General features: G+C 59.9%; 67 protein-coding genes, 1 tRNA gene, 1 pseudogene and 1 riboswitch (2 of these 70 only partly in view). Of the genes and pseudogenes, 35 read left to right on the top strand and 34 right to left on the bottom strand.

Going from position 1 to position 54,841, the window contains the following annotated elements; all coding sequences use genetic code 11:
- Positions 1-559: the 5' portion of a recombinase RecA gene (recA, locus tag U5760_RS24660; protein WP_322014929.1), read on the bottom strand. It extends 521 nt beyond the left edge of the window; the window shows 559 of its 1,080 coding nt (coding positions 1-559); it begins with the start codon at positions 557-559; the stop codon falls past the left edge of the window.
- A gap of 205 nt (positions 560-764) precedes the next feature.
- Between recA and U5760_RS24655 the strand changes: the two genes are divergently transcribed.
- From U5760_RS24655 to U5760_RS24625, 7 genes are all read left to right on the top strand, one after another.
- Entirely contained in the window at positions 765-1,520 is a 756-nt protein-coding gene (locus U5760_RS24655; protein WP_322014928.1) for a response regulator transcription factor, read from the top strand.
- A 12-nt stretch (positions 1,521-1,532) separates the two neighbouring features.
- Complete coding sequence (locus tag U5760_RS24650) at positions 1,533-3,113, top strand: sensor histidine kinase (protein ID WP_322014927.1); 1,581 nt, start codon at positions 1,533-1,535, stop codon at positions 3,111-3,113.
- 279 nt (positions 3,114-3,392) lie between these two features.
- Positions 3,393-5,057 (top strand): MFS transporter, encoded by a 1,665-nt coding sequence (locus tag U5760_RS24645; RefSeq protein ID WP_322014926.1) that lies wholly within the window; start codon positions 3,393-3,395, stop codon positions 5,055-5,057.
- A gap of 132 nt (positions 5,058-5,189) precedes the next feature.
- Positions 5,190-5,266: transfer RNA gene (locus U5760_RS24640), tRNA-Met, on the top strand.
- 163 nt (positions 5,267-5,429) lie between these two features.
- Positions 5,430-7,286 (top strand): hypothetical protein, encoded by a 1,857-nt coding sequence (locus U5760_RS24635; protein ID WP_322014925.1) that lies wholly within the window; start codon positions 5,430-5,432, stop codon positions 7,284-7,286.
- A 112-nt stretch (positions 7,287-7,398) separates the two neighbouring features.
- Positions 7,399-8,085, top strand: coding sequence for a hypothetical protein (locus U5760_RS24630; RefSeq protein WP_322014924.1), 687 nt, complete (start codon positions 7,399-7,401; stop codon positions 8,083-8,085).
- A 140-nt stretch (positions 8,086-8,225) separates the two neighbouring features.
- The gene (locus U5760_RS24625; RefSeq protein ID WP_322014923.1) at positions 8,226-8,999 is read left to right on the top strand and encodes a hypothetical protein; all 774 of its coding nucleotides are present in this window, start codon (positions 8,226-8,228) and stop codon (positions 8,997-8,999) included.
- Between the two features lie 148 nt (positions 9,000-9,147).
- Here U5760_RS24625 and U5760_RS24620 read toward each other — a convergent pair whose 3' ends face one another.
- The 4 genes from U5760_RS24620 to U5760_RS24605 form a co-directional block, all read right to left on the bottom strand.
- The gene (locus U5760_RS24620) at positions 9,148-9,594 is read right to left on the bottom strand and encodes a hypothetical protein (RefSeq protein ID WP_322014922.1); all 447 of its coding nucleotides are present in this window, start codon (positions 9,592-9,594) and stop codon (positions 9,148-9,150) included.
- Between the two features lie 74 nt (positions 9,595-9,668).
- A complete protein-coding gene (locus U5760_RS24615; protein ID WP_322014921.1) occupies positions 9,669-10,004 on the bottom strand; it encodes a hypothetical protein in 336 nt (111 codons plus the stop codon).
- Between the two features lie 65 nt (positions 10,005-10,069).
- Positions 10,070-10,546: a hypothetical protein gene (locus U5760_RS24610; protein WP_322014920.1), complete on the bottom strand. Its 477-nt coding sequence runs from the start codon at positions 10,544-10,546 to the stop codon at positions 10,070-10,072.
- A 65-nt stretch (positions 10,547-10,611) separates the two neighbouring features.
- Positions 10,612-10,863 (bottom strand): hypothetical protein, encoded by a 252-nt coding sequence (locus U5760_RS24605; protein WP_322014919.1) that lies wholly within the window; start codon positions 10,861-10,863, stop codon positions 10,612-10,614.
- Between the two features lie 230 nt (positions 10,864-11,093).
- Here U5760_RS24605 and U5760_RS24600 point away from each other — a divergent pair, with 230 nt between their 5' ends.
- Entirely contained in the window at positions 11,094-11,720 is a 627-nt protein-coding gene (locus U5760_RS24600; protein ID WP_322014918.1) for a hypothetical protein, read from the top strand.
- Between the two features lie 53 nt (positions 11,721-11,773).
- Here U5760_RS24600 and U5760_RS24595 read toward each other — a convergent pair whose 3' ends face one another.
- The 3 genes from U5760_RS24595 to U5760_RS24585 are packed head-to-tail and all read right to left on the bottom strand — an operon-like array spanning position 11,774 to position 12,644.
- Positions 11,774-12,148 (bottom strand): hypothetical protein, encoded by a 375-nt coding sequence (locus U5760_RS24595; RefSeq protein ID WP_322014917.1) that lies wholly within the window; start codon positions 12,146-12,148, stop codon positions 11,774-11,776.
- Positions 12,145-12,396, bottom strand: coding sequence for a hypothetical protein (locus tag U5760_RS24590; RefSeq protein WP_322014916.1), 252 nt, complete (start codon positions 12,394-12,396; stop codon positions 12,145-12,147). The genes U5760_RS24595 and U5760_RS24590 overlap by 4 nt, the downstream gene beginning before the upstream one ends.
- A gap of 2 nt (positions 12,397-12,398) precedes the next feature.
- On the bottom strand, positions 12,399-12,644 hold the full coding sequence (locus U5760_RS24585) for a hypothetical protein (RefSeq protein WP_322014915.1): 246 nt from the start codon (positions 12,642-12,644) through the stop codon (positions 12,399-12,401).
- Between the two features lie 75 nt (positions 12,645-12,719).
- Here U5760_RS24585 and U5760_RS24580 point away from each other — a divergent pair, with 75 nt between their 5' ends.
- The gene (locus U5760_RS24580) at positions 12,720-12,935 is read left to right on the top strand and encodes a hypothetical protein (RefSeq protein WP_322014914.1); all 216 of its coding nucleotides are present in this window, start codon (positions 12,720-12,722) and stop codon (positions 12,933-12,935) included.
- Positions 12,936-13,043: 108 nt separating this feature from the next.
- On the opposite strand, the gene U5760_RS24575 is transcribed toward U5760_RS24580, so the two are convergent.
- Both U5760_RS24575 and U5760_RS24570 read right to left on the bottom strand, forming a co-directional pair.
- Positions 13,044-13,247, bottom strand: a complete 204-nt coding sequence (locus tag U5760_RS24575; protein WP_322014913.1) for a hypothetical protein — start codon at positions 13,245-13,247, stop codon at positions 13,044-13,046.
- Between the two features lie 22 nt (positions 13,248-13,269).
- The gene (locus U5760_RS24570; RefSeq protein WP_322014912.1) at positions 13,270-13,710 is read right to left on the bottom strand and encodes a hypothetical protein; all 441 of its coding nucleotides are present in this window, start codon (positions 13,708-13,710) and stop codon (positions 13,270-13,272) included.
- Positions 13,711-14,642: 932 nt separating this feature from the next.
- On the opposite strand from U5760_RS24570, the gene U5760_RS24565 reads away from it, so the two are divergent.
- From U5760_RS24565 to U5760_RS24550, 4 genes are all read left to right on the top strand, one after another.
- Entirely contained in the window at positions 14,643-15,749 is a 1,107-nt protein-coding gene (locus tag U5760_RS24565) for a replication-relaxation family protein (RefSeq protein WP_322014911.1), read from the top strand.
- Between the two features lie 50 nt (positions 15,750-15,799).
- Positions 15,800-16,114: a single-stranded DNA-binding protein gene (locus tag U5760_RS24560; protein ID WP_322014910.1), complete on the top strand. Its 315-nt coding sequence runs from the start codon at positions 15,800-15,802 to the stop codon at positions 16,112-16,114.
- Between the two features lie 193 nt (positions 16,115-16,307).
- The gene (locus U5760_RS24555; protein WP_322014909.1) at positions 16,308-16,904 is read left to right on the top strand and encodes a hypothetical protein; all 597 of its coding nucleotides are present in this window, start codon (positions 16,308-16,310) and stop codon (positions 16,902-16,904) included.
- Positions 16,905-17,273: 369 nt separating this feature from the next.
- On the top strand, positions 17,274-17,561 hold the full coding sequence (locus U5760_RS24550) for an H-NS histone family protein (RefSeq protein ID WP_322014908.1): 288 nt from the start codon (positions 17,274-17,276) through the stop codon (positions 17,559-17,561).
- Positions 17,562-17,646: 85 nt separating this feature from the next.
- On the opposite strand, the gene U5760_RS24545 is transcribed toward U5760_RS24550, so the two are convergent.
- From U5760_RS24545 to U5760_RS24535, 3 genes are read right to left on the bottom strand one after another with little or no spacing between them, the layout of a single operon-like run.
- Positions 17,647-18,159 (bottom strand): hypothetical protein, encoded by a 513-nt coding sequence (locus U5760_RS24545; protein WP_322014907.1) that lies wholly within the window; start codon positions 18,157-18,159, stop codon positions 17,647-17,649.
- A gap of 12 nt (positions 18,160-18,171) precedes the next feature.
- A complete protein-coding gene (locus tag U5760_RS24540; protein ID WP_322014906.1) occupies positions 18,172-19,041 on the bottom strand; it encodes a hypothetical protein in 870 nt (289 codons plus the stop codon).
- A 4-nt stretch (positions 19,042-19,045) separates the two neighbouring features.
- Complete coding sequence (locus U5760_RS24535; RefSeq protein WP_322014905.1) at positions 19,046-19,894, bottom strand: hypothetical protein; 849 nt, start codon at positions 19,892-19,894, stop codon at positions 19,046-19,048.
- Between the two features lie 116 nt (positions 19,895-20,010).
- Here U5760_RS24535 and U5760_RS24530 point away from each other — a divergent pair, with 116 nt between their 5' ends.
- A complete protein-coding gene (locus U5760_RS24530) occupies positions 20,011-20,397 on the top strand; it encodes a helix-turn-helix transcriptional regulator (RefSeq protein WP_322014904.1) in 387 nt (128 codons plus the stop codon).
- Here the strand turns inward: U5760_RS24530 and U5760_RS24525 are convergent.
- The gene (locus tag U5760_RS24525; protein WP_322014903.1) at positions 20,348-21,433 is read right to left on the bottom strand and encodes a replication initiation protein; all 1,086 of its coding nucleotides are present in this window, start codon (positions 21,431-21,433) and stop codon (positions 20,348-20,350) included. The genes U5760_RS24530 and U5760_RS24525 overlap by 50 nt on opposite strands.
- Before the next feature lie 379 nt (positions 21,434-21,812).
- On the opposite strand from U5760_RS24525, the gene U5760_RS24520 reads away from it, so the two are divergent.
- The 7 genes from U5760_RS24520 (at position 21,813) to U5760_RS24490 (ending at position 26,452) form a co-directional block, all read left to right on the top strand.
- Complete coding sequence (locus tag U5760_RS24520) at positions 21,813-22,922, top strand: hypothetical protein (RefSeq protein ID WP_322014902.1); 1,110 nt, start codon at positions 21,813-21,815, stop codon at positions 22,920-22,922.
- Positions 22,923-23,070: 148 nt separating this feature from the next.
- Positions 23,071-23,430, top strand: coding sequence for a hypothetical protein (locus U5760_RS24515; RefSeq protein ID WP_322014901.1), 360 nt, complete (start codon positions 23,071-23,073; stop codon positions 23,428-23,430).
- Positions 23,431-23,509: 79 nt separating this feature from the next.
- Positions 23,510-24,148 carry a hypothetical protein gene (locus U5760_RS24510; RefSeq protein WP_322014900.1) on the top strand — a complete coding sequence of 213 codons (639 nt, stop codon included), beginning with the start codon at positions 23,510-23,512 and terminating at the stop codon, positions 24,146-24,148.
- Positions 24,149-24,276: 128 nt separating this feature from the next.
- Positions 24,277-24,681: a hypothetical protein gene (locus U5760_RS24505; RefSeq protein WP_322014899.1), complete on the top strand. Its 405-nt coding sequence runs from the start codon at positions 24,277-24,279 to the stop codon at positions 24,679-24,681.
- A 23-nt stretch (positions 24,682-24,704) separates the two neighbouring features.
- On the top strand, positions 24,705-25,043 hold the full coding sequence (locus U5760_RS24500) for a hypothetical protein (protein WP_322014898.1): 339 nt from the start codon (positions 24,705-24,707) through the stop codon (positions 25,041-25,043).
- Between the two features lie 81 nt (positions 25,044-25,124).
- The gene (locus U5760_RS24495) at positions 25,125-25,901 is read left to right on the top strand and encodes a hypothetical protein (protein ID WP_322014897.1); all 777 of its coding nucleotides are present in this window, start codon (positions 25,125-25,127) and stop codon (positions 25,899-25,901) included.
- On the top strand, positions 25,898-26,452 hold the full coding sequence (locus tag U5760_RS24490; RefSeq protein WP_322014896.1) for a hypothetical protein: 555 nt from the start codon (positions 25,898-25,900) through the stop codon (positions 26,450-26,452). Before U5760_RS24495 ends, U5760_RS24490 begins: the two co-directional genes overlap by 4 nt.
- A 46-nt stretch (positions 26,453-26,498) precedes the next feature.
- On the opposite strand, the pseudogene U5760_RS24485 reads toward U5760_RS24490, so the two are convergent.
- The 3 genes and pseudogenes from U5760_RS24485 to U5760_RS24475 form a co-directional block, all read right to left on the bottom strand.
- A pseudogene (locus U5760_RS24485) lies at positions 26,499-26,718 on the bottom strand (LysR family transcriptional regulator); the annotation flags it as partial.
- Positions 26,719-26,759: 41 nt separating this feature from the next.
- Positions 26,760-27,266, bottom strand: a complete 507-nt coding sequence (locus U5760_RS24480; RefSeq protein ID WP_322014895.1) for a hypothetical protein — start codon at positions 27,264-27,266, stop codon at positions 26,760-26,762.
- Positions 27,263-27,970: a TetR/AcrR family transcriptional regulator gene (locus tag U5760_RS24475; RefSeq protein WP_322014894.1), complete on the bottom strand. Its 708-nt coding sequence runs from the start codon at positions 27,968-27,970 to the stop codon at positions 27,263-27,265. Before U5760_RS24475 ends, U5760_RS24480 begins: the two co-directional genes overlap by 4 nt.
- A gap of 115 nt (positions 27,971-28,085) precedes the next feature.
- Here U5760_RS24475 and U5760_RS24470 point away from each other — a divergent pair, with 115 nt between their 5' ends.
- From U5760_RS24470 to U5760_RS24460, 3 genes are all read left to right on the top strand, one after another.
- On the top strand, positions 28,086-28,991 hold the full coding sequence (locus tag U5760_RS24470) for an SDR family NAD(P)-dependent oxidoreductase (RefSeq protein WP_322014893.1): 906 nt from the start codon (positions 28,086-28,088) through the stop codon (positions 28,989-28,991).
- A gap of 65 nt (positions 28,992-29,056) precedes the next feature.
- Entirely contained in the window at positions 29,057-29,431 is a 375-nt protein-coding gene (locus U5760_RS24465) for a DoxX family protein (protein ID WP_322014892.1), read from the top strand.
- Positions 29,432-29,530: 99 nt separating this feature from the next.
- Positions 29,531-30,199 (top strand): DUF6134 family protein, encoded by a 669-nt coding sequence (locus tag U5760_RS24460; RefSeq protein ID WP_322014891.1) that lies wholly within the window; start codon positions 29,531-29,533, stop codon positions 30,197-30,199.
- A gap of 25 nt (positions 30,200-30,224) precedes the next feature.
- On the opposite strand, the gene U5760_RS24455 is transcribed toward U5760_RS24460, so the two are convergent.
- Positions 30,225-30,617: a nuclear transport factor 2 family protein gene (locus tag U5760_RS24455; protein WP_322014890.1), complete on the bottom strand. Its 393-nt coding sequence runs from the start codon at positions 30,615-30,617 to the stop codon at positions 30,225-30,227.
- A 26-nt stretch (positions 30,618-30,643) separates the two neighbouring features.
- Here U5760_RS24455 and U5760_RS24450 point away from each other — a divergent pair, with 26 nt between their 5' ends.
- The gene (locus U5760_RS24450; protein WP_322014889.1) at positions 30,644-31,306 is read left to right on the top strand and encodes a TetR/AcrR family transcriptional regulator; all 663 of its coding nucleotides are present in this window, start codon (positions 30,644-30,646) and stop codon (positions 31,304-31,306) included.
- Positions 31,307-31,652: 346 nt separating this feature from the next.
- Here the strand turns inward: U5760_RS24450 and U5760_RS24445 are convergent, their stop codons facing one another.
- The 7 genes from U5760_RS24445 to U5760_RS24415 form a co-directional block, all read right to left on the bottom strand.
- Positions 31,653-32,378: a hypothetical protein gene (locus U5760_RS24445; protein WP_322014888.1), complete on the bottom strand. Its 726-nt coding sequence runs from the start codon at positions 32,376-32,378 to the stop codon at positions 31,653-31,655.
- Between the two features lie 62 nt (positions 32,379-32,440).
- Entirely contained in the window at positions 32,441-33,424 is a 984-nt protein-coding gene (locus U5760_RS24440) for a reverse transcriptase family protein (RefSeq protein ID WP_322014887.1), read from the bottom strand.
- Between the two features lie 157 nt (positions 33,425-33,581).
- Positions 33,582-34,328 carry a hypothetical protein gene (locus tag U5760_RS24435; RefSeq protein WP_322014886.1) on the bottom strand — a complete coding sequence of 249 codons (747 nt, stop codon included), beginning with the start codon at positions 34,326-34,328 and terminating at the stop codon, positions 33,582-33,584.
- Positions 34,312-34,815: a hypothetical protein gene (locus U5760_RS24430; RefSeq protein ID WP_322014885.1), complete on the bottom strand. Its 504-nt coding sequence runs from the start codon at positions 34,813-34,815 to the stop codon at positions 34,312-34,314. Before U5760_RS24430 ends, U5760_RS24435 begins: the two co-directional genes overlap by 17 nt.
- A gap of 178 nt (positions 34,816-34,993) precedes the next feature.
- Complete coding sequence (locus U5760_RS24425) at positions 34,994-35,509, bottom strand: hypothetical protein (protein WP_322014884.1); 516 nt, start codon at positions 35,507-35,509, stop codon at positions 34,994-34,996.
- Positions 35,510-35,720: 211 nt separating this feature from the next.
- Positions 35,721-36,140, bottom strand: a complete 420-nt coding sequence (locus tag U5760_RS24420; RefSeq protein WP_322014883.1) for a PIN domain-containing protein — start codon at positions 36,138-36,140, stop codon at positions 35,721-35,723.
- Complete coding sequence (locus tag U5760_RS24415) at positions 36,137-36,421, bottom strand: type II toxin-antitoxin system Phd/YefM family antitoxin (protein WP_322014882.1); 285 nt, start codon at positions 36,419-36,421, stop codon at positions 36,137-36,139. Before U5760_RS24415 ends, U5760_RS24420 begins: the two co-directional genes overlap by 4 nt.
- Positions 36,422-36,977: 556 nt before the next feature.
- On the opposite strand from U5760_RS24415, the gene U5760_RS24410 reads away from it, so the two are divergent.
- Positions 36,978-37,271 (top strand): GYD domain-containing protein, encoded by a 294-nt coding sequence (locus U5760_RS24410; RefSeq protein WP_322014881.1) that lies wholly within the window; start codon positions 36,978-36,980, stop codon positions 37,269-37,271.
- Positions 37,272-37,419: 148 nt separating this feature from the next.
- Here the strand turns inward: U5760_RS24410 and U5760_RS24405 are convergent, their stop codons facing one another.
- Both U5760_RS24405 and U5760_RS24400 read right to left on the bottom strand, forming a co-directional pair.
- Positions 37,420-38,070: a hypothetical protein gene (locus U5760_RS24405; RefSeq protein ID WP_322014880.1), complete on the bottom strand. Its 651-nt coding sequence runs from the start codon at positions 38,068-38,070 to the stop codon at positions 37,420-37,422.
- Positions 38,071-38,261: 191 nt separating this feature from the next.
- Positions 38,262-38,939: a FadR/GntR family transcriptional regulator gene (locus U5760_RS24400; RefSeq protein ID WP_322014995.1), complete on the bottom strand. Its 678-nt coding sequence runs from the start codon at positions 38,937-38,939 to the stop codon at positions 38,262-38,264.
- Between the two features lie 141 nt (positions 38,940-39,080).
- Here U5760_RS24400 and dgoD point away from each other — a divergent pair, with 141 nt between their 5' ends.
- Both dgoD and U5760_RS24390 read left to right on the top strand, forming a co-directional pair.
- The gene (gene dgoD / locus U5760_RS24395) at positions 39,081-40,229 is read left to right on the top strand and encodes a galactonate dehydratase (protein ID WP_322014879.1); all 1,149 of its coding nucleotides are present in this window, start codon (positions 39,081-39,083) and stop codon (positions 40,227-40,229) included.
- 293 nt (positions 40,230-40,522) lie between these two features.
- Positions 40,523-40,822, top strand: coding sequence for a hypothetical protein (locus tag U5760_RS24390; RefSeq protein WP_322014878.1), 300 nt, complete (start codon positions 40,523-40,525; stop codon positions 40,820-40,822).
- Between the two features lie 77 nt (positions 40,823-40,899).
- On the opposite strand, the gene U5760_RS24385 is transcribed toward U5760_RS24390, so the two are convergent.
- Positions 40,900-41,826: a CopD family protein gene (locus tag U5760_RS24385; protein WP_322014877.1), complete on the bottom strand. Its 927-nt coding sequence runs from the start codon at positions 41,824-41,826 to the stop codon at positions 40,900-40,902.
- 518 nt (positions 41,827-42,344) lie between these two features.
- On the opposite strand from U5760_RS24385, the gene U5760_RS24380 reads away from it, so the two are divergent.
- From U5760_RS24380 to U5760_RS24365, 4 genes are all read left to right on the top strand, one after another.
- Positions 42,345-43,100 (top strand): c-type cytochrome, encoded by a 756-nt coding sequence (locus U5760_RS24380; RefSeq protein WP_322014876.1) that lies wholly within the window; start codon positions 42,345-42,347, stop codon positions 43,098-43,100.
- A gap of 21 nt (positions 43,101-43,121) precedes the next feature.
- Entirely contained in the window at positions 43,122-44,420 is a 1,299-nt protein-coding gene (locus U5760_RS24375; RefSeq protein ID WP_322014875.1) for a cytochrome c, read from the top strand.
- A 229-nt stretch (positions 44,421-44,649) separates the two neighbouring features.
- The gene (gene trhA, locus U5760_RS24370) at positions 44,650-45,270 is read left to right on the top strand and encodes a PAQR family membrane homeostasis protein TrhA (protein WP_322014874.1); all 621 of its coding nucleotides are present in this window, start codon (positions 44,650-44,652) and stop codon (positions 45,268-45,270) included.
- A gap of 220 nt (positions 45,271-45,490) precedes the next feature.
- Positions 45,491-47,149: a DEAD/DEAH box helicase gene (locus tag U5760_RS24365; RefSeq protein ID WP_322014873.1), complete on the top strand. Its 1,659-nt coding sequence runs from the start codon at positions 45,491-45,493 to the stop codon at positions 47,147-47,149.
- Positions 47,150-47,244: 95 nt separating this feature from the next.
- Here U5760_RS24365 and U5760_RS24360 read toward each other — a convergent pair whose 3' ends face one another.
- The gene (locus U5760_RS24360) at positions 47,245-47,754 is read right to left on the bottom strand and encodes a hypothetical protein (RefSeq protein WP_322014872.1); all 510 of its coding nucleotides are present in this window, start codon (positions 47,752-47,754) and stop codon (positions 47,245-47,247) included.
- Between the two features lie 107 nt (positions 47,755-47,861).
- Positions 47,862-48,665 (bottom strand): ferritin-like domain-containing protein, encoded by an 804-nt coding sequence (locus U5760_RS24355; RefSeq protein WP_415914174.1) that lies wholly within the window; start codon positions 48,663-48,665, stop codon positions 47,862-47,864.
- Positions 48,666-49,384: 719 nt separating this feature from the next.
- On the opposite strand from U5760_RS24355, the gene U5760_RS24350 reads away from it, so the two are divergent.
- Entirely contained in the window at positions 49,385-49,582 is a 198-nt protein-coding gene (locus U5760_RS24350) for a hypothetical protein (protein WP_322014870.1), read from the top strand.
- Positions 49,583-49,802: 220 nt separating this feature from the next.
- Here U5760_RS24350 and U5760_RS24345 read toward each other — a convergent pair whose 3' ends face one another.
- A complete protein-coding gene (locus tag U5760_RS24345; RefSeq protein ID WP_322014869.1) occupies positions 49,803-50,171 on the bottom strand; it encodes a hypothetical protein in 369 nt (122 codons plus the stop codon).
- 275 nt (positions 50,172-50,446) lie between these two features.
- On the opposite strand from U5760_RS24345, the gene U5760_RS24340 reads away from it, so the two are divergent.
- Positions 50,447-51,133 carry an HAD family hydrolase gene (locus tag U5760_RS24340; protein WP_322014868.1) on the top strand — a complete coding sequence of 229 codons (687 nt, stop codon included), beginning with the start codon at positions 50,447-50,449 and terminating at the stop codon, positions 51,131-51,133.
- Positions 51,134-51,242: 109 nt separating this feature from the next.
- Here U5760_RS24340 and ribB read toward each other — a convergent pair whose 3' ends face one another.
- The 3 genes from ribB to U5760_RS24325 form a co-directional block, all read right to left on the bottom strand.
- A complete protein-coding gene (ribB, locus tag U5760_RS24335) occupies positions 51,243-51,965 on the bottom strand; it encodes a 3,4-dihydroxy-2-butanone-4-phosphate synthase (RefSeq protein WP_322014867.1) in 723 nt (240 codons plus the stop codon).
- Positions 51,966-52,130: 165 nt separating this feature from the next.
- A riboswitch (FMN riboswitch) is annotated at positions 52,131-52,320 on the bottom strand.
- 150 nt (positions 52,321-52,470) lie between these two features.
- Positions 52,471-53,187: an XRE family transcriptional regulator gene (locus U5760_RS24330; protein ID WP_322014866.1), complete on the bottom strand. Its 717-nt coding sequence runs from the start codon at positions 53,185-53,187 to the stop codon at positions 52,471-52,473.
- 202 nt (positions 53,188-53,389) lie between these two features.
- Entirely contained in the window at positions 53,390-54,580 is a 1,191-nt protein-coding gene (locus U5760_RS24325) for an MFS transporter (protein ID WP_322014865.1), read from the bottom strand.
- Here U5760_RS24325 and U5760_RS24320 point away from each other — a divergent pair.
- Positions 54,537-54,841 carry the 5' portion of a hypothetical protein gene (locus tag U5760_RS24320; RefSeq protein ID WP_322014864.1) on the top strand. Its footprint extends 43 nt past the window's final position, so the window shows 305 of its 348 coding nt (coding positions 1-305); its start codon is at positions 54,537-54,539; its stop codon lies beyond the right edge, outside the window. The genes U5760_RS24325 and U5760_RS24320 overlap by 44 nt on opposite strands.

Here is a 54,841-nt window from a genome sequence, read left to right as displayed (position 1 = left end):
TGCGCAGCGCCTGCGACATCAGGCGCGCCTGCAGACCCGGCAGCGAGTCGCCCATTTCGCCTTCGATTTCGGCCTTCGGCACGAGCGCCGCAACCGAGTCGATCACGATCATGTCGATCGAGCCCGAGCGCACCAGCGCGTCGGCGATTTCGAGTGCCTGCTCGCCCGTGTCCGGCTGCGAGATGAGCAGTTCGGGCACGTTCACGCCGAGCTTCGAGGCGTATTGCACGTCGAGCGCATGTTCTGCGTCGATAAACGCCGCCGTGCCGCCGATCTTCTGCATTTCGGCGATCACCTGGAGCGTGAGCGTGGTTTTACCCGACGATTCCGGACCGTAGATCTCGACCACCCGGCCGCGCGGCAGACCGCCCACGCCCAGCGCAATGTCGAGGCCGAGCGAGCCGGTGGAGACCACCTGGATATTTTCGACCGCGTCGCCGTCGCCGAGCCGCATGATCGACCCCTTGCCGAACTGCTTTTCGATCTGCGCGAGCGCGGCGGCCAGCGCCTTGCTCTTTTCAGCAGTCAGCCCAGCCGAGCCTTTCTTGCTATCTTCCATGAATCGTCCTTTGCTATGATGAACGGCGTCTCGTGACGATGCGCGGGCTTCATTTGAGCTTGTGCGCACGAACGCAGACACTGTATAAAAAAACAGTGGTTTTAGCAAGCCCTATGCTTGCCCAAACCGCGAAATTTCGGGAGACCGCCACGCGCCACGCAAGCCCGGCGCGGGCATGGAGACGGCGCTGCGGCGCTTGCGCATCATGCGAATCCTCATTGCCGAAGACGACAGCATACTCGCGGACGGTCTCATCCGATCACTCCGCCAATCGGGCTATGCCGTCGATCACGTGAAGAGCGGCGTGGACGCCGACACCGCACTGTCCCTGCAGACTTTCGACCTGCTGATCCTCGATCTCGGCCTGCCGAAAATGCCCGGCCTCGAAGTGCTGCGACGCCTGCGCGCGCGCAATTCCACCCTCCCGGTGCTGATCCTGACCGCCGCCGACAGCGTCGACGAACGCGTGAAAGGCCTCGACCTCGGCGCCGACGACTATATGGCCAAGCCCTTCGCGCTCAACGAACTCGAAGCGCGCGTGCGGGCGCTCACCCGGCGCGGCGCGGGCGGCGGCCCGACGGTCGTGCGCCACGGCGCGCTGGCGTTCGACCAGGTGGGGCGCGTGGCGCGCATCAACGACCAGGTGCTCGACCTGTCGGCGCGCGAACTGGGTCTGCTCGAAGTGCTGCTGCAGCGGCTGGGACGGCTCGTTTCGAAGGAGCAGCTCGTCGACCACCTGTGCGAGTGGGGCGAGGAAGTCAGCCTCAATGCCATCGAGGTGTATGTGCACCGGCTGCGCAAGAAGCTCGAAGCGGGCGGCGTGCGCATCGTGACCGTGCGCGGCCTCGGCTACTGCCTCGAAAAGGAACAAGGCGCGACCGCCTCGAACGGCAGCGCGATGGCGCCGGGGAATACATCGCCCGCGCCGCCCGCCATGCCGTCCAGCCACTACTACAAGTAACCGGGCGAGACGATGGCCGAGCCCGCCCCTGCCGCGCGCTCCGCGCCGCGCCCGCCCGGCGCCGGGACCCTCGACACGCTCGACGACAGCGCGCGCGACGCCCGCTACGCCAACCCCTTCGCCCCACCCGACGAAACCGAGACCGCGGCCGAAGCGCGCCCGCGCTCGCTCTTCGGCGAGATTCTCGACTGGATGCTCGCACCGCTCCTGCTGCTCTGGCCGATGAGCATCGCGGTGACGTACCTGGTGGCAAAGTCGATCGCCAACGGCCCGTTCGACCGCGCGCTCGAAACCGACGCCTACGTGCTCGCCCGCCAGATCCATCCCGTCAACGGTGTGGCCGAACTGTCGCTGCCCGCCCCCACACGCGAGCTCCTGAGCGCGGACAATGTCGATAACGTGTTCTATCAGGTGCTGGGCGGCCGGGGTGAACTCGTGGCCGGCGACCGCGAAATGCCGCTGCCGCACGAAGACGACCGGCCGCCGCCCGGCCTCGTCGAATTCCGCGACGACACGTTGCGCGGCGTCGACATCCGGGTCGCCTATACGACGGTGGATCTGCCGCAGGCGAGCGGCGGCCAGCCCGTGCTGGTGCAGGTGGCCGAGACGCTCGACAAGCGCCGCCAGCTTGCCAACGACATCATCAAGGGCGTGATCCTGCCGCAGTTCGTGATCCTGCCGCTCGCGATCCTGCTGGTGTGGTTCGGACTCTCGCGCGGGCTCGCGCCGCTTCATGCGCTGCAGTCGAACATCCGCATGCGCCGCCCCGACGACCTCTCGCCGCTGGAGGCGCGGCGCGCGCCACCCGAGATCGAACCGCTCGTGACCTCGTTCAACGACCTCCTGACGCGCCTCGAACAGAACATGGAACTGCAAAAACGCTTCATTGCCGACGCGGCCCATCAGATGAAAACGCCGCTCGCGGGCCTGCGCACCCAGGCCGAACTGGCGCTGCGCCAGGACGCGCCGCCCGAGGTGCATCGCTCGCTCGAGCAGATCGCCACCAGCTCCGAGCAGGCCGCGCGGCTCGTCACGCAACTGCTCGCGCTCGCGCGCGCGGAGAACCGCATGTCGGGACAGATCTTCACGCCCGTGGACGTGGCCGAAGTCGCGCGGCTCGCCGTGCGCGACTGGGTGCAGCCCGCGCTCGCGAAGCGGATGGACCTGGGCTACGAAGGCCCGCGTGTGGCAGGCAGCGACGAAGAAGACGGTGCGACGGTCGAAGTGGACGGCAATCCGGTGATGCTGCGCGAGATGCTTTCGAACCTCATCGACAACGCCATCCGCTACACGCCGCCGGGCGGGCGCATCACCGTGCGCGTGCGGCCGGAGCCGGCGGCGCGCGTGGTCCACCTGGAGGTCGAGGATACCGGCCTCGGCATCCCGGCGGCGGAGCGCGAGCGCGTGATCGAACGCTTCTACCGCATTCTCGGCCGCGAGGGCGACGGCAGCGGACTGGGCCTCGCCATCGTCCGCGAGATCACGACGATGCACGGCGGCACGCTCGCCATCGACGACAACGTCTATCAACAGTCGCCGCGGCTCGCGGGAACGCTCGTGCACGTCACGCTGAGACTGCGGCGCGGGGCTTGAAGCGTCAGCTTTATCCCGAAATAGCGATGGGACTTACCCTTACGCCCCTGGGATCGCCACGACGAGAAAAACACTTTAACCGACGAAGATGTCCGTTGATTGAGAAATTCCCACAAATTGACCGATCTTGATTAATCGAACCCCATTCACCCGCAGTTACCCGTAGCCGCTCGGAACGTCAGAACTGCGTAAGTTTCCATTTCAATAATGATCCGCAGGACCGCCTGCCGCAGGATGCCTGCGCCGCGGACCATACGCATATCAATATTGGAGACTTACATGGCAACCGTAGGCGGACAGGGACAGGTTTCGCACGCGCCGATGACCAGCGACGAAAAACGCGTGATCTTCGCGTCGTCGCTCGGCACGGTGTTCGAGTGGTACGACTTCTATCTGGCCGGCTCGCTCGCGGCCTTCATCAGCAAGAGCTTCTTCTCCGGCGTCAATCCCACCGCCGGCTTCATCTTCACCCTGCTCGGCTTCGCAGCCGGCTTCGCAGTGCGTCCGTTCGGCGCGATCGTGTTCGGGCGGCTAGGCGACCTCGTCGGCCGCAAGCACACCTTCCTCGTGACCATCGTGATCATGGGCCTTTCCACCTTCGTGGTCGGCTTCCTGCCCGGCTACGCGGCGATCGGCATCGCCTCGCCCGTGATCTTCATCGCCATGCGCCTCCTGCAGGGCCTCGCGCTCGGCGGCGAGTACGGCGGCGCCGCGACCTACGTGGCCGAACACGCGCCGCCCGGACGCCGCGGCTTCTACACCTCGTGGATCCAGACCACCGCCACGCTCGGCCTCTTCCTCTCGCTGCTCGTGATTCTCGGCGTGCGCGAATCGGTGGGCGAAGAACAGTTCGCCGCGTGGGCCTGGCGCATTCCGTTCGTCGCTTCGATCCTGCTGCTCGCCGTGTCCGTCTGGATCCGCCTGCAACTCGACGAATCGCCGGCATTCAAGCGCATCAAGGCCGAGGGCAAGATCTCGAAGGCGCCGCTTTCCGAAGCGTTCGGCCAGTGGAAGAACCTGAAGATCGTGATTCTCGCGCTGATCGGCCTGACCGCCGGCCAGGCCGTGGTCTGGTACACGGGCCAGTTCTACGCGCTCTTCTTCCTCACGCAGACCCTCAAGGTGGACGGCTCCAGCGCCAACATCCTGATCGCGCTGGCACTCCTGATCGGCACGCCGTTCTTCCTGTTCTTCGGCTCGCTCTCGGACAAGATCGGCCGCAAGCCCATCATCATGGCCGGCTGCCTGATCGCGGCGTTCGCGTTCTTCCCGCTCTTCAAGGCGCTCACGCACTTCGCGAACCCGGCGCTCGAAGCCGCGACACAGCGCGCGCCGATCGTGGTGATCGCCAATCCGGACGAATGCTCGTTCCAGTTCAATCCGGTGGGTACGTCGAAGTTCACGTCCTCGTGCGATATCGCGAAGAGCGCGCTTTCGAAGGCCGGCCTGAACTACTCGAACGTGGCGGCGCCGGCGGGGACGATGGCGCAGATCAAGGTGGGCGACACCGTGATCGACACGTTTGACGGCAAGGCCGCAGACGCCAAGGAAAAGGGCGCGGCGTTCGAAAAGACGCTCTCGGGCACGCTGAAGTCGGCGGGCTACCCGGCCAAGGCCGACCCGGCCCAGTTGAACTGGCCGATGACCGTGGTCATCCTGACCATCCTCGTGATTCTCGTGACGATGGTGTACGGACCGATCGCGGCCATGCTGGTGGAGATGTTCCCGACGCGGATTCGCTATACCTCGATGTCGCTGCCCTATCACATCGGCAACGGCTGGTTCGGCGGGTTCCTGCCGGCTACGGCGTTCGCGATCGTGGCGGCCAGGGGGGATATCTACTCGGGGCTCTGGTATCCGGTCATCATCGCGGCGGCGACCTTTGTGATCGGGACGCTGTTCCTCAAGGAAACCAAGGACTCGAATATTTACGCGCAGGATTGAGGTGTGGGTAGGTCTTGGCGGAGGCGGCGCGGCTGCCTCCCGCTTCACGCTAGCCTTCTGCTAGCTTCCTGCTAAAAAGTTGTGGCGCAGGGGTTGACAGTATTCGGCCGATTCATCATAATTCTCTTCTTCGGCGAATTAGCTCAGTCGGTTAGAGCGACGGAATCATAATCCGCAGGTCCGGGGTTCGAATCCCTGATTCGCCACCAAATTCAAAAAGCCCGCTTCGGCGGGCTTTTTGTCGTCCTTGATTCTTATAGGTTTCTTAGAATTCAAGGACTTACGGAATCCCGCCGATATCCTCACTGGTAAACCTGACTGGTATACGGGCGCTCCCCAGCAAGCCCCCGTCACGTGATGGATGAAGCTCCCTTGGCCAAACTCCCCAACACCCGAAAAGTCGCCCACACGGCCGCACTTCAGTTCTGCATCGGCTACCCCGAGCACCTGTGGCCCTACTCCAAGAAAAAGAATTTCATCCGTTCGCTCGGTACGGATAAATCCAGGCATCGTGAACGCTATGCCGAGTGCGTTCAGGAATGGAAGGAACGCTGCGCGACGTACCAGACTCTGGCCGATGCCGACCTCCAGAAACAGCGCGAAGACAATCCTGAACTGCTCGCCTGGCAGGAGAACGACCGCGCCCGCCAGAAAGCCGGGCCTGTACGGCACGTCACGCACCTCATCGAAAGCGAGCGCCGGGATCTCGACCAGTTTGTTGCGCGGTGGGTTGCCCATGCCATGCACTGGCACGATGAAACCATCTCGGAATGCGATGACGATGAAATCGCCGATACGGAAACCACGCTTGCCGAGCGCCTGGAGGAAATAAAGCTGTGTGTCCGCCGGATGCGGCCGTCCGAATCGTGGATTGACGAAGTGGACGATCACATGAGCGAATGGTGTGGCTTCGTCCTAGCCACGGATTGCCCCGATCGCAAGTCCTATCTGATGCGCCTGCTCGTACAGGAAATGAGTGCACTGGAAGCGTCACTATCGCTACTGGCAGGAAAGCCCGTCGAGACTCCCCTGCTGACATCCAGCCTGGCGAAATCTCCTCCGACTGACCTCCACTCCGACAAGCCGAATTTTGTTGGCCCCCGGCTTCACCCCCACGATTTCCAGACCTGCTTCGACAACTGGAAAAATGCAGGTCAAAAGAAGCAAAGCAGTATCGACGAATTCCGTAATCTCTTCGTCGATTTTGCAAACTTCGTCATCGGGAAAGAAGCCCCGCTCAAGGACGTCTCAACCGCCGATATCCAGGGCAAAAAGCACATCATCAAATGGCTCGAGCATGTTGCCCACACGAAGCAGATCAAACGGGGGACCTTGAAAAAGCATCTTCAGGCCATCAGTGCGATCCTCGGTAATGCATTTGGCCGGGGTGAAATTGAATACAACCCAGCCTTGGGCATCGATCTCGATTCACTCGCCATTCGAGGCACCACGGCACAGACAACAGGCCTCAAAAAGGACAACGTTCATCCGTTTACTGCAGACGAAATTCGCCAGTACTTCAGCCGCCTGACGTACTGGACGACCGTCCGCACCCTTCAACGAGAAGTCGCATACTGGTTCCCGCTCTTTCTGTTCGCCTTCGGTGCCCGGCCCGAGGAAATCGCAACCTTGATGCAAGATGACGTCCGAATCGACTCGAGGGGCCAGTACTGGATTCATATCTACACGCCAACACTGAGTCCGAACGGACTGATACGCAAGCCCAAGCACGAAGTGTCCTATCGACATATTCCCCTGCCCCGGCATCTGATGCAGCTCGGGTTTGCCGAATATTTTGCGACACGTCGCCCCGGTGACTGGCTCTTTCCCTGCAAGGTCGCCGACGCGGTAGCTGCAGCCGAACAGGAGGAGGGGCGATCCGCGCAAACGCTGAATGATCTTGGCGACTATCTCCGCGAGGTCGCCGAGATTACCAACGAGAAAAAAGTAACCTACAGCTTGCGGCACACGTTCAAGGATGAACTACGTCGCCGGGCGGTTCCCAAAGAGGTCAGTGACGCATTGACGGGGCATGCGGGAGAAAACTCAAACGCTGGTGAAGCGTATTACGGTAGCCAATGGTACCCGGAGGAACCACTGCTTGAGGCCATGGACAAACTTCAGCATTTTGAGTTACTGCCCGAAGACTTCCCGACCTGGGCTCAGTTTCGCGATGCACTACAACCAACGGGACCAAAACGGGGTCGCCCGCCCAAAATCAGAATTTAAACGGCAACGCATCCACGCAGACAACTACCGCACAAGATACCAGCTAGAACATAAGCCAATTCATAGCCTCTAAATAAGCTATATTTCTATCTTTCCTACAAATACGTGACCCATGAGTATCCACAGTGCGGGCTGGGCGGCTATTGGGGCAAGCACCACGGCCATTATCAGCGTCCTCGCCAATATTTATCTTGCCAGCAAGAGTCGCAATCAAATTTTCGAACAAGCGACACACCAGATCAAGCAAGCAGCCATATCTCTGGACGTTCAACGTACGTCCACAGTGCGTACAGCAGCCACGTTTATTGCTGACAAGCGCCAAAAATGGATAGATGAACTGCGATCAGACATTGCAACACACCTTGCAGAGTCACAAGAATATTTGTGGAAATGGGATGCTGTTCGAGAAGAATGGGGAAGATTGCATGGCGATACCAGCATTCCGCTCAATCAGCGTACGATTAAAGCAAATCAGCTTCTAGTCACATTCTCGGAGAAGAACGGAGCAATCGACCGAGCTCACCAAGAACGTCACCACCGCCTGCGCTTCCGCCTCAATCCAAATGAAAAAAATCACATGGCGTTACGTGATATTCTAGATGAGATCCGAAAAATATTGAGCGATACACAAGGATCGAGAAACCGCGAGACGGCAATCGCATTGATCAATCGCCTACGTGAGTTAGTACTCGAAGCAGACATATTAACCAGTACAATTTTAAAGACGGAATGGGAGCGAGTAAAACGAGAGGCAGCATATCCAGAAGAAATGATTGCCAAAATCCCCCCACCCGCCTAGACTCTACTCCAAATCGATCATAAACGTGACGTTTTCAGCCAACCGAGCTTGAGCAAGATAAATTGCCTGACTGCGGTCGCAATACGTCGACACACACTCTGGGCAGCGACTTTTCGGCGATAACTTAAAGGGGATGCAATATGGAATTTGACGAAGATGGACTAATCACTCCAGAGGCATTGGAACAGCTTGTTGAATATGAACGGCTCGAATCGAAAGCAACTGCTGCTCATGCACACAACATGGATATCGCACAAATTTCCGCACTTGGGCGACGCATTGTTGAACATTGTTTGGTAAGTGTGGCAGAGAACCGCGATCTACTCGAACAGGAAGGTGCACTAAACGTCGACATTGGACGATTCCTAAAAAAGGAAGGCTACACAGTCAACAAGCTCGACTCACGAGGAAATAGATATCAGAGATCAATAACAGAAGGCGTACAGAAAGCAAGTGTGGCACCGAGGTTGAATGAATCCACCAGGGTACACTCCGACTTTATCATCAATGATCGAGGCGATCGTGTAGAACTTAAAACCTCCGCATTTGCCACCCCGAAAGACAAAGTTCCAGACGATTTATTCGATAAAGATCTGGCATATTTAGAGAGAGATCCATACAAAGGAGATTTTGACCGCTACGCATATGAGGGGTTGAGTCGCAACGAAAGATTAGCAGAAATGGCGCTGTTTGTTGCAGACAAAAATATCGCGTGCGGTAGCTCTAGACTTCGCTCCATGATTGGAGACATTGATTCGCATGATAAAAAAATAGGTACAACCTCGAGCGGATTAACATACGAGGTGCATTCCGGCTTTTATCAGCCAAGCGAAGTGCTAGAAGTTGAGAGAACGCGACCTATACGTGTGGAAAATTTCATCGTACTTCTCGCATATCCATCTCAGCAATACTAAAAAGAGAGTCGGTTAGCGTCGTAAGCCACTCGATCAGTACACGCGGCAAACGTCGGTCGCTGAATCCCGATACCTCAAAAAATTGAGCCCGGCCAGAAACAGCGCGGACTCAATTAATCAGATCTATTGCAATTTGTCAGCGACTGACTCAGCAGAGAGGAAAAAAAATCGTGCGGTTGCGTTCCCTCAGTTCCCGACGGAAACCTTTCGGCTCCGGCGCCATTGGCCTGTTCTTCACCAGAGACACTGGCAGATGATGCACAGCCGTTCGGAAGTGAATTTCCGCATACGGAGGCAAGGCTTCCGATGTGCCAGAAAAATTCCCCGACGAAAAGCGCATGAACGTATCAAGCCATTGCCGCAGCGGGCCATCAAGCTGCAACCGGCACGCATGGACCATGAGGGCTATGCCACACGGAAATGCCATTTCCATAGCCTCAGGACCGTAATCCAGCATCAGCGTCTTGCAATCCATCGCATAGAGCGCTGCGGCGATCGTAGCTGGGTGCGAGGTCGCCAGCAGCATCTGGCCGTCGTCGCTGATCAGCTCGCCGATCAGGAGGCTGTTCTCGTAGTTGTTAAACCGTAATTTCATCGTCTTTCTCTCAAATGTTGTTGGCCTGTTCGCCGTATAGCGATCGGGTGGCAAGCTGTACGGTCCCGCCTGGATTACGCCTCGTCGTCACATCGCACCAGCCCCTGACGCGCGTCAGGAACGAGGTCGAGCGTGACGTCCGTCCACGCACGGACCTTCAATGCGTGCATCAGCCGTTGCCATGTGAAATCGGCATCCTGGTCATATCCGCACCGGCCGACCATCACGTAGCGGCGGCCGCTCGCCGTCACGCCGGTCCGCGTGACCGGATCGAAGTGCGTGATCGGCGACGACACCTTGCCTTGATAGTCAGCAAAGCCGCAAAACCTACGCTCGCCGCTAGGTAATTCGCGAATCGTCCAGCATTGAAGGTGAATCTCCGCCGGACCTGTTCTTGGTAGTTGCTGCATCGTTCGCTCCTGGTTGTTGGCCTGTACATGACGTATAGGCACCTGTCGCGAACGACAGCGATCCTTCACTCCGGGTAATCCTGGAATTCGTCGTACGCGGCAACAATGCGCTCGTAGACGCGGTTATCGCGGTGATACGCGATCACGTCATTCCAGTCGCCGTCCAGCATCCGCACGGCTGTCTGGATGTACGGCCCATAGTGCTTCTGCAGGAAGTCGAGCTGCACGCCCATGTCGCAGTCATCCAGACCGTTCGTCACGATCTCGACCACGGCTTCGGCTTCCGTGATGTAGATCTGTGCGGCCCGGAATTGCCGCCAAGTCGTCGGCGCCGACGGAAACCCATATTTCCCGAACACTGCGCGGATCTGCTGCGCGGCCTCCGGCGTCAGCGAAATCCGGTCGTCCGGGCTGTCATTCGCGGCTGTCCGGTGACGTGTGATGCCACCCTCGTCGATGAACGACCGGGCGTCGCCCGCCTGCTTCAGGATGCGTCGATACTGCAGTTCTCCCGCGTCAACGATCTTCCTCTTCGCTACCATGCTGTCTCTCCCAAAAGGTTGTCCTTGAGCCGTATAGCAACTGGGTTGCCATACGGCTCGTGGCGTCACGCGCGCCGGAATCCGTACGAAGCCCAGGCATGGGCCTCGACGGAATCGAGAACGAGCGCAGCGGAAACCCAACGGGGGCCAGTCGGCGTGTAGATCGCAACGGACAGGCGATGTGACTCGAGCGCGATACCGATGTAGCGGCCAAAACGACCGACGAACGGCTCTTTGGCCCAGAGGACCAGACGCTTCGAAAAAGACGGGGATTTACGACGATGCAGCGTGGCGCTGCGAGATGCGGAACTCTTCATGCGTACCTCCTGGTACAGGCGAGCGAATCCATCGAACCGGCAGAACCGCCGGGCTTAAACTGGATTCGCTGCTGCGCAGCGAGGCATGTGAGTTCGCGATGAAATGCGAATGGGTGAACATTACCCGATGGCCTTTCCCCTCGTCAAGCAGGCTACGTGAAGATTTTCGTCCACTACCTATACGAAGCACCCGGGGATCAAAACCGGGCTTTTTCGACAAGGACATCACTATGGACAATCTGCACGACGTGTTTCACTCTGTTCTCGTTTCCGACGGCCAGCTCATGTCACCGGACGAAGTCCGGACATCCGTTCGAGGCATACAAAACTACACCCCCACGCCCGACTGGTGCCTGGCGGGCCGGGCAAGCGAAGCGCTATTCGCGGACCTGTATGTCGGCACGGATATGGAGATGACGTTTCATCCCGTCGAAGGCGGAGCCGCAGGAAATCACGTCATCGTGGCCATGGACACGTTGCACGCGCATCATGCATTCGTGATTCCGATGTTCGATCCGCCATCGCAGGAATGGTCCGCATCACTCGGCGATCGGATCATGCGGTTCTCGATCGGAACCCACAACAGGGAAAGCCTCGCGAAAACTTTCAGAGGGAGGCTACCGGAGGGCACGCAAGAAATACTGAGAGCACTACATCAGGATGTGCGATCAGTCGATACCCGTGCCGTGGTGGAAAACCTGCCCAGGATTTCGCTCCAGGCGGCCGCGCTCGTACCGAGGAACATCCCGGGCAGAGTCGAGCAGGAAGTCACACGCAGCATTTCGCTCGTCGCTCCGCAATCGATACTCAAAATCGAGCGCATCCGGACTGAGACACAGCAGGACACGATGCACTGATTGGGAGGGCCTGCACATGCAGGCCTTCTTACTTTGCACCTGGCTCACACGGATCATTCGTCCATATCCGCGACTCGGCCCGTGGCTACCCGCTCCCGTCGTTCTTCATCGCTCATGCGCGACGTCGGCACCAGATCCCGTACATCGATACCGCAAGGCTTCCGCCTGAACACGCGTGGCAGCCAGCGTCTTTTTCTACGCCAACCATGCAGCCGGGTCAGTACCTCGTCGTAGAACGCGTAGAACTCTGCCTCCGAAATCGACCTGACGTCCGTAGTTGGCTCCTCGCATTCGACGTACCGCGTCACACCGATCTCCGCCATCCGCCGGGGGCCATGAGAGTAGATCACCCGCAGCAGAATCTGCCACTCCGGGTCATAGCGCAGGTATTCGACGAACCCGTATTTATCGCGCACGAAATATTTCACGGCGTGCCGCTCCACGACCGCAAATGCCTGAGCACGTCGTCGTACACGGCCTGAAACGACTCTTCAGAAATACACACGACGTTCTGCCGATCGAAGTCCGGTGCCGGATTCCCCTGGTATCGCATCACACCGATGTCGTCGACCTTGCCCTGGTGCTGCTCATGAAAAACGACGAGCAATTCCCTACCTTCGGCGTTGTACCGCAGGTAGTCGACATGGCCGTAGCATTCCCGCCTGTAGTATTCCATCGTCAGATCCGCAACATCGCGTTTCGGGAACTGGCTTGCGCACGCAGGATTGCGACCTGCGCGACCAGGAAAGCCAGGCGCGCATCGTCCCCGAGCGCAAATGGAGCCAACCTGTCCAGCTCTTGATGCCGCTGGCAAAGATCGATCAGCTTCTCGCGCTGCGACGACTGCAGCTTGCCGCCGGCGATGTTCACCAGCATCGACAGCAGCTCAAACCAGTTCAGATCCTCGACTGTCGGATACTTCATGTTGATCTCCGTCGTGCTCATCGCGCGAGTCGCTACACCTCCAGAGCACCTTTGCTCAGGACACCAGGAGGTAACGTGATTTTCAGAGCCTTGATTGCCCACAGTGAGAATTACCAAGAAACGCTCAACATCGCCGCGCCTGATTTCGAACTGGCGAGGCGCGCGGTTGCAATCGGCCATCCAGGCGCGACGCTTCTCTGGCTATGGCCAGTCACGCTGGCGACGACGCCATCGGTGGGAATTGACCACGACCACGACTCCGATCTGCTGGACCTGTCGAATCTGTCGTGACTGTTACAAGGACGACGGGTAGCCCCGGCTAAAGTCGTATCCCGTCAAGATTGATTCTGCCCCGCACTCGATGCGGGGCATTTCACGTCGGTCGCCAGTTCGCAGCAATCAGCCATATCGCGTGTAATGGCCACGGCCGACCGGCCAGAACACAAAAGCCGCAAGCGGCGGAATCGCGAGATAGGACCAGTGCCAGGCCAGATCCGGCGTGCCGTACACGATCAGATACAGCACGTTGAAGCACAGTGCGATCTGCAGCAGTGCGACCGCGCCCCGGGTCACGGCACGAAGTTTTGTCAGCGTCGTTTTCATTGTTGTTCTCCCATATCAGCCATCAATAGTGGCTGGTCACACCGTATGGATTTCCGTGAATGTCCGTGCTGCCGCACATCGGCGAGCCATCGATATTCACCGTGGGCCGAAATCCCGGCTCAGATCCGGACGTCGGCGTTTCATCGTCGGACACATAGCCGATTTCCCCCGACGCGAACATTTCCTTCAGCAGATAAGGGGCTCCGGGCTTCTCCGGCAGCCAGGGCAACTCCGTTCCCGAGATCTGCCGATATCGGATAACCGCGATCAGCGGCAGCAGCCACCAGCCGACCATCCATTCGCACGCGCTGATGCCTCCGGTTGCCGCTCGAAGTGCATCATCCGCCGTGAAATAGTCGGATGCCAGAGACGCATTGCCAATCGCGATCAGTGCGCTGATCGTGATGCAGACGAGGTTGAGCAGCAGGTAATAGCGAGCTGCATCGCGGATTCTGTAGAGCATTTTGTTCTCCTATTTTTATTGCTCAAGGCTGTGACTCACAGCGTCGACAGAATACACCTTGCCCGCGAAAACACCAAGCAGAATTTACGACTATCCCATTGATTATTAACTAGAAAATACGGTTTCTTTTTAGTCACCACCTCACGACCTATACCGATATGCGGAGGCACGTCGACAAGCCCAGATCGAAGCAGAAAACGCTGACCGACCATCATGACGGACTCTCACCATTGGTCAGTACGGTATTCCGATACGACCGGCCCGGCGGAACCAGACGATGCGCCTGATAGACACCAGCGGACGGACGGCGCGGCGTCCAGCCGCGTGCTTCGCGCGCACGATCCTCGCGTGCAAGGATCGCGTTCCACTTCGTATACGCGGTTGTGGGAGATGATCTGCCGCGACAGGACCCGGCGTCAGCCGGTGCGGACCCCGCCGCCGTCGCGTGCAAGCTGTCATCGATGATGCGCGGGTGCGCAGCACCCGTGGCAACTGGCTGGGGTCCCCGCATGGCACGAATACACAACTGATCTGCCATGTGGGGCAGCCAGTGGCTGCACGGCTTGCCGGATCACAGTAGCGCCAAGATCTGGAAGGACATCGGCCCTGGCTGACGACAGCGATCGGCGGCGGGGTCCGCACCGGCGTAAGCCGGGGTGAGGAGAGATTGACCTTGCGAGGCGTCGCGACGAACACGTGGTGCTGCTCGCCCCCTGGCGAGCAAGGCCGGACGCGGGATCGAAACAGTTGCCCTCTCCCGTGTCCGGCCGGGCAACCGGCATCGGTCGCCCCCAACAGTTGCAGGCGTGCGTGGCGTACCTCGCGGCACCGATGGCTGCACAGCCATTCGCTATACGGATCACGGGGACGCGCGCCCGATGCACCACGCAGCAGGTGATCCCCGGCAACGTCACGCCCCGGGAGAACATCACATGCAGGACACCTCGCACCAAACCTCCACACCGATACCGCACAGCGAATCGGTCAACATACCGGCATCGCCGACACCAGCGAGCACTCCGCGTCGCACGGTAGATCGTGGCCTGACCAGCGAAATCGCGCCCGCGCTGCTCCAGCAGCGGGCCTGGATGCGGGCGCTGTCGCTCATCGACCGGTTTCGCGTGATTCGCACGATCGACGTCGCTGTCGGCATATTTCCGGAACGCTCGTTCAAGGCCGCCCTGACAGCCGCGCAGCGGGCCATGCGCAGGCTCAGCAACGCCGACCTGATCCGGCGATACCGAACCGACCGGCATCAGCATGTCTATGGACTGACGGCTGCAGGCGCGCGCTGGCTGAACGACCAGGGCGTGGAGGCAACGGCTTCGGTACGCCGTGTCGCCGACATGACGAACCCCGAGCACCAGCTCTGGATCGGATTCATCACCCTGTGCTGCGAGGCCCGTGCCATACCGGCGATGACCGAAAGTGAGGCCTTACGGGAAATCGCGGCCATAAGCGGTGGTCGCCGGAATGCTGAATTCCTCACCGTCCGGTTGCATGAGAAATCCCGGTCACTACGCCCCGACGTGCTCGCTTTCGAAACGGACGGGGCGACGTGGTTCGAGATCGACCGGAGCAAACGGGGATCGGATCGCGAAGCCGCACTCGTGGCGCTGGTGCAGAGCATCGGTAGCGGCCTGACGAACGGACTCCCGTTGCGACGCGTCGTTGTCCTCGCTCGCAACGACCGCATCCTGTCCCGGGCGCAGGGGTTGCTGCGGGACCGGATACGGAAAACCGCTGATCAGCCGATGACGACTGAGTCGGAGCGGCGTCTGACTGAGACCGAACCTGGCACCTTCGTTGTCCGCGCGCTGGTCTATGCCGACGACAGCCAGCAATTTATCGAACAAACTGTCGGGCATGTCATTGTCCAGCTGCTGCCGACCTGGCTGCCGAAATTCAGGCAGACTCGGCACATGGTGCCGTCTACCGCCGGATGGCTGGAGGAAAACTATCTGCCGTATCGCCGCCCGGACAGCATGGAGCCGTGGTCCGCGCCTGAATCGCCCCTCATAACGTTGGCCCCTGAGTGATCCGCGCGAGTCGCTATACATAGTGCAGCATCAAACAACTCGAGGGCATCATGCAGGTATATGGAAATGTGGCAAGCGAACCCCAAAGGCGGGTCACCAAGGCTAGCGGTCGCGGCTATTACGAACTCAGACTCGCGGAAAGCCAGCGCGGCCAACGCGATGCGTCGGAAACCACCTGGTACACCGTGCGGATTTTTCGCGACGAAGATCCCCATCTGGCAAAAGGCGACTTCGTCAAGGTCACCGGCCGCCTGACCGCTGACTACTATCTGTCGCGTGAGGGCAAACCCACCGGGACATTACTGATTCTGGCATTCGAGGCGACCAAGATCGCCAAACCCCAACAGGTGGCCCAGGCCGCCTGACAGGCAATAACAACAAGGCAAATCCTCCTCTACTCATTCTGGGCCTCCTCGCGAGGCCCGCTTTTTTGTCGTCGCAGTTCTCATCAACCGGAAGGCTGTCCAGATCATCGAGAACACACGCTCATAGCGTGATCGCGCTTCTGTTTCCGTGCGAAGATGGAGCGCGTGCTGAGTCACTAAGAACGAGGGATTTATGTCTAGCTGCCGGGAAATTGCTCGACGCTCTTGTGCAGAACCGAAAAAGAATTTTCGTTCGCTAGAGCAGATGGTTCGATCCTACATCAGGGATCATCGGCCGATCGAGCAACAGGAATGGGATTTTTTTGAGAAAGCTCCTTCGTTCGACATTGCTCTCGAAAATGCTGCACTAGCAAAGAATCAGAAGGGGCAGCGCTTTTCCCACCAATACCGATTGACACGAGCCAATCTGAAACGTGCACACGAGACGTTGAAGAAACATCGACCACAGATCGAGGAGGCGGAGTCCTTCGATGACGTATTCAAAATTGTTGAAGGGATCGTTGCGGAAATTCCTGGTCTTGGGGAGTTGTATACCTACGATACGGCGCTAAGAATTTCAGCCGCCCTTCAAATCAAACCGGAACATGTCTATCTACACGCTGGCACCAAGGTAGGAGCAAAGCGACTGGGGATCGATACGAAACGCGTGTTCATTCACCGGAGTGATCTCCCCAACGATCTGCAGCAACTAAAGCCTCACGAGATCGAGAGCTTTCTATGCATCTATAAGAACCAACTAGGGGCCGTGATGCGTCTCCGGAATCTGTAGCTATGGCCACAGGACGAGACACCCCCCTCATACCTCGCCCGATGAACCCAACGCGCCAGAGACGTATCGATCACGGCTGGCGCGCCCCCTCAACCTGAGACTGAAAGCCTCCCTGTCTCAGTCTCTCCTCCTTAGGGGTGACCCTCCGTCGTCGCGGGGTCCCTCCCGAGGGCGGCGTATCGTCGCCATTGGCCGTTAGGATGCTGGTATCTGATATGGCTTTTGTCTCACAGCATTAAACCCATTCGCCGTTACAACAAGAGTCATCGGCCAAGCCTCGCAGGCCTCTGGAATTTTTTGTCCCAGCGATAAGCTCTATGCCAGAATACAGGCCTCAGACTTTTCCAGATCATCCAAGGAGATCATCTAATGGCTGGCAAATCTGCTTCCGAACTCCGCGCTCAGCTCGAGCAGCTACAGGCAGAATACGATGCAGCAGTTCAGGCGGAATCTACCGCCGTACTCAACGACATCCGTGAGAAAGTTGCAGTGTACGGTTTCACAGAGAAAGATATCTTTGGCCGTAAGCGTGCAACGCAAGGTCCGAGCGAAGTGAAGTACCAGAACCCGGAAACGGGAGAGACCTGGTCGGGTCGTGGCCGGGCACCCGGCTGGATCAGAGATGCCAAGAATCGCGACAAATTCCTGGTTAAGTAACGTCGCAAATCCAAAGAAACGAGAGTGCTATTTACATCACTCTCGTTCTACCTGGCACCTCGCAAGCGAGGTGCCCGTGCCCGGCTCAATTAGCGGTCGAGGTCTCCACCCGCTGTCCGACGACAGGCTCAGGCTTCATTTCAGATGACACCCCAACGGCCGACGCGGCATCCACTGGAACTGCTGTCGTTACTGGATCAAGCGAGACCGTGATTTCCTCTGGATACGCGTAGTTCGCACCCGTCGCACGATCAACGCTGTTAAAGATCAGCGTGCCACCAATACCAAACAGAAGGAGATTCCCAGCCAGTGCTCCCTTTCGGGTCTTTGACGAGAATTTTTGTTCTGCCGTCTGGATACCGTCTTTCTCGCATTGGATCGTAAGATCCGATGAGGAACGCTTGACCTCGACCTTACCCGGCGTCACGACCTGATAAGTGCCGCCTTTGTTCTTCAGCATGCACGAAGCACCCGCCACATCCTCAGCAGCCTGCCGGGTCTTGACCGAAATCGTTTCGTGGGTGCCACCTGTCACCGTTGCGCAACCGGATAACGCCATCGCAAACGCAAGCCCGGTGACAATGATTATTTTCTTCATCGCTTCGTAGCCTCAACTAGCAGAGTGAATGACTTTGAACGTCGCGGGATCGATTTGTACGCCGCCCTCTTTCGGCTTGAGCTCATGCGTTAGCGCTTGTCCTGTGTTTGCGTCATAGTGACCGCGCTCATATGCACTAGCGCATTGCCAGTAGCCGGGATCGGCATCGCGGCAAAGAACCCGGTCTAGGACGGTATATCCATCGCCGTTGCTTCGAGCCCCGACGAGATCACCAGTTGTACCGAAAAATGCCGAGCCCAAAGTCGATGGAAAGCTCATCGTTTTCATATCGCTTTGACGCACGAGCGCGGGCTGTCGTATGTTCATTACGCCGGGTATCGCGAACGTCTCGATAGTTGTCCAACCACCGAATTCGTCGAAATCCTCCTCGCTCAAATATGAAGCGTGACCTGGATGCCATTTTTCAGCATTCTTCGCATAGGCCGGGTACGCCTTTTTCAGTTCCTCGGCGCTCGATTTTCGCAGTGGCCCGAGTGTGCCAACGACGAGAATCCCTGGCTTTGCATCGGTCCCGAGCGCGCTCGCGATGGCCTTCTTCGCGACCGTTGATTGCGCGTTCTGCTCCAACTGCGTTCGGGCCTGATCATATTGAGATTGCCCCGGAGCAGATGGGCCAAGACCAAGCCTGATGCCGTCCCGACTGGCACTACACGCGGAGAGTGCAAACACAATGCCGGAGACGACGAAGAATCTGAGAGTGCTTCGTTGCTTCATTGCGATACCTGATGCGAGAGCAAAGACAAAATCACCCAGACCATTCCCGGGATGTCCTGAAATGGCAGGGACGCTGGGGCGTGACAAAGGAATAAAGCGGCGCTGGCCATCCTGCAGGCGAGCAGAAAACGGCCAGGCAGGGCGCACGAGGCTATTTCACCTTCCGGATCAGATACCCCGATACCTCGAGATTTCCATCAAGAATCGGCTGTACGACGACCCAGCCATAGTTCGGTAGCGAGCCAATCGGGACGTTCGTATTATTTGCTCTGCACCATACGTTGCCCGTACTGCGCTGAATTTCGCATGCATCTTCTGAGCCACGCGGCTCCCGCGACATCCGCATCAGATCCGCATGAACCTGTGCGGCTTCTCGCTGGCGAATGCGCTCGCTAATCACCTGTTCGGCCACCACAGCGGCCGCATGCCCCTGCTGGTCAGCCCGATCTTGCGCGAGCAATGCGGCATAGACTCCAGCAAGATTACTTTCAGGAATCGACCAAATCGCGCCAACAACCTGCGCGTGGTTGATAGCCATCGGCTTCCCGGTTTCGACAGGCCCCGACCCAAAGAAGGTCATCGCTTCACCAAAAGCACTGAACCGACCAAACGTCGAATTGCACACCGTGTACTCAGCGTTGTAGGCGAACGCGCCAGGACCGCAGTAGCCCATGTTCCGGTGAACCGTCAGCCACCAGTGTCTTCTGTCTTCGGAAACGAAGAAAACCTCGTCATCTTTGCTGCGACGGCCGACTGGACTACGACTGACGAAATCCGCGATCCAGTGGTCATTTTCCTGGTGAACGCGCAGATAAAAGCCCTTGTCCATGATCGCGGTGGGCGTCTCGCTGACCAGGTATCGGTCGCTCGCAGCCGGATCAGGCGTCAGTGGCACCGTGGACGCACCGGTTTCCTCGGGCGAGTTATTTACTGCACACGCGCTCAAGGCAAGCGTCGCTACGACCAAGATGGCCGACAGTCTATTTTTGATCCGCAGCACTTCAATCCCCGTAAGTGGCCAAGCAAGCCAAGCTTCTGGAAGCTCGAAATATTCACCATATGACGTTTTACGATATTTTATGATGTTAACTGGTTCGCGCGCTAGTACCACACTCAATGCCGGGTTACGACATTGAGTGTTGGTACATGGCGAATGTGTCAGACGTTGGATTGAGGCTAGGAAAGAGCATCGCAAAAGAACGTGCGGCGAGAGGCTGGACGCAGGAGCAGCTTGCGGAATTACTGGATGTCGAGCAGGAAACCGTCTCGAGATTCGAGCGCGGGCTCACGCTTCCACCGCTACCACGCCTGCTGCAACTCGCTGATGCATTCGGCATACCGGTTGATGCCCTCTTACGCGGCACGACGGGCCGAGCGGCAGATGCTGGCTCCGAGATCGCCAGACTGCTTGAAAGCCTCGACGACGAGAATCAGGACTTCGTCCGGCGATGTATTACGGAGCTATGTGAGCGCTTGCCTCATCGGAAGTCGACAAAGCGTTAAACGCCCCCTTGATTCCCCAAACCCTGGTCTGCTTGATACCTTGACCGCCCGTCGTCGCGACGTCCCCTCCCGAGGGGAGCGTGCCCTCGTTGCTAGCCGTTAGGGTGCTGGTATCTGATATGGCTTTTGTCTCACCACATGATGCCGTCGAAACGGACAAGCCAGTGTTACGCTGACGGTAGTACGTCGCTCGACTGATCCCCATCGTCTCCCATGGTCGGCCGTCACGCGTAGTCGTCGCCGGTCTCCCGCCACGATGACCACGCGACGCCTGTATGTCGGAAAATATCCCCGCATCGAAATGCTTCCACGTCCAGGACGCGACGCTTTTCGCGATCGTCTTGACTTCATTGAACGACAGCGGCCCGCCGCGCTGCTCGGGAAACATATTGAACCGTTCGGCCTGGCGCAATACGGCGTCGTACCACTCATCCCGGCCCGCCCGGCTTCGCTGATGATCCAGCACGCGACGGTAGGACCACGACCGCAGCTCATCGAACAGGTCGCAGTTTCGCCCGAGCCCGGAGGTTGCCGCGCGCTTTGGCAGGCTCTTCGGCAAATCGACGTACTCTGCCAGCTCGCCAAGATCGTATAGGCGGTTACCCCAGACCGTTTTCCACTTGGGATGAAACGGGTTCTTTGCGATCAGGCCAACGTACCCAGGATCGGATTTCAGTCGATCCCCATAGGCAGCCTGCACTACCGCCGCATAACGCAGCGGCGACCGTCGACCGGCATCCGATGTGACCACCGGCGTTTCCAGCCCATAGAACAGGTGAGCATGTGCGTTGTACCGGTTGATGACCGTCAACGATGGCGGCGGAAGGTTGGCCCGCTCCCAGGCGAGCGCAGCGCCGGGATAGTCCACGTCGAAAACCAGCCACGAAAGCTGGCTCGGAGCATTGGGCTGGATATGCAGGAATTCCAGGGCCTTTTCCGTAGATCGGACGGTCAGACCATATTCGAGTTCGTTCGCACAGTAGGGGCGGCGAGGCAGCCGCTCCCGGAAGACAGCAGATACATCAGCGTAGGGCATCGGGGCTTTTGCCCCGGCGATGCGTTATTTAAATGTGCCCTGTCCCGCTACTGCTATGACCCGATGTCCTCTGCGCAAGCCGGAGCGTCCTGTCGTGAAATCGTTGGATCGCACGTCCTCAACGTCGTCGAGGCTCGTGCGGCTCGCCTCGATGTCATCCAGATATTCGAGGCTCACGACGAATAGCGCCGGAATTTATTCAATCCACAGCCAAGGTTATCAAGCCGCTTCCATATCTGCCGTAAACCTCATCAGGCACTGAAAAGAACCAGCTCTTTTCAGTGTGCCCGACAGTAACCAGATATCCAGCGAGCCCCCCCCTTCAGTTGCATCTTCATGTGGGGACCGGCTGTGTATGAAACCTCGTCGACATCACCCCATGAGCACTCATTTCGTCGATTCCGAAGATTTTGTCTCCCTTGATCGCATACTGGACCTAGTCGCCAATGCTCTCGATTACCCCCCATACTGGCCACAGGAATGGAATCGGGAACTGACCGAAGTAGTCGGCGAAGAAATGACTTCCGTCATCACACCTCCCGGCATACTGAAACGACCGATATTGATCACCGAGGCAACTCAACTGTTACTCGCTGCGATCAATCGAAACTTCGGATCTGACAAATCTACTCGCCTCGTCTGGAAGAAGCAGATGCTCGCGGATCGCTATGTTCATCATGACGAGAACGGCGAAATCCGTAGAGAAGCCATCTCGCTACTCCGCATGGCGGCAGAATGGCAGTCGGATGCGACGCATATGTTTTTCCGGTATTCGGACCCACCCCACGGTCAGACATTCGAGGTCTGCGACCTCCCTCGCTCTTCGCCATGGGAGCGCATTGCCGAACAAAGTGAAGCAAATCTCATCGGGCTGGACGCGGGAGAGCTATATCGATTTCTGGAGGAACACCGCATCCCATATCAGGTAGTTTCCGGTCCCATGCCCGCTCCCCTAGTCAAGGAGGAAATAGGCACACTGTTTAATGGCCGCAAAACAAGAAACGCCCCAATCAAGGCCATGCAGCCTCAAACGTGGGACATACCGAAGTGGAAAGACGTGCTGTCCCGCGCCAATCAAGCGGCTTGGTTACGTCCCGCGCTGGTAGTGTCCGATAAGCCGAAGCAAGGTTCTCGAGGAGGATCTTCCGCGCTATTCAACCCGGTCCGGCTGGCCCGTCAGCTCTACCAGGCCAAAAATGTTCCACTTGCATATCTCGACAATGTTTTCGAGAAACCCGAGCTGGCCGGATGGCTACCGTTCTGGGAACACGAACGCAAGAAGATAGCCCGCATTGAACGCGACAAAGTCGTGGTCAGTCAGTCCACCCCCCCCCGGAAGCAGCGCCAGTCTCATCAGAGTCGGAACGATGTGTTCGGGAATGAAACCAACGATGAATTTGACGACCAGCCCGGCAGCAAATCCGGGGGGAACCCCGGAAAGATCACTGGAGTGGATTGGCGCGCACCCAAAACTCCCAGGAAACCCTAGCGCCACGGGCCTCCTGCACAAATTTCAAATCCGGGGATGAACCCGGATTTGGCCGACGGTAAGGTTTCAAAAAATTCCGGCGCGATAGGACTCGGCGTCACCGCCCGGAATTGAAACGCACTCAATATCACCGTCGGGAGCCACTCTCATGCAGGACCTCAGTTGCCCGTTCCGGATCAACCGGATCTATCTGCCGAAACGCCCACCCTATCGATTCATCGGCTGCCACGCTAGCGTCGAAATCACCCCGGGCATTTCGTTCGGCTACCTCTGCCCCGTCAATATCGTGTCGCGTCGCCCCATTCTTGCCGACACGATTCCGTTCGCCCTCTATCTCGACGAGCAGGCACATCTGGATCACCAGCCCGACGACCTGGCGTTCCTGAGCATGACAACGGCCAATTCGATTGCCGCTGCCGCCGTAGCCCATGCCTCAACGCTGGGTGCCCCCCGCATTTACCTGGATCGTGCTGAGTTCGCTGAGATGTTCGAACTCGACGACATCTGACACCACCAACCACGCTCGATCAACTGCCCCGGCGACGCCAACTCGCCGTGGAAAAGCACGCCCATCAACAGGATTAGATATGACACGCAAGAACGCCAACGCACTCGGCAACAAAAACTATCTGTCGCTCATGACGACTCCGCTGCGTGGAGAGTTATTCGCGCCCTACAGCCAAGGACCGGCCCTGGAAACCACGTTGCCTGCGGGATTTCCGATTCCCACGATCAAAGACGACTGGGCGATGATGCTGGGATCAATCCCTGGGGTCGAACCGGTGATCGCCATTACGATGGTGATCAACAACACGCATGCCGTGAACTGGTTGCTCGATGGCAGCGACCCTGCAGTGCACAAAGCGCTTGATAGCTGGCTGAGCCAAGGTGCATTTCAGGGCCATTTCTATCGGCCGCATCAACGTACCGGCAAATACCAGGCACTCGTGCTCCCCCTGGGCAACACCCAGACGGCATCCGGCCATCTGATCCGCTACGACCCATCTGAATACGATGGCCGGTTCTCGGAACAGGTGCTGGCCGTCATCCAGCGGAACCTGCTGGGAGATACCTATCGTCGAATCATGCCGACGATCCGGCGCGAAACCTATTGCCCCGTGGGCAACCAAGCCTTCGCCACTTTCGCACGAACGGTGCCTGAATTCGCGGCTGCCGCATGTAACCAATCCATTACCCAGGAGGCCAACCAGACGAACCACGACTGATATCTCAGTACCCAGCCGAAGCAGTTGGAGAGGCGTACGCCGGGTTGCCGCCCGACACGCCTGCATCGGCCGCCCGAGAGACCGGGCAGCCGGATCAACTTCATTTGATGTTCATAAAGGAATCTAGCATGAAAAATAGCACGATCGATTACGACACCCACGGCCGCGAGCAATTGCTCGCACTGGTTCGCCAGTCCACCACGTTCCGGGTGACGAGTACGTATGTCCCAGATGCGCATGCCGAGGGTATCAGGAGTATTGGATTCCGTATCCAGGTTCCGGCGCAAGGTCCGAACTTTCTTCTGTTCACCGGCCATATGCAGCTCGCTGCCGACGACTCGCTGTATCTGTCAGGAAACGAATCAGGGTGGTCATCGCCGACATTGATGGACCCGGCTTTGTATATGGAGCCGTTGACTATCCTCTCGCCGAAGCTGATGGATGCTCTGACCGACGATCTGGTTGGGCGCCTCGATGGTGATCAAGAACCGGCCGTCTCGGCAGAGGCATTTGCCGAGGTGTTCGGAGACTGACAATCCATCGACCGAGGTTCTATATGACGACATTCGAACGTATTTCCACTCGGGATGCACTGAGGCGAAGCAGGCTGCCGGAGCAAGCCCAGGTAGCGATCAATCAGTTATTGGCAGTAGCCAACCGTCGGACAGATCAGGGCAGAAAGGTCGCATCGTTCCTGCTGTCGTGGTGGAGCGCCGATGACTGGGGCGGATTTGATCCACGAATCCTGTGGAGCGTCGATGATGAAATCGAACAATCGATGCTGGCCGTGCTCCTGGTCATATCCCGATTTCGGGCTTACCCGGATTCACTCGGATATGGCGTGGAATTCCGCCTACTGTGCGATCAATGGAAAGACCTGATGCGGTCTGAATGATTCGGATCATTCACCCACAACACACCTAACTTAACCCGCTGTATGGGGATGAAAATCCCCATACATTAGTATGGATTACTAATGGAAAATCATCACAGATTTTGCAACTGGAACTCACAACGTTGCTATTTCCTCCTGTTCAACGACGATCACGTCTTTCGTCGGGTCCAAGCCAAAGCAGCCCGCCTGATCGCATCCCCCCCCGCAGGCGACTCAATCGTGATCCTGGCAGGCTATATCGAGAGTCTGCTTACCAGCCGAATTCCACGTAACCTGGACGGATACTGGCTCTATGCCATCAACAGGCTGATCGACAACGTCAGCTGGTTCGAAGTCGCCCAAGAATTTTTTAGGTTCCACGAGGGACTCTTCAGCGAATCGAACCTCATGCAGATAGCCGAACACGGCGATGTTGAGGATCTGATCATCCCTCAAAGCTTCTGCCAAGAACTGGCTGATAGATGGGCTGCGTTATATCCGGCCGCCAGAAAGTCCGACGGCAGGGATGACGCTCGCCCTCCGTCATCGCCCGAATCAATAAGCAATACCGCTCCACCATCTCAGACAGACGAGCCATTCCAAGAGAACTGGTGGAAAGGTCACGTCACAAAACCCGAGACAAAAACACTCAAATTGCTGGATGGCGACATCCACACCATCCTCGCCGCATTACGTTTATATCAAGATCAGGGCATGGCGTGGCATGGCAATCGACCACCGTGTATCGACGACATTGCGACAAACTGTGGGGAATCTGCCTCTTACGACAGCGAGGATATCGACGCCCTATGTGAGCGCATCAACCTCGGGCTCAACCCCGAGGGATATTCAAGAACTGAGGAGGTACACCAACCATGAACCCCGCTTTCGACCTGAGCCAGGCAGCCCCCTTCGGTGAGCACGAACCGAAACTGATCGTCGAGGAAAACGCAGACCTCTGCACCATACTCGCCGCACTCCGCTATTACCGGAACATGGGAATGGGTGATCCGGGCAAACGACCAGACGAAATTCATGACCTCGCGTCTGGAGAGGCCGATGAGCCATTCATCGAACTAGACGAGGTTATGGGCACCTATGACGCGCACTGGATTGATGACCTGTTCGATCGTCTCTGTGGATTAGATATCTATGCGCGAGCGTACAACGTGATCGTCCGACAAAGCAACGAGGACAAGCGTTGGCAATATGACTATGACGAAGTCGCAGAGGATTTCGTCAAGGCGATTCTGGCAACGTGGGATGCGGGAAGGCATCCGTATTCCGTCGAGCAATGCATACATAGCCTGGTATCTCGACCATGTCAGGCGATTGCCGTGCAGATCGTCAACAACTATGCACTGAACGGTCCCACCGAAGAGTTCTCAGACCTCGTAGACATCGCTCGCGAAAGATTTCCACATCTTTAACCAGATACGGCTACCCAGAACATCGGCTGGCCATCGGATATATAGATAGGGCCATAGAAGTACACGGCACCTGCTCCAGGAAGAGCTGCCGCGCCGAGTCAGGCGAGTGTCGCGCGAAGTCCGCACAAAAAGCTGCCAAGGTCTTCTTTCAGTTCCTTGATCGTCTTCGATAGCGGCGACCGCTCGATATATAGTCTCTCCGCAGCATGGGCGAAATGAAGCTCCTCCGCGACGGCCAGAAAATAGCGTAGATGACGGAGTTCCACGTCGAAATCTTTCTTGATGCCATCGCCACCAACCAATAAGCCTAGCGTATGGACCGAGTTTCTATTGTCATCAGGTATTGACGGTTTTCCTGCATCGAGAAAGCTTCAATGCAATGCCCGAGCACTCCCACGATCATGAGCGCCAATGCCACTCCTTTTCTCGTAGGCGCATCAATGGACAGCAACAACAATGCAAGTCCGAAAAGAAGTAATACCGTGTACGTCACCAGACCACCCACGAAGCTTGACTTTATGACTCGCTCCATGCGAGCAGTTTCTTCGCGTTTTATGTCGCGCTCGTCATGACCTGAATAAAACAACACTGCTTCTTCTGCACGCGCTTTGACTACGACGGAATATCCCACGCCTGCACCGAACTGAAACAGGCCTGCGACTATGAAGACATAGGCCATGCCCCGGGCTAGCGAGCCAGTCGAAGCCGTCTTCCAAAGCAACAGCGATAGAAGCATCAATGCAATGCCTACCGCCATCGCCCCCATCGCCGTATGTCGTTCGGCAGCGTAGTACCGCTGCATGAGTTCAATCATTTCCGTTTTCCCCCGTTTTTACCTGGCGAACCATGCGTTTGCCTAGGCACCTGACCCTCATGTTGGTGATACGAAGTCCCTTCATTGCCAAACTCAAGAAGGGATTGCCAAAAGTGTTGAAACTGCTCGGGCACGCTTTGCTGAGTGCCCTTATGCCCTTTGGCATCCACAGCGCTAGAAATCGTCGTTGAGATACGGAAACCTGCAACGACGACGGCAGCAAGCAATTCTGCCCGCCTACGACTCGCCTCATCGCTGTCGCAACGTTCCGCAAGCGCACCAGCAATGGCTTGCTCCAGGTGCACATATTTAAGTTGATGGCGTGACTGGAGCGCGGGTGTGTTTCGTACAAGCCTGTCGATAGCGATGTTTTCCGGATTTGCAGCATCGGCAATGGCTCGCACCATTGCGCTTTCGATCAATGCAGGCCATGACCGTTCTTCCGGTTGCCTGCGTATTTCTTCTACAACCGCAGAGAGGAATTTTTCCTGATTGGCGAAAAGGACATCCTCCTTTGAAGAAAAATAGTGGAACAGGCTCCGGCGCGACACATCCGCAGCCTCGGCAATGGCGTCCATTGTCGTTTCTTCATAGCCGAGCTTCAGGAAAAGCTTGATGGCGGCTTTGGCGATCCGATCGTGCGTTTCACGCCGCTTCCGTTCCCGCCTCCCTTCCACCGCGCCCAACGGAACTCGCTCACTCATATTGCACCGATTGCAAAGTTACACCAAGTGCATTATGCTGCACTATCGCAGGTGAAGCAAGCGTGCAGCACCTGCGCTGCGGCAAGGCTGTGGTTAATATGAGGCGAGGGTTCTTATGGGTTGGAAGATCAGTGACCTACCAAGGCAAGATGGGCGAGATGCGCTGGTGACCGGAGGTGCGAGTGGCATAGGCTTTCAGGTTGCCAAAGCACTCGGGAAGAAAGGTGCGCGCGTAACCATCCTCGGCCGCGACGCAGCGAAGGGCGAGCAGGCTGTCACGCAGTTGCGCTCGGCGGGTGGCGACTACGCTTTCGAGCAGATGGACCTGGCTTCGCTTGATTCGATCGCGAAGTTCGCTGCGCGTTGGAGTTCCCGGCCGCTCCACATGCTCATGAATGTGGCCGGCATCATGGCTGTACCGCAACGCACGCTAACTGCCGATGGATATGAAATGCACATGGGAACCAATTTCCTGGGGCATTTCGCACTTACCGGCAGGCTCTTTCCGGCGTTGATCGCTGGAAGAGCGCGAGTCGTAACAGTCAGTGCGCTTGTGGGGCGCCTCAAGATGGCTGATCTAGATCCCAACGACCTTCAAGGCGAGCAGAAGCTCTATTCACCGATGAATGCGTATGCGCGTAGCAAGCTCGCCGACATCATGTTTGCCGTTGAATTGCAACGACGTGCGAGTGCAGAAAATATTGGCGTGACGAGCGTTGCAGTCGATCCGGGGACCGCGAATACGGGCTTGCAGCGATACGTGTCCGGCGCAGGAGCGGCAGTTGGCACGGCGTTGATAAATGTCATTGGCTACCCGATTGATCGTGTCGCGGAGAATGTCTTGTTCGCGGCTGTGATGGACAAGCCCACCGACGCGACACTTATTGCTCCCTCGCGCTTCATCCAGCGGTTTGCCTCTCCGCGCGACGTTGGATTGCCGCAGCTTGCGCGCGATGCAGCAACCCGCGCCAGATTGTGGGATATCGCCAAGCGCCTTACTGGCGTGAACTTTGAGATCTGAGGTGAGCCTCGGGTGCCACTCGTGAATCTGGCCAGACGACTCGCGCTGATCGAAAGGAATTGGAAATGATACAGACCACGGTACGCCATCGACGCTCGCCATCCTCGATAGTTGTCTGGCTCTTGCGAGCTGTCTTGGCACTGGTATTCATCGGTGCAGCAGCGATGAAGCTGGACTCGCAGCCGACGATGGTTGCGGAATTCGGAAAGATCGGTCTTGGTCAGTGGTTTCGTTACCTCACCGCCGGTATCGAGACGATCGGCGGTATTGCACTACTTGTTCCACGCATGTCGATCATGGGCGCGCTCCTGCTCTTGCTGGTGGACATTGGTGCGTTCATCGCTCAGGTGAGCATTCTCCATCTGGACTGGGTTCACACGATTGTCCTTGCCGCCATGCTCACTGCCGTTATCGTTCTCTCACGGAAGAACCGGCGTTGAATCGGCTGAAGTGCGCTGACGCATCCGCATTAATCCTGGACAGTTGAAGCGGTGCATGTCGTACAAGCCGGGACCGATGATTGCCCGATAGAAAGGACTATGACTATGCAGCCCATGTTGACCCGACGAATTCTTGTTCAGCTTGCGAGTATGCTCGCCATCGGTGGGATCGCAGGCTGGATACAGCCGGCAGCGTCACAAACAACTGCATCCCGTACACTGGTAGCTACGCGAAACGGCACGGAAATCGGCATGGAAACGATCTCCGTTGATCGCACCTCCCGGCACACAACTGCGAAGATGAGCGTTCACCTCCAGGTGAAGATGCTGGGCATCACCGTCTACCGCTTTGAGCAGGACTCCACCGAAACCTGGAATGGCGACCAGCTAGACGAGTTGAGTTCCGACACCACTGACAACGGAAAGCGTCATACCCTGCGGGTAAGCAGGCAAGGCTCGTCCCTGCAACGGGATGCCGACAGTATGGTCTCCACGATCACGCCCGACAGCTTGCCGGCAACGCTATGCCTAGAGCCGCATTTTCAAACGGCGACCCTGATCCACAGCGTGGACGGACACCTGCTCCACGTTACCGCTCAAAAGGTGGGTATGGAGAGGATTCCGATTGGGAACACCCAGGCAGAAGTAACCCACTATATGCTCTCCGGGGATCTCACCGATGATCTCTGGTACGACGCGGACGGTACACTGGTGCAACGACGTTCGACAGCGACCGATCATTCCGTTATTCAATTCACGATGCGGTAGACGCGCAGTGATTCTCACGTTGAGCTTAGAGAGACGACAATTGTAAAGGGTTCATGTAGTCGCGGAAGTGAACCACTTTGCCGTCCCGCAAAGTAATGAACCAGACATAGTTGATTTGCATCGGCGCATGATCTGGCAATCGCTGATTATGGCCAATCGCCTCGACAATCAGCTCGTTCCCCACTTCGCGCGCGCGAACGTCGCTAAGGGTACCGAAGCGGATGAACTCAGTGAGTGACCGCATATAAGCCGCAATCGTCTCGCGCCCAACCAGCAGCGGAACAGCACCGTCTGGCGCGAATGGAAATTCATGTACAGCGTCGGCGGCGTAAATCGCCATATAGCCGTCGGTGTTCCCGGCTTGAAGTGCCTGGAGAGCTTGTGCAAACCAATCGGGTAGAGAAGATGAGGCCGACATAGCGTTCTCCGATAGAATTACGAACTGTGAACAAACGGACCGCACCATTTCGGACTATCAGTCCGAAAACAAACTCTAACATATCGGACTGCCAGTCCGAAAGTGGTATTGCACGCCGAGGGCGGCCGTCGGTCGCCCCAACGCGGGTTCTTGACGCGGCAGACGCGCTATTCGCCAGCGCCACTTCGCCGAGCGAAGTCACGATGGACGCCATTGCCGCCGCAGCCGGCGTCGGAAAAGGAACGCTGTTTCGCGCATTCGGCAGCCGCGACAATCTGCTCAACGCATTGTGGACTGCCAAGCTGGCAGCCTTGCATACGGCGACGGAAAAAGGCAAATCGCCACTTGGTCCCGATGCGCCGTCACGTGACCGCGCCGTTGCATTTCTCGACGCGCTGCTGACTTTCAAATTGAAGAACCGCCACCTCATCCGCGCCCGTGAAATAGCTCCCGGACTCCTGCAATCGGAGCACTACAAATGGATGCACGGCCTATTAAGCGGTCTAATCGAAGATGTCTCGCCTGATGCGGTGACGGACGATGCCAAATATGCGGCCCATGTTCTGCTCGCAGGTTTGCACATCGATTTAATCGACGAATTGCTTGATGCCGGATTTTCAGTGCAGTCAATTCGGCATGCGCAAGCAGAGCACGCAAGGCTCGTCATCGACAAGCTACGGTCCGACTAGCCCTCACTCCTGCGCTATTGCGCTATTAGCCACTCCCTAGACCGCGTTGTCGCCCAGCCGGCACGATTCCGGAAGCCACAGCTGCGCGATACGCGAACATGTTAGTGCCCAACTGATTCGTGCGTGTATCGCTGGGGATGAGCTGGATAGCGTCAAGCAGCACCGCCGGTTTACCGACAATCATCAGTGTTTTTCGAAATCTTTCCTCCCCTCTGGAAACGTACTCGCTAGTGCACGAGAAATGCGTGGTTCCAGAAAGGATAACGACGCGCGCATAGCCAAAGTCAGCGCGCACAAATCAGTACCCGTCGTACGGAAAGCTAGCAAACCAAATCACGTCACAAAATTAGTTGCCACGCTCGAGTTTTTCCACATAGTACCGACCAATAATTCGTTCGATACCGCTCGCATCGAGAGCGTGTCGAACGGCACTCACATTGACCATATTTTCCGAGTGGAGCATATTCGGCGCAAGGCTCCAATCAACGAATCCGAACTGGTCAACAAAGGCCGTTTGCTCGATACCATCGAGGCGGTAGCCAATCGCATACTTAACATTATTGTTATATACCCTGCCATTGAATGTCGAAGTATGCGTAGTCACAATCTTAAGCCCCCGCCTCTGGGCAAAGCCAAGTCGATGGGGGGGAGAACCGTGTTTGCATTTCACCATTTTTGATGCAGTAGATAGGAAAATTTCGATCTTATGCAGATCGAGCCCGGCTTTCCATCTAAAGGATTGGTCGCCAACGTAGAAATCAGAGACTTCCGGTATCTCAACGTTTACCGCCTCGTATGATTTCAGTATGAGTGGCGGATCAAAATCCTTGAGGGGCAGCAGCATCCCCTCAAATACGGCGTGGGCGTGAAAGACAGCGATTGACCGATCCTTCATGTTCATTAGTGTCAAGCGACTTATACCCGATGCTGCGTGACGCTTCTCTCCCCAAGTTGGCTGCACGATGACCCGGAACCCTATCTTTGTCCAAGCGAAGTACAACGTAAACGGAATAGCAATCAACCCGAGATTACGAAGAATGTCCATAGCTGTCGTGAGGATAGCTTGGCTCAATTATTGATCCCTGCATGCCCTATATACGAGGTGTACACCATCTCATCATCTCCGTGATTCGGCTACGTCGACCCTTCTTCATTTTCAGAGGTTTGCGATGCAGACCAGTCATCCACTTGGCGTGCGTAGTTCAAATGCCCCTTAACCACGGGAAGTTGCTTAGGAGAAACCTTTCCTTGACTCAGCAGGTGCTCGAGAGCACGGATGCGCCTCCGATACCCTTTGGTAAGCCGAGGTACCGCCCCATCTACCAACAAACCGTGTACTTTGAGCCGATACGGTTTTTGGAATAGCTTTTCCTTCTTCTCGGCGATCCTCCAACCACCTAACTCGATGATCGCTCTAACACGGTCTCTCAACTCAGCAGGCTTACCCGTGCCGGAAAAGACAATATCGTCGGCATAACGAGTAAATGTGAGATTTAACTCTCCAGCCAATGCTTCTAGCAACCGGTCAAATTTCTGAAATACAAGATTGGAGAGTACAGGGCTACTCGGGGCTCCCTGTGCCAAGAATCCTTCGTAACATGTGAGGGCAACCATCAGATCTGCAGCGTGGTTGCTATAACCAAGCTCGATCAGTGCTGCACGGACCTGAGCAGCACTCGTTGTGCGGAAGAAATCTTTGATGTCGATCGAATAGGCCCAATCGGACTCGCAATGTCGAGCGGCTGCATCAATATGCGATCGGCCTGGTACAAAGCCGAAAGTGCTATCAAGATAGCTAAAGGAGGAAGCCAGATTGCCTCCAATCCAGCGTTGGATTAGTTTTAGCGCAACCCTCGGAGCTTGGATAACACGAACTTTCTTTCCCGTCCGAATCTCAAACACCCGATAGTACCTAGTCGGTCGCTTTGCTAATGTGCCCACAAACGAGGGGCTGAAGCCAAACAGCACAGCAACTGTTCTGAGAGAAACGACGGGTGGAAGCCCCGCTTCGACCAAGCGGCGAATTTCTGTTTCGTAGAGATTGCGAGTGTCATCAGCTAAAGCACTGACGAAAAAATCTACGGAAGGGAACGTAACAAGAAGTGGTGGCGTGTTCACGGGAAGAGCAAAGCTGAGATTGCTTTCGTTGAGCCGCCTGCCGAAGGGCGGGCGATTCGAAGGATCGGCCGCCCTTCGGCAGGCCCCCTTCTATACGCGGTCTTCGCATACGAGCGCGATACGCACTCACGCGAAACGCGCCACCGAGGCGAGTGTATCACGTCCATTTCTGCTTTACGAGCCGCAAGGCCCTACTGACATCGCTGCTGTTACGTCGACGGCTTATGGGCACAACCGACAAGCCACCTTCGGTGAGATGAAATTTTCCGTCGTGATCTCGGAGTACGAAACCCTTCTTTCGCATAGAGTCCAATTTCGAAGCAAGCCAATTTTCCGATGGCAGATGAAAATCCCCATCCAGGTACCGTTTCAACTCCGCCAAATTTATAGGTGCAAGCAACTTCACCGCAGAGAGAATCGCGACGTTCGTCGGCTCCTCCACTATAGGAGCTTGCACATAGATCTCGCTCTCATGCAACGCAAACGAAGACAGCAACATACGCGCCGCTGTCTCTATCGCTGCTATGGTCTCCAAGTCTGAAACGTACTCGGCATCAATCCAGACTGATGCGGCTTCCGAATCGGTCAGAGACGCGGTTACGTCTTTAACAATACCGGGAAACTGTCGTTCAAACAGATCTCTGAGCACGCCCTCAATTCGTGCATTTGCCTCGTCCGACGAAACGATAATTTGCACATCGGTATCGAATCTTTCGCGCAAATGCTTTGCGAGCACATTCAGTTGCCGTCGGGAAGTGTGTCGTCCCTCATGAGCCACCACAGCAACTTTCTGGGCGTCAACCGTAATGAATATAGTCTCGTCAGCAACCCTGATATTTTTAATATAAGGTCGCCTAGACTTCTCAAGGAACAAGGAGACGTCGGATTCATGTACTAATGCCAAGTTGCCTCCACACTCGACGCACCTGCCCGATGCAATATTGCGCCCTGCGCCCCCAATTGCGAGCAGCATCTGACGTTTTCTGTTCTAGCGTTACATGCCCGTTCGCAACGACAGCAATCACCGCTGGCTCGTAATCTGCCACCACTCGAATGTGGTAGCCCTCGCGCAAAATATTCGCCAATTCACTGAGTGCCTGCCGAGCAGATTGGATCAGCTGGCTAGCTTGCCCGTCGGTGAGCAAATGACGCTTCTTCTGTCTAGCCGCCTCTTCTTGAATCCTCTCCTGAATCTTTCCAATCAATAGGTCTGGCAGTTCCTTATGCTTGAGCTTCTTGATCTCCGGATGACCTATGGCGATCATCTCGCGCGTAGATAGGTAGACGGAATAGTAGTAACGGTTGAATGCACTCCGCCCGAACAGGTTCGCATCCACCTGATTCCCGGACGACACGGCTTGTACAGTTAATGCCTCAGCTACGCGCTCCATAAGCCCTTGCCTCAGACCCGCCTCAGCCAACATTGCGGTGATTGGCCTACCTATTTTTGCCTCGAAGTTAGCGCAACTTTTACACGCCGTGGCGCATCTAGCGACTTACCTGTCACATGCCAGCCCGGAACTTGGCAAAGGAAACTTGAATTCGGTATTCGCAAGAAACGAAGATGGCTCATACGCTGTGCATATATGGCAAAGCAAAATACTCCGCTGCGGCGATAACAAGCATGCATGTAGCAATACTGGCCGACATTCGCAGCAAACAAGGCCTATTTCCAGCATGAGCCCTGAATAGGTTTGCAAGGGTCCTCCATTTCTTTGTCCCAAGATTGCGGTAAATCGCCGCAATTACGTAGAAGAACAATGTACACGCAACGGCAAGCGCAATTAGCCTGAACTGGTGAGGCTGCTTCACGACGATCAACAGCATGGATAGCGACCCCAAAGCAAACCAGTATCCGGAAAACATCCAGTACAGCAGCACGTCGCCAGCGAGCACCGTTGCATCGATTGCCGGGCGAGGTGGTCGATCCTCCCGGTATCCCATCATTCGATTCACTGATATCTCCGCCTGCCTTGCAAGAGCGATCAGTGCCACACCAGTCTTCTTCCACTGCTTTGCTGAGGAAATCAACGTCCGATGCACGCTATCGATTGCCGCAACGAGCTTGGGGAGCAGTAGTATCACAACCACACCTTGCAGTAACTCACTCGATAGGCATTGAGCGGCTATTTTTAGAAGATCTGCTAGTAGCATTGGGGGACCCCGTTCCGGTTGGTTGACCAAAATTCGATCGTTTATTTCCCTTCGTTCATACCCAGCAAACAGCCAAACACTCGCCTTGAAACTGTACGGCATTCAATTCGCTCAACCGACATCCAGCCCTCCGGCCGCCACATCATGCGAAGTAGAGTTCGACGCGATCGGTTGTCCAAGTTGCCACACCAGTCCCAAAAAAATCTGCATCTTCGGTCCAAACCGGGCACCCAACTACAATCGCACAGGCAAGTACAGGCCAATCATCCTCATCCCGAGATCCAATACGCTGGAGCGCAGCTACTTTCACGGCTACATAGATCTCAGCGTCAATAACCTGGATGATAGGAGCCAAGCTATCCAGCACAGCCATAGCGGGCTCTGGCGGAATGCCTCGCTTTTCCAGCAACGTCGGCAAATATTTCCTGGCGTCCGCATACGCGACATCCGGTGCGAAGAACTGGACTTCGTGTGAGTATGTCGCCACCAACTCGCGCACCCTCATCCCAAGAACCGCTCGAATCAGAATATTTGCGTCCAGTACGATAGCCTTCTTGGTCATGCGGACTTAGCACCCGCCTTGCCCTTACCCCCAGCGGCACGACGCACCGCCTTAAACTCGGTCACCAATCCCTCGGCATCCACGCCCCGATCCGCCAGCAACTGATCCAAGGTCTCGCTAGCCTTCTTCATTGCAGCAAGGTGCGCCTCAGCTTGCCCATGAGCTGGGATGAAATACCCGACAGTCTGACCATGCCGAGTGACCGCGACCGGCGTGTTCGCCGCGATGTAGTCTGCCAGATCAGCCCGAAACTCCCGAATCCCAACTTTGATCGCTTCCATGATCATGCTCCAATATACTGCCGACACCCAATTGTGAATCAATGTGTACACATTTTAGCAGGCTATCTCCCAGATACAAGCATGCAATCGTCACGATAAATTAGTTCCAGATAGCTTCACGCCATGCTTTGCGTCCACGCATCCTAAGCCGGATTGCACCTCGAACTCGATCCAGGTAGACTGTTATTTCGTAGCCACATGCTGGTACATCTTGCTGGTACGAAATGAGGGCGGGAAGAATTGAAAAACCCTTGAAAATCAAGGGGGTGGAGAATTTCAGGGGGACTCCCTGATTCGCCACCAAATGCAAAAAGCCGCTGTTCCGCAAGGAACAGCGGCTTTTTCTTTGCCTGCTGCATTCGCAAGAACCCGACGCCCACGAAGACTCCCGTCCCGCTCCAGACACCGCGTCCCGTCTCCCACCGCATTGCCTAAAATCAAGCTACGCGCCCCGCCCGAATCAGCGGGTGCCAGCCTCGTGCCTTGCGGCACCCGCCGCCGCCCCGCCCGCTCCCCGTCGCCCACGCGCGTTTCCCCCATTGCATGGAGAATCGCCATGGCTACCTACGTGGTGCTTTCGCAATTCACGGACCAGGGCATCCGCAGCATCAAGAACAGCCCTCAGCGCGCCGGCCAGGTTGCCGAGCAGGCAAAAAGCTTCGGCTGTGAAATGAAGGAGATCTACTGGACGCTGGGCCAGTACGACATCGTGTCGATCGTCGAAGCCCCGAACGATGAAAGCCTGACGGCCTTCGGTCTCGCGCTGGGCGCGGCCGGGAATATCCGCACGCAGACTCTGCGGGCGTTCAACAAGACCGACTTCGCTGCGATCATCGGAAAGCTGCCCTGATACCTCAAGCAGTGCGCGATGCAAGCGCCTTCGCCCGCGTCGCGCACGCTCTCGAGTCCATAATGCCGTCCGGCATCAAACGCTCGGGCACACGGACTAGATAAGGAGTACGCACAACTTATCGCACCAGAAGAAGCGGACGATTCCCTCAAAACCGATACGTCACTCCAAGCCTCACGATCGGATAAAACTTCAGATCGTTAGCCTTGTTCTGCAGGCTCTGCTCTTCCGCATTCACATTTTGCTGTCCGGCCAGCGCCACGAGATCGGCGGGCACGTCGAAGTCCACGTGCGGCTTGCCATAGGTCACGCCCGCATCGAACGTCACCGAAAAACCTCGCTTGAGCGGGTTATGTCCGAAGCCGACGCCCAGATACGGACGCACCGTCGGATACGACGCCTTCGCATGAACGGTCTCGCCGCCCGCCGGGACAGTCACGCCGTTGAACGTGTACGTACCGTTCATCGGCGTGGCGTCGCCGGAAAGATTATCGTCGCCGATCAGCATGCCGGCCGTCACGCGCAGGCCCACCACATTCGGCGCCGGAAAGAAGTCCACAAAGAGGCCGCCGTGCGTGATCTTGTACGTGCCGTCGTAGTGAAGGCCGTCGCTGTTGAACCCATGCGAGAGGCTAAAGCCGCTGAATTCCGCGCGGATATTGTCGTGAGGTTCAATCGAGAACCCGAGCCCTCCGGTAATCCCGTCCGTCCCCACGCCGCCATAAACCTCGACCGCGTGTGCCGCGGTTCCCGCCGACAGGGCGAATGCCGTCGCGGCTGCAAGTGCAAACGTCTTCAATTGGCTTTCCTGGAAAAGTGGGATATCGGGCGTCGGAAGCGTCCGGACCGCGCACCACGCGCAAGCCCTTCGCGACGGATCGCGGCGCGCGCAGCCGCCCCTGACAAGGCGGTTATCGGCACTTTTCGCGGAGTATTCAGTAAGTCTGATCAATAAGCTTATCGGGGCCGGGAGCAGAAAATGGCCTCCGGTCAACCCTCGATACGCGAGCGCGTCATGCGCAGGAGCCCGGCCATCGCCGAGGTCGCGGCCGATGCGTCGCGCCGTGCGATCGCCTCGAACACGGTCGTGTGTTCGGGCAGCGCCGCGTTGAATACATCGGCGCGTTTCGCATTCACGCGCAACTGCCCTTCTAGCGTGCGGGCGATCAACGCACCCAGCGGCACCAGCAGTTCGTTGCGGCACGCGGCCAGCACCGCAAGGTGAAAACGCAGGTCGGCACGCACCCACTCGTCCACGTGGCGCGCGGCCGCCATCGCCGCGTGCGCATCGGCTATCGCAGCCAGCGCGGCGGCGTCGTGTGCGCTCGCGGCGAGCCCCGCCGCGTAGGGCTCGATCATCTCGCGCATCTCCTGCAGCTTGAGCGCAAACGCGAGCGGCGCCGCGACACGCGCGTACCACTCCAGCACGTCGCCATCGAGCAGGTTCCACGCTTCGCGCGCACGCACCCGCGTCCCCACACGCGGCCGCGATTCCACGAGCCCTTTGGAAGTGAGCGTGCGCAACGCCTCGCGCAGCACCGTACGGCTGACGTCGAAGGTCTCCATGAGTTCGGCCTCGCGCGGCAGCACCGCGCCCGGCGCGTAGTCGCCGCGCAGGATCGCACTGCCGAGTTCGAAAGCCACCGTACCGTGCAGGTCGCGTTGAATCACTGTCTCCGTCGTTCAGATAGTGGGAAGTCCGGCCAAATAATACTATTAATATCACTTAAAGGCGATTTTTGCAGTAGCATCTCTTCCACGAAACGCCCCTGCCTCGGCTCGGAGAGGCAAACCGATTCCGGAGACACCATGAAAATCACCAGGCTCGAAACCTTCGTCGTTCCGCCACGCTGGCTCTTCCTCAAGATCGAAACCGATGAAGGCATCGTGGGCTGGGGCGAGCCCATCGTCGAAGGCCGCGCGCATACGGTCGAGGCGGCCGTCCAGGAACTCGCCGACTATCTGATCGGCAAGGACCCGCTCCTCATCGAGGATCACTGGCAGGTCATGTACCGCGCAGGGTTCTATCGCGGCGGCCCGATTTCCATGAGCGCCATCGCGGGCGTGGATCAGGCGCTGTGGGACATCAAGGGCAAGCATCACGGCGTGCCCGTGCATGCGCTGCTGGGCGGCCAGGTGCGCGACCGGATCAAGGTCTATTCGTGGATCGGCGGCGACCGTCCGAGCGACGTCGCGAACAATGCGCGCGCCGTGGTCGAGCGCGGCTTCAAGGCCGTGAAGATGAACGGTTCGGAAGAGCTGCAGATCATCGACACCTTCGACAAGGTTCAGGGCGTCATCAACAATGTCGCGGCCGTGCGCGAGGCGGTGGGTCCGAACGTCGGCATCGGCGTGGACTTCCATGGCCGCGTGCACAAGCCGATGGCCAAGGTGCTCGCGAAGGAGCTCGATCCGTTCAAGCTCATGTTCATCGAAGAGCCGGTGCTCTCGGAAAACGTGGAAGCGCTGCGCGATATCGTCAATCAGACGAGCACGCCGATCGCGCTCGGCGAGCGGCTCTATTCGCGCTGGGACTTCAAGCACATTCTCGCGGGCGGCTACGTGGACATCATCCAGCCCGACGCCTCGCACGCGGGCGGCATCACCGAGTGCCGCAAGATCGCCGCGATGGCCGAGGCCTACGATGTGGCGCTCGCCCTGCATTGCCCGCTCGGGCCCATCGCGCTCGCCACCTGCCTGCAGATCGACGCCGTGAGCTACAACGCGTTCATCCAGGAGCAGAGCCTCGGCATCCACTACAACAAGGGCAACGATCTGCTCGACTACATCCGCAATCCGCAAGTGTTCCAGTACGAAGACGGCTTCGTGTCGATTCCGCAGGGCCCGGGGCTCGGCATCGACGTGAACGAGGAGAAGGTGCGCGAGATGGCGAAGACCGGACACCGCTGGCGCAATCCGGTGTGGCGCCACGCAGACGGCAGCGTCGCCGAATGGTAAGCGCGGCAGGCGCAGGACCGGCGCGCCGGTCACATCCTGCGCGTTACGTGACGCGTTTCTCTCGCCACGTTTCACCGCCGTAACGTTTGAGGCCGTATCGAAGCCGATTCGCCGCGTAGCGCCCCTGGGCGCACGCGGCGAATGTCGTTTACGCACACAAAAAACACGGCGCAAAGACCCGCCGCACAAGGCCTCACGGCTTGCCGCTCCGCATCGCCCCGCGCGCCGTGCGCACACTGGCCTGCTCCTTGCTGAATCTCCTGCGAAACCAACTAAAAATTGCAGGGACACACATGGAAGCGATGCTCCCCGACTATCTGATCCGCGAGCAGGCGGCCGTCGGTGCACTGGTGGCGTTCGGGATATTGCGCGTGATCGTGGCGGCGATCGCCCGCACGCACGGCTGGCGCATTCTCACGGTCGAGCATGCCTTCATCGGCTTCGCGGTGCTCTGGTGCTTGCCGCAACTGCTCGACCTGCTCTCCTATCCGTCGTCGGTGATCGCGCTGTCCGGGCTCGAAGGCAAGGCGATCGGCTGCGCCATCGCCCTCTTCTTCGCGCCCATTCTCAGTCACCGGCTCGGCTACGAGTGAGGTCGCCTGGGTGACGCCCGCTGCGTGACGCCGATTAAACGAGGCCGCTCGATGACGCGGCCTCGTGCCCCCACGTATCAGCCCTGCAACACATAGCCCGGCACGCTGCGCGCGAGCACGGCCGCGAGCACCAGCACACCGATCATCACGATCGCCTCCAGGTGGATCACGTTCACGAAGCGGCGCGCGGCCGCCGTCGAAGCCGAGCGGCGCAGCTCCGGCATCGCGACCATGCGGTTGTAGCCGCCCAGCACGAGCGCAAGCGCCACGAGCGCGAGCTTGCCGAGCAGCACGTGGCCCCACGAACTTCCGGTGAGCGCGGCGAGCGACCCGCCCGTGCCGCGCAGGCCGTTGAACACACCAGTGGCGAGTACGAGCCCCACGGCGAACATCGCCACGTTCGATACCTGCGTCGATGTGCGGATCAGGATGCCGCGCGCGGTCGAGGTGCCGAGCACCGGCAGCACCGCAAGCCCGCCCGCCATGACAACGCCGCTCCACGCGCTCGCGCTCAGCACGTGCAGCGTGTGCAGGCCGAGCGCAGCCGAGGCGAAGCCCGCATCGGCCGCATGGCCGAGCGCGGCGCGGCCCGCTGCGGTCGCGATCAGCGCGAGCCACAGCACGCCGTCGCGCACGGCGCCGGCTGCTGCGAACACGGTCACGAGCAGCACCAGCGCGCCGGCGAAGGCCACGCTCCACGCCTGCCCGACGTGGGTCTGCGCGAGCACCGTCGAGACCACGCCGAACGCCGCGGGCAGCGTCTCGCCGCTGATCGACGCGCTTTCGTACAGCAGCCACATGAGGAGCGCAATCACGAGCACGAGCGCCGAGGCGCGCAGCGAGCGTTGCGCGCGCAGCCATGCCGCGCGCGCGGGCGAGACGGGGCTGCGCCCGTCCCTGTCGAGCCACGCGCCATAGAGCGCGGAGCCGAGTGCAAACGCATACGAAACGTTGACGAGAGCGGCCATCGCGACCTGCCCGATCCAGAGCCAGTCAGCCTTCATCGGATCTTCGCCTCCTCGCGCAGGACAGTCGAAGGGGAGGCAGAAACGCCGGCTGCCCGGGCATGCAACGTCGAAAAAGAAAGGGCAATTAGAGTCATCGAGACCAGTGGCAAGGAAACAACATGAAAAACGAAACCGCCGCGGCGCACCATCGCCGGCCGTGCGCCGAGCCTCGTTCGATAGGCGCCGCGCCGTTCGGTTCAATGGACGCATCACGGCAACCGCGGCAGCGAGCCCCCTTGCGCGCGACAGTGACAAGCACCTAGCACGGCGATGAACAAACCCACACCACGGATCGGTTATTGGGTGCAGAATGATACCGACGAAAGCGTTTCGATTTGCCGCGATCGCTTTCCCAGGGCCTGTCAGCGGGGCCGCTTGGGGCATGCGTCAAATCGTCGCTATCGGGTCGCAGTGCTAGAATCGCCGCGTCACCGCAGCGCGCACGGTCTTCGGCTTTCATCGCGCGCAGCCTATAACCCGGGTCTTACGATGCCTGGTTCAGGTCCACGATAAAGATGGAGTTACGCGTGTCCCCAAGACGTATCCTCCGACCGCTTATTCCGCTCGTTGCGCCGCTGGGAGCCGTACTGCTCTTCGGCGCGGCCGGTGCCTTCAACGTCGCGCATGCGCAGGCGTCCCAGCCCAAGGCCCCCGACACCATCGAATCGCGCGTGCAGGGCTGCACCGCGTGTCATGGCACGCACGGCCAGGGCACGGACAACGACTACTTCCCCCGCCTCGCCGGCAAACCGGCCGAGTACCTGTACAACCAGTTGCTGAATTTCCGCGATGGGCGTCGCCGGTACCCGCCGATGAACTACCTCGTCACCTATCTCTCCGACGATTACCTGCACGAGATCGCCACATACTTCTCGAAGCAGCGGCCGCCTTATCCGCCCCCCTCGCAGCCTACGGTGTCCGGCAGCACGCTCGCGCGCGGCCACGACATCGTCCTGCACGGCGATCCGTCGCGGCAGATTCCGGCCTGCGCGGCGTGCCACGGCGCGAAGCTGACCGGCATGGAGCCGGCGATCCCGGGTCTCGTCGGCCTGCACGCGGACTACATCAGCGCGCAGATCGGCGCCTGGCGTTCGGGCTCGCGCCATGCCATCGCACCGGACTGCATGCACGAGATCGCCACGCGTCTCACCGATGACGACGTGAACGCGGTCGCGGCGTGGCTCTCCACGCAACCCGCTCCGCAGAATCCCGTGCCGGCACCGGCTAACTCGTTGAAGACGCCGCTCGCGTGCGGCAGCGAACCGCAATAAGGCGCCGGGGGAGACAGCCATATGAACCGCAAGTCCCTGTTCGCACTTTCCGCAGTCGTGGTCGCCGCCGCCGCGGCACTCGTGCCGGTGCTGTGGTCCGGCAGCGGCTATCTGCGCAACTCGGCGGCCTTCGCGGCGACGCCCGCCGCCGACCAGGCCGACCTCATCAAGCGCGGCGAGTATCTCGCGCGCGCCGGCGACTGCGTCGCCTGCCACACGGTGCGCGGCGGCAAGCTCTTCGCGGGCGGCCTGCCGATGGCCACGCCGTTCGGCACGCTCTACACGCCCAACATCACGCCCGACGACGAGTACGGCATCGGCAAATGGAGCGCCGACGACTTCTACCGCGCCATGCATACCGGCCGCTCGAAGGACGGCAGCCTGCTCTATCCGGCCTTCCCGTTCGCGAGCTACACGAAGGTCACGCGCGCGGACGCGGATGCGATCTACGCGTACCTGCGCTCGGTCGCACCCGTGCACGTGGCGAGCCGCCCGCACGAACTGAAGTTCCCGTTCAACAATCGCAACCTGCTGATCGGCTGGCGCACGCTGTTCTTCCGCGAAGGCGAGTACAAGCCCGATCCGGGCCAGTCGGTCGAATGGAACCGCGGCGCGTATCTGGTCGAAGGCCTCGGCCATTGCAGCATGTGCCACACCTCGATCAACGCGGTGGGCGGCCCGGTCAACTCGGCCGCGTTCGCGGGCGGCCTGATCCCGCTGCAGAACTGGTACGCGCCCTCGCTCACGTCGAGCGAAGGCGGTCTCGGCGCCTGGGACCTCACCGATATCTCGAGCCTGCTGAAGACCGGCATCTCGCAGCGCGGCGCCGTGTTCGGGCCGATGGCCGACGTGGTCCACAACAGCCTGCAGTACCTCTCGGACGACGACATCAAGGCGATGGCCACCTACCTCAAGACCATCCCGCAGAAGAACGAGGCGCCCGAGACGATGCAGATGGAGACGTCGGAGGCCTTCGGCGGCGAGTTGCTGCAACAGGGCCAGAAGATCTACCACGACAACTGCGCGAAGTGCCACGCGGAAAACGGCCTCGGCATGCCGCCGAACTTCCCGCCGCTCGCGAACAACCAGTCGATCCAGATGCGCTCGGCCGTCAATCCGATCCGCATGGTGCTCAATGGCGGCTATCCGCCGAGCACGGAAGGCAATCCGCGGCCCTACGGCATGCCGCCGTTCGCCCAGTCGCTCTCGAACCAGGAAGTCGCGGCGGTGGTGACCTTCATCCGCATGTCCTGGGGCAACAAGGGCAAGCCGGTTTCGCCGCAACAGGTGGCCGATCTGCGCTCCGCTCCGCTCGACTAGAGCCGCGCCTGCGTCGATCCGCCGTTGGGGCTTTGGCGTTCATAGCGGTCCCATACAGGTCGTTACTGTTATAGTTGCGTCTGCTTGAGGGGGCGCAGCCTGCTGAACACCGCAGGCTGCGCCCTTCGCTATTTCGAACCGGAAGATTGCAGCGGACCTGGCGCTGCGGCTCGCCGGGCGTCGCGCGGCGCCCGATGCAGCGAGGCAGGTAGAAGAAGAAGGAGTCGGTATGCACGCTGGTGAGCGTCTGAACAGCATTACTCACCTCGTGGGCGCGATGTTGTCGATAGCGGGCCTCGTTTCGCTCGTGACGATCGGCGCGCTCGATCACGATGCTTACAAGGTCGTGAGCTTCAGCGTTTATGGCGCCATGCTGTGCGCCTTGTATACGATCTCGACGCTCTACCACGGCGTGCGCGGTCCGCGTGTGAAAGCGTTTCTTCAGAAATGCGACCACGCTGCCATCTATCTGCTGATCGCGGGCAGTTATACTCCGTTCACGCTCGTTACGCTGCGTGGACCGTGGGGCTGGTCGCTGTTCGGCGTAAGCTGGGGGCTGGCCGCTCTCGGCATCGTGCAGGAACTCACGCTGGGCCGCCGCACGCGCGCGCTTTCGATGATCCTGTATGTGGTGATGGGCTGGCTCGCCGTCGTGGCGGTCCGTCCCTTGCTCGAAGCGTTGCCGGCCGCCGGCACCGCATGGCTGCTCGCCGGCGGCATCATTTATAGCGTCGGCATTTATTTTTTCGTCAACGACGAACGCATCCGGCACGGACACGGTATCTGGCATCTGTTCGTACTGGCCGGGAGCGTCTGTCAATTCGTCAGCGTCGCGCGCTATGTCGCGTGACGCGTCATAAGCGAAGCCATCGCGTGGCCGCCGCAGTGTCAGCGGCCCGCCGATGCAACTTAACGCCAGCCGGCGGGTCTTGATAGACCGCCTGTCAGGTGGCGCGCGCACTGGCGCGCCGTCGAGCCACGCAAGCAGGCCGGGGCCCAGGAGGCCCCTTGCAGCGCGCGCACGAGCGCCGCGCTGCGCCGCTTGCGTCAACGCAATCCAACGAGTCTCTATGTCCTTCGAATCTCTCGGCTTGTCCGAACCGCTGGTCCGTGCCGTCAACGAACTGGGCTACACCACGCCCACCCCGATCCAGTTGCAGGCGATCCCCGCCGTGCTGGGCGGCGGCGACCTGCTTGCCGGCGCCCAGACGGGCACCGGCAAGACCGCCGGCTTCACCCTGCCGATCCTGCAGCGCCTCACCGGCATGCCGGCCGCCGCGGGCGGCAAGCGCGTCGTGCGCGCACTGATCCTCACGCCCACGCGCGAGCTCGCCGCCCAGGTGGAGGAAAGCGTGCGGGCCTACGGCAAGTACCTGAAGCTCAAATCGACGGTGATGTTCGGCGGCGTCGGCATCAATCCGCAGATCGATGCGCTCAGGCGCGGCGTGGATATCGTCGTCGCGACGCCGGGCCGTCTGCTCGATCACATGCAGCAGAAGACCATCGACCTCTCGCAGCTCGAGATCCTCGTGCTCGACGAAGCCGATCGCATGCTCGACATGGGCTTCATCCACGACATCAAGCGCGTGCTCGCGAAGCTGCCGCCCAAGCGCCAGAACCTGCTCTTCTCGGCCACCTTCGCCGACGAGATCAAGGCGCTGGCCGACAGCCTGCTCGACTCGCCCGCGCTTATCGAAGTCGCCCGCCGCAACACCACGGCGGAAACCGTCGCGCAGAAGATCTACCCGGTCGATCGCGACCGCAAGCGCGAACTGCTCACGCACCTGATCCGTCAGCACAACTGGTTCCAGGTGCTGGTGTTCACGCGCACGAAGCACGGCGCGAACCGTCTGGCCGAGCAGCTCGCGAAGGACGACATCAGCGCGCTTGCGATCCACGGCAACAAGAGCCAGTCGGCGCGCACGCGCGCGCTCTCCGAGTTCAAGGACGGCACGCTGCAGGTGCTGGTGGCGACCGATATCGCGGCGCGCGGCATCGACATCGACCAGTTGCCGCACGTGGTCAACTTCGACCTGCCGAACGTGCCCGAGGACTACGTGCACCGCATCGGCCGCACGGGCCGCGCGGGGGCGACGGGCGAAGCCGTGTCGCTCGTGTGCGTGGACGAGCATCAGCTGCTCAAGGATATCGAGAAGCTCATCAAGCGCGCCGTGCCGCAAGAAGTGGTGCCCGGCTTCGAGCCGGACCCGCACGCCAGGCCCGAGCCGATCCAGCGGCGCAGCCAGGGCGGCGGCGGCGGTGGACGGGCGCCGCGCCAGCCCCAGCAGGGTCAGGCACGCGGCGGCGCCAACGGCGGCGGCGGTGGCGGTCAAGGCCGGCCGGCGCAGGCGCGTGAAGGGCGTGGGGAAGGTCGTAACGAAGGACGCAACGGCGGTCGCAGCGAGGGCCGTGGTGAAGCGCGTCAGGCCGGCGGTGGCAACGGCGGCCGCGGCGGCAACGGCAACGGCAACGGCGGACAGCGTCCGGCGAAACCTGCGGGCGGCGTACGGCCGGGCCAGGCGAAAGCGCAGGGTCCGGGCGCAGGCGCTTCACGTGCCGAACACACCCGCCGCGAAGGCTCGCACGACCATGAGCGCACCCGCGGCGCGGCGCACGACGGCACCACGAACCGCGCGCCGCGCAAACCGCAGTCGAACCCCGGCGCACTGCTCGGCGGCCGCCCCGGCGGCGATGCGCGCCGTAACGGCAACGGTACGCGCGATCGTTGATGGTTGATCGCTGGCCGGTGCCGCGACAGGCGTCGCGGCACCGGGTCGAGCGGCGATGCCTGCCTCAACTCAAGGCACCGGGCCGCACTTCGCTCCTATCCTCGTCGTAACCACTCCACCTGCTCGGCCCATCGGCGCAATGTCGCTTCACGTCCGCTCTCGTCGAGCGTGAACACGATGCCGGAATCGAGACGCGCATAGGGGACGCGCTGTGCCTCCCCTGCTGCGATCGCCGCCTCGAAGCACGCCAGCCCTGCCGCTTCCGCCTCTCGCGACGCCATCTGCACGGCGTCGAGCTGCACCTGATAAAACGCCCCGTCGAACACGAAGGTCAATGCCGCCGGCGCACTGCCCGCAAGAGACCGAGCCGAACGCGCGCCGCTCCACAGCGCGACGCGGAGCGTGCGCGCATCGGGCGCGTAGAGCTCGCCAATACCCAGCAGCGAGGTGCCGAGCCGCCCATCGGCCTGGCGCGTCACGAGCGACGCGGTAAATCCCGTCTTGCCGGCAAGATTGCTGCCGTCGAACCATGCGAGCAATTCGGGCGGCCATGCCTCGAACTGCAAACGGTCTGCACGATGATTGTCCGAACCCGGATCGCTCACTGTCTTCGTCCTCGTTTTCTCACTGGCTTGAACGCCGCGCACAAGAAAAAGCCCGCCACGAGGCGGGCTTCATCGCGCACCCACGCACGCCGATGCGCGCGCGGCATCTAGCGGAAGAACACGTGCTGCGTGATCTTCGCAAGCGGATAATGCACGCCCGGCTGGATGCGCGCCGGAATGTCGAGCGGCTTGAGCAGCATCTTCACGCACATGTCGGCCGAAAGATTGTGCCGCACCAACCGGTTCACGCGCGCGGTCAGCTCGCGGTTATAGGCGGGGTCGTCCACGCGATCCGGATAGCGGATGGCGAACACATGGCGCAGCGCGATTTCGGAATCCTCGTTCTTGATCTCCATCACGCGGCGTAGCAGCGCGCCCAGCACCGCCAGCCGGCCCTGCCCTTCGATCTGGTTGTACTTCTTGAAATAGCGGAAGAAGTGCTTGTAGTGACGCACTTCGTCGGTGCGGATGTTGTCGGTGATCTCCTTGAGCACCGGCTCGTCCGAACATTCGCCAATCGCGCGATAAAGCGTGGCCGTGCCCGTTTCCACCACGCAACGCGCGACCATTTCGAGCGCGCGGGTCTTTTCGAATTCCTCGAACGAACAGGTCTTCGAGTACTCGGCGAAGAAGTTGTTGAACGCCGTGTCCCAGTCGAACTCGGGCCAGACGTACTGGATGTAGGTCTTGAGCGCGCGGCCGTGCTGAAGCTCCTCGGGCTCCCACTCGTTGTTGAGCCACTCCGACACTTCCGGGTCGCCGTTGAAGAACACGCTCAGATTGCTGGTGTACAGGTCCGAGCCGCTCTCGATGAACGACGAGGCACACAGCAGCAGCAGCAGGTCTTCGTTGGCGGCCGCGCGTTGACGATCGATGCGCGTGAGGTCGATGTCTTCGATGCGCCAGGGCATCACGTGGCTTGGCTCAATGTCGTTATGCATTGTGTTGTGCTCCCAAAGCGGTATCCGTGCCAGCGCTGGGCGCGGCGCAGCTTTCGGTCTGCAACCGGCGCTACGCGTAGTGAAAGGTACCGGCCATTTGTGATCCATCTTAGCTGTTGTTTCGCCAGGCTGCAGTCAAAGAGCACAGACCGCTCCCAGCGGATGCAGTTCCGGGAAAAGACGCCCCGGACGATTACCGCGGCGCAGGCGCTGATTAACGGGGCCGGCGAGGAGCAGGCAACCTCGTCCCATGCTTCGCGCATTTGGCAGGCCCACTCATGCCATGAGCCCCCGGACACGCCGCGCATGAGCATCGGCCCGCCGTCCGCGCAAACGTTCAACTCACCGCGCATTGTGGCAATGCGGTGAAAACTTCAAGTGAAATCAAGGATCTGCCCGCACGCCTCACCCGCTGATGGAGGGCAGGAATGTCAAACGGAATATTTTGGGCATGTGGTTTGTACAACGTTGCCCCTTTGACTAAACTCCAGTTCCCCGTCGCCGATCCCGGGCTGGGTGCCGTTTGTGCCATTTATGCCGTTTGCCGCTGTTCCCGCATGGCGGAGCCGGCCGCACCCTCTCAGACGATCTGCACGATTGCAGGCTTTCGCTCACACCACCGCATTCTGTCGCCAGGCCACCTTCGGGCCGCTCGTGGCGACCTCTGATGCGGCAACACGGAGAGAACGATGCTGAGTCCGCATGAATTCGCCACGCTGCTGCTAGTGAAGGACGCTCCCAACCAGATCGACATGGACCGGGAAGAACTGGACGCGCTGCTCGAACGGCAACTCGTTCAGCTGGAACGGCTGGCCTCCGGCCACCAGCAGTGGCGCCTCACTGAAACCGGCGACTCCGCGTTGCGAGCCATCAAACGCTGCTCATAGTTCACGGTCGTGCGGGCGCCTCATGCCCGCTCTTCGACATCAACGCTTTCGACCCGGGCCGGACGCCGGGATGAATCGTCCGGCGCAGCGCTTCTGGTCGAGCGCATCCCCGATGCAGGCGCACGGCTGTAGACGTACGCGCCTGCAGTGCACGGTCACGCGGACCCGCGCGCTTCATGCCCGCGTGACCACTTTTTCCGGTGTTGGCTCAGTGCGCCGCTCAGCCCGAGCGCAAGGTGGGGTCGGCAGCCGCGCGCCAGGTGATGGCAGTGGCGCGCTGGTCGTTGAGCCAGCTCACCCACTGATTGCGAATCTGCGGGTCGCTACTCGTGCCCAGCGACGTGTAGTGCTGCGCGAGCGCCGCCTGGAAGCCGCAGTATTGCTCGTGCGACAGCTTGCCGTGGCGGTTGGCCACATAGGCGTCGAACGTGGCGGAATAGACGGCCAGCATGTCGGCGCCGAAATCGACGGGCTGGCCGCCGCACATCTGCTGCAAGGCGGCGAACGACGGCCCGTTGAACCTGCCGAACCCACCCTCGGGCCCCGGCATGTTCAGGCACCCCGCCAGCAGCAGCACTGCGCCGCTCATCGCTAGTCCACGCATCTTTCCCCCCGCTTCCGGTTGAACGACCGATCCATGACAGGTCACGGCGCTATTGTCGCATCGCGCGGCACGGGCGGCACCCTGGCCGTTCGGCCGAGGCGACATAGTCCCGGCAAAGCGCAATACTGGCCCTATCGACTCAAGACTCAATGGAGCCCGGCCACGCGCCGAAAAGCACGTATCATGATGCTTTCAGTCTTCCCTCCCACCCGGACGCGCCGCCCCACCGGCAGTCCGTCGTATCACCTTCAGTCTTGCGCATGATCGACCACCTCATCTGCGACTGCGACGGCGTCCTCGTGGACAGCGAAGTCATTGCCGATCGCGTGCTGTTCGAAACGCTCAGCCAAACCTTTCCCGGCGTCGACTTCCACGCCGCCGTGAAGGCGGCGTTCGGCCAGCAGACCTCGCGCTTTCTCGACGGCGTCGCCGCCCGCTTCAACCTGACGATGCCGGACAACTTTATTGCGACCATCGACCACAACATCGAGATCGCCTTGGCCGAATCCGTCTGCCCGATCAACGGCGTGCGCGACGCCCTGCGCCAGATCGCGCTGCCCGCCGCCGTGGTATCGAACAGCCGTCTCGCGCGCGTGAGCGCGTCGGTGCGCCGTGCGGGGCTCGACACGATCTTCGGCGAACGCGTGTTCAGCGCCGAACAGGTGGCGCGCCCCAAGCCCTATCCGGACGTCTATCTCCACGCGGCCCAGCAGCTTGGCGTGGAACCGGCGCGCTGCGTGGTCGTGGAGGACAGCATCTCCGGCCTGAACGCCGCGCGGGCGGCAGGCATGAAGACAATCGCGTTCGTCGGCGCGAGCCATATCCCCGCAGGCTACGCGGACGTGCTGCGCGAAATGGGGATCAGCCGGATCATCGAGCGGATGGAGCAGTTGCCCGCGCTGGTCGAAGCGGGCGTGCGCGGGGAATTCGGCGACGTGCAGTCGTAAATGCCTCGCGGGCAGAGGTCGTCCCTGCCTCGCGAGTGCGATTGAATCGCCGGAACGGTGCGCTTCAAACGCGCCGCAAACGCGCCCCGTCCCGGCCAGCCTTACGCGATCAGGCCGGTTCTGCGCAGCGCTCGCGCGCCTGCGCCAGCGACTCGCGAAACTCGACCAGTTCCGCAATCGTCAGCATCGGCAGGTTGTGCAGCTTCGCAAAGCGCACCACCTCGTCGCCGCGTGCCATCGTGCCGTCCGGGTTCATCAGCTCGCACAACACGCCGGCCGGCGTCAAACCCGCCAGCGCGGCCAGGTCGACCGTGCCTTCGGTATGACCGCGGCGCGTCAGCACGCCGCCCGGCCGCGCACGCAGCGGAAAAACGTGGCCCGGCCGCACGATGTCGGCCGGCTTCGCGCCCGGGGCAATGGCCGCGCGGATCGTCGTCACGCGGTCGACCGCCGAAACACCCGTGCTCACGCCATGACGCGCCTCGATGGAGACCGTGAACGCCGTGCGGTTGCGGCTCTCGTTGTGCGGCACCATCGGCGGCAGTTCGAGCGCGCGCACCTTTTCGTCGGAGAGGCACAGGCACACGATGCCGCTGCATTCGCGGATGAAAAGCGCCATCGTCTGGGCCGTCAGGCGGTCGGCGGCGACGATCAGGTCGGCCTCGTCCTCGCGGTCGTGGTCGTCCTGCAGGACGACCGGGCGGCCTTCGCGCATGGCGTCGAGCGCGGCGGCAATGCGCGGCGGCACCGCAACGGCGTCGAGCAACGGGAGATCGTGGATAGCGTCGAGCGGTTGCTCGACCGATGAGGCAGTACTGGTGTTGAAGGACATGTGAAACGCTCCTCGCGAGAGTTGGGCGAAAAACGTTTCAGGGCATTGCAAACAGACAAGACACCCTCCCCGCGCGCCTGACACACGCACACGCCGTCGCGCCCGAAAACAGGCACGCTGGCGCGCGGCATGCGAGCCGCAACGGATGGGCAAACATGACTATCTGCACATCTTCTTCCATCCGGACTGTAACCGTCGGCTCTGGCATCGCACCAGATCTGCTGACCCTGCGCGCCCGTGGCCACGCCACGAGACTGGAATACTTGCGCAGGCGCTCGCGGGCTCGCTGGCTGTGCCTTGCGGCACGGGCCGGCATACCGCCGGTGGGGGATTTCACCCCGCCCTGAAGACGCACTGATTACCGCATACTGAATACCGGATTGACCGGCGGACCAAGGATACAACACCCGGCTGCAACCTGCAGCGCGGGAAACAAGCACTAGACAAAATCTTGTGCGGCGCCGCATTGCCGGCCCGGCAACGCGTGCTACGCCGATCCCGCCGTTCAGGCCGGATGGCGAGCCGCCTCCGAGCCGAGCGAAGGCAGTGCGGCAAGCGCCCCCAGTTCGGGCACATCCCAGCGCGGCGGCGTTTCGGCGTTCAGCGTCACGCGGAACACGCGCGCCTCCGTGTCGCCGGGGTTGCGCAGCGTGTAGGGCTGATCGGCGTCGAACACGATCGCATCGCCCGTGGCGAGCAACTGCCGCCGATCGTGGATGCTCACCTCGAGCGTGCCTTCGCTCACCACCAGATTCATCGTCGTGCCCGGGGCGCGGCGCGTGCCGGTCTCGGTGTGCAGCGGCGCGATGCGCAGTTCGTGAAATTCGGCGGCAGCGGGTTCGCTCTCCGGATAGAGCGCGCGGGCCGAAAAGCGGCCATCGGCGCTGACGAGACGCGGCGTGCGCTCGGCCGGCAGATGCTCGAAGCCGCTTACCGCATGGCGCCGCAAGAATGCGGAGACCGACACCTTCAGCGCGGCCGCCACCTTGCACAGCACCTTGATCGACGGCACGCTGCGCGCGGACTCGACCTGGGCGAGCATCGCCCGCGAGACGCCCGAGGCGCGCGCCAGTGCATCGAGCGAAAGCTGGCGCTCGGCGCGCAGGCGCGCGAGATTCACGCCAACCAGATACTCGAGCGAATCGAACGGGCCTTCGGTGCGCGCCGCGCCGGACGCGTCGCCGGCATGCGCATCGCGCACCAGCGCAAGCGGTGTACTCATGTGTGCCTCCGTAAAGCGCCGCACGGCGGCGCGAGAGCAGGAATGGAGGCAAGACTAGCATCGCGTTTTGCCGCGCCCAACGAAGTTATCTTCACACCGTTATCGCGTTCGTTCTCTTAGCTTTCCTGTCGTTACCCCAGCCGACATGCGGCCGACTTTTCGCCCATAAGACACTTGGGACACCTCGGGCACTCAGGACACCTCAGCCCGCATCCTGCCCCACCGTCACCCGCGCATTGCCGACCGGCGTCGCCCGCGCATCGAGCCGCGCCGCGAACCACGTGAGCAGCAGCGCCGCCAGCGACACCGCCGCCGCGACCCACGGCAGCGCGTCGAGCGCCACGCCGCGCGCAATCGCGAGCCCGCCCAGCCACGCGCCCATCGCATTGCCCACATTGAACGCGCCGATATTGAGCGTGGACGCGAGATTCGGCGCCGCCGCAGCCTTCGCCACCACCCGCATCTGCAGCGGCGGCACGGTGGCGAACGCGGCGATGCCCCACACGAACACGGTCACTGCGGCAGGCAGGCTCGCATGGCTCGTCTTCGTGAACACCGCCATGACGACCACCAGCAGCACGAGGATGCCCATCAGCGAAGGCATGAGCGCCCGGTCCGCGAGCTTGCCGCCCAGCATGTTGCCCAGCGTGAGCCCGAGGCCGAACAGCACGAGCATGAGCGTCACGCCGCGCGGCGAGAAACCACTCACCTGCTCGAGAATCGGCGCGATATAGGTGAACACCACGAACACGCCGCCAAAGCCCAGCACCGTCATGCCGAGCGCAATCCACACCTGCGGATCGCGCAGCACGCGCACTTCGTGGCCCAGCCCGACGGGTCCGCTGTCATGATGGTTCGGCACGAGCAGGGTCACGCCGGCGAGCGAAATCACACCCAGCGCACTGACGATCCAGAACGCCACGCGCCAGCCGAACTGCTGGCCGATCGCGGTGCCGAACGGCACGCCCAGCACGGTGGCGAGCGTGAGGCCCGTGAACATCAGCGCAATGGCGCTCGCGCGCTTTTCGGCGGGCACGAGCGAGGCAGCCACCACGGCGCCGATACCGAAGAACGACCCATGCGCGAACGACGTGACCACGCGCGCCACCATCAGCAGCGAGTAGTTCGTGGCGACGGCACACAGCACGTTGCCGACGATGAATACGCCCATCAGCAACTGCAGCGCGAATTTGCGCGGCATGCGGCTCGTGAGCACGGCAAGCAGCGGCGCGCCGGCCGCGACGCCCAGTGCATAACCCGTCACGAGCAGGCCCGCGGCGGGGATCGACACCGAGAGATCGCGCGCGACCTCGGGCAAGAGGCCCATGATCAGAAACTCGGTGGTGCCGATGGCAAACGCGCTGATCGCCAGCGCAAGAAGAGGAACAGGCATCGCAAGACTCCGTGTATCAAACTGCTGCCGCGCTCGCCGACGCCGTGACGAATTCCACGACGACACCGGGCGCGAGCGCGACGAAAAATTGCCGTTCCGCGCGGGCGGCCACCTCGGCGCACTGATGCGGCCCGCCATACGCATGCAGCCGATCGAGAAGCGCGCACCACTCGCCGGCAGCCGCAATCCGCAGGATCCGGTGATCGATGCGCGGCGCGGCGAAAGCCGCCGGAACACAAAACAAATTTCAGACAGGCGGAT

The organism is Paraburkholderia sp. J12 (assembly GCF_905220215.1).
Taxonomy (GTDB): Bacteria; Pseudomonadota; Gammaproteobacteria; order Burkholderiales; family Burkholderiaceae; genus Paraburkholderia.
The sequence above is the reverse complement of the archived record's forward strand: the minus strand, read 5'-3'. Positions and strand labels throughout refer to the sequence as shown.

Bases quoted from the DNA above. Each gene is read 5' to 3' on its own strand.
- U5760_RS24655 (WP_322014928.1), top strand. From the start codon at position 765: ATGCGAATCCTCATTGCCGAAGACGACAGCATACTCGCGGACGGTCTC.
- U5760_RS24650 (WP_322014927.1), top strand. From the start codon at position 1,533: ATGGCCGAGCCCGCCCCTGCCGCGCGCTCCGCGCCGCGCCCGCCCGGC.
- U5760_RS24645 (WP_322014926.1), top strand. From the start codon at position 3,393: ATGGCAACCGTAGGCGGACAGGGACAGGTTTCGCACGCGCCGATGACC.
- U5760_RS24630 (WP_322014924.1), top strand. From the start codon at position 7,399: ATGAGTATCCACAGTGCGGGCTGGGCGGCTATTGGGGCAAGCACCACG.
- U5760_RS24625 (WP_322014923.1), top strand. From the start codon at position 8,226: ATGGAATTTGACGAAGATGGACTAATCACTCCAGAGGCATTGGAACAG.
- U5760_RS24620 (WP_322014922.1), bottom strand. From the start codon at position 9,594: ATGAAATTACGGTTTAACAACTACGAGAACAGCCTCCTGATCGGCGAG.
- U5760_RS24615 (WP_322014921.1), bottom strand. From the start codon at position 10,004: ATGCAGCAACTACCAAGAACAGGTCCGGCGGAGATTCACCTTCAATGC.
- U5760_RS24610 (WP_322014920.1), bottom strand. From the start codon at position 10,546: ATGGTAGCGAAGAGGAAGATCGTTGACGCGGGAGAACTGCAGTATCGA.
- U5760_RS24605 (WP_322014919.1), bottom strand. From the start codon at position 10,863: ATGAAGAGTTCCGCATCTCGCAGCGCCACGCTGCATCGTCGTAAATCC.
- U5760_RS24600 (WP_322014918.1), top strand. From the start codon at position 11,094: ATGGACAATCTGCACGACGTGTTTCACTCTGTTCTCGTTTCCGACGGC.
- U5760_RS24590 (WP_322014916.1), bottom strand. From the start codon at position 12,396: ATGGAATACTACAGGCGGGAATGCTACGGCCATGTCGACTACCTGCGG.
- U5760_RS24585 (WP_322014915.1), bottom strand. From the start codon at position 12,644: ATGAAGTATCCGACAGTCGAGGATCTGAACTGGTTTGAGCTGCTGTCG.
- U5760_RS24575 (WP_322014913.1), bottom strand. From the start codon at position 13,247: ATGAAAACGACGCTGACAAAACTTCGTGCCGTGACCCGGGGCGCGGTC.
- U5760_RS24570 (WP_322014912.1), bottom strand. From the start codon at position 13,710: ATGCTCTACAGAATCCGCGATGCAGCTCGCTATTACCTGCTGCTCAAC.
- U5760_RS24565 (WP_322014911.1), top strand. From the start codon at position 14,643: ATGCAGGACACCTCGCACCAAACCTCCACACCGATACCGCACAGCGAA.
- U5760_RS24560 (WP_322014910.1), top strand. From the start codon at position 15,800: ATGCAGGTATATGGAAATGTGGCAAGCGAACCCCAAAGGCGGGTCACC.
- U5760_RS24555 (WP_322014909.1), top strand. From the start codon at position 16,308: ATGTCTAGCTGCCGGGAAATTGCTCGACGCTCTTGTGCAGAACCGAAA.
- U5760_RS24550 (WP_322014908.1), top strand. From the start codon at position 17,274: ATGGCTGGCAAATCTGCTTCCGAACTCCGCGCTCAGCTCGAGCAGCTA.
- U5760_RS24545 (WP_322014907.1), bottom strand. From the start codon at position 18,159: ATGAAGAAAATAATCATTGTCACCGGGCTTGCGTTTGCGATGGCGTTA.
- U5760_RS24530 (WP_322014904.1), top strand. From the start codon at position 20,011: ATGCCGGGTTACGACATTGAGTGTTGGTACATGGCGAATGTGTCAGAC.
- U5760_RS24525 (WP_322014903.1), bottom strand. From the start codon at position 21,433: ATGCCCTACGCTGATGTATCTGCTGTCTTCCGGGAGCGGCTGCCTCGC.
- U5760_RS24520 (WP_322014902.1), top strand. From the start codon at position 21,813: ATGAGCACTCATTTCGTCGATTCCGAAGATTTTGTCTCCCTTGATCGC.
- U5760_RS24515 (WP_322014901.1), top strand. From the start codon at position 23,071: ATGCAGGACCTCAGTTGCCCGTTCCGGATCAACCGGATCTATCTGCCG.
- U5760_RS24510 (WP_322014900.1), top strand. From the start codon at position 23,510: ATGACACGCAAGAACGCCAACGCACTCGGCAACAAAAACTATCTGTCG.
- U5760_RS24505 (WP_322014899.1), top strand. From the start codon at position 24,277: ATGAAAAATAGCACGATCGATTACGACACCCACGGCCGCGAGCAATTG.
- U5760_RS24500 (WP_322014898.1), top strand. From the start codon at position 24,705: ATGACGACATTCGAACGTATTTCCACTCGGGATGCACTGAGGCGAAGC.
- U5760_RS24495 (WP_322014897.1), top strand. From the start codon at position 25,125: ATGGAAAATCATCACAGATTTTGCAACTGGAACTCACAACGTTGCTAT.
- U5760_RS24490 (WP_322014896.1), top strand. From the start codon at position 25,898: ATGAACCCCGCTTTCGACCTGAGCCAGGCAGCCCCCTTCGGTGAGCAC.
- U5760_RS24480 (WP_322014895.1), bottom strand. From the start codon at position 27,266: ATGATTGAACTCATGCAGCGGTACTACGCTGCCGAACGACATACGGCG.
- U5760_RS24475 (WP_322014894.1), bottom strand. From the start codon at position 27,970: ATGAGTGAGCGAGTTCCGTTGGGCGCGGTGGAAGGGAGGCGGGAACGG.
- U5760_RS24470 (WP_322014893.1), top strand. From the start codon at position 28,086: ATGGGTTGGAAGATCAGTGACCTACCAAGGCAAGATGGGCGAGATGCG.
- U5760_RS24465 (WP_322014892.1), top strand. From the start codon at position 29,057: ATGATACAGACCACGGTACGCCATCGACGCTCGCCATCCTCGATAGTT.
- U5760_RS24460 (WP_322014891.1), top strand. From the start codon at position 29,531: ATGACTATGCAGCCCATGTTGACCCGACGAATTCTTGTTCAGCTTGCG.
- U5760_RS24455 (WP_322014890.1), bottom strand. From the start codon at position 30,617: ATGTCGGCCTCATCTTCTCTACCCGATTGGTTTGCACAAGCTCTCCAG.
- U5760_RS24430 (WP_322014885.1), bottom strand. From the start codon at position 34,815: ATGGAGCGCGTAGCTGAGGCATTAACTGTACAAGCCGTGTCGTCCGGG.
- U5760_RS24420 (WP_322014883.1), bottom strand. From the start codon at position 36,140: ATGACCAAGAAGGCTATCGTACTGGACGCAAATATTCTGATTCGAGCG.
- U5760_RS24415 (WP_322014882.1), bottom strand. From the start codon at position 36,421: ATGGAAGCGATCAAAGTTGGGATTCGGGAGTTTCGGGCTGATCTGGCA.
- U5760_RS24410 (WP_322014881.1), top strand. From the start codon at position 36,978: ATGGCTACCTACGTGGTGCTTTCGCAATTCACGGACCAGGGCATCCGC.
- dgoD (WP_322014879.1), top strand. From the start codon at position 39,081: ATGAAAATCACCAGGCTCGAAACCTTCGTCGTTCCGCCACGCTGGCTC.
- U5760_RS24390 (WP_322014878.1), top strand. From the start codon at position 40,523: ATGGAAGCGATGCTCCCCGACTATCTGATCCGCGAGCAGGCGGCCGTC.
- U5760_RS24385 (WP_322014877.1), bottom strand. From the start codon at position 41,826: ATGAAGGCTGACTGGCTCTGGATCGGGCAGGTCGCGATGGCCGCTCTC.
- U5760_RS24380 (WP_322014876.1), top strand. From the start codon at position 42,345: ATGGAGTTACGCGTGTCCCCAAGACGTATCCTCCGACCGCTTATTCCG.
- U5760_RS24375 (WP_322014875.1), top strand. From the start codon at position 43,122: ATGAACCGCAAGTCCCTGTTCGCACTTTCCGCAGTCGTGGTCGCCGCC.
- trhA (WP_322014874.1), top strand. From the start codon at position 44,650: ATGCACGCTGGTGAGCGTCTGAACAGCATTACTCACCTCGTGGGCGCG.
- U5760_RS24365 (WP_322014873.1), top strand. From the start codon at position 45,491: ATGTCCTTCGAATCTCTCGGCTTGTCCGAACCGCTGGTCCGTGCCGTC.
- U5760_RS24355 (WP_415914174.1), bottom strand. From the start codon at position 48,665: ATGCCCTGGCGCATCGAAGACATCGACCTCACGCGCATCGATCGTCAA.
- U5760_RS24350 (WP_322014870.1), top strand. From the start codon at position 49,385: ATGCTGAGTCCGCATGAATTCGCCACGCTGCTGCTAGTGAAGGACGCT.
- U5760_RS24345 (WP_322014869.1), bottom strand. From the start codon at position 50,171: ATGAGCGGCGCAGTGCTGCTGCTGGCGGGGTGCCTGAACATGCCGGGG.
- U5760_RS24340 (WP_322014868.1), top strand. From the start codon at position 50,447: ATGATCGACCACCTCATCTGCGACTGCGACGGCGTCCTCGTGGACAGC.
- ribB (WP_322014867.1), bottom strand. From the start codon at position 51,965: ATGTCCTTCAACACCAGTACTGCCTCATCGGTCGAGCAACCGCTCGAC.
- U5760_RS24330 (WP_322014866.1), bottom strand. From the start codon at position 53,187: ATGAGTACACCGCTTGCGCTGGTGCGCGATGCGCATGCCGGCGACGCG.
- U5760_RS24325 (WP_322014865.1), bottom strand. From the start codon at position 54,580: ATGCCTGTTCCTCTTCTTGCGCTGGCGATCAGCGCGTTTGCCATCGGC.